The sequence below is a fragment of the Streptococcus suis genome, assembly GCF_002960625.1.
In the GTDB taxonomy this organism is placed as follows: Bacteria; Bacillota; Bacilli; order Lactobacillales; family Streptococcaceae; genus Streptococcus; species Streptococcus suis_T.
Genome location: NZ_POJH01000009.1, coordinates 1 through 52,328 on the forward strand (window position 1 = coordinate 1; position 52,328 = coordinate 52,328).

The following is a 52,328-nucleotide window of genomic DNA, read 5'->3' on the forward strand; positions in this document are numbered from 1 at the left end:
ATTGCACCGCAAGAAGAGGGTACAACACCTAACAAGTCAATCCCAGGCTACGAGTTCACAGGTAAGACTGTAACAGATCCAGATGGTAACACAACTCACATCTACCGCAAGGTAAGTAACCCTGTTACACCAAAACCAGGAACTCCTACAAGTCCAGCACCTCAAGCGCCTGCGACACCAAAACCACAGGCTCCTGTAGCTCCAAGAACTGCTAAAGCTGGTGCGGCTCAATTGCCAAACACTGGTGAAGCTTCATCATCAGCAACAGTACTTGGTGCAGGTATGCTTATTGCAGCTCTTGCTCTTGCAGGTAAACGTCGTCGCAACGAAGACTAATGAGTTTTAGGTAGTAGAAGGACTTTCTCCTTTACTATGTAAAATGAAGAAACAAGAAAAGCATGACTTTTCGGAAAAATGGTCCAAAGGACCATTTTTCTTTTTTTAGCTAGCAGAACTAGCATTTTCACTATGCAAATTGTCCAGCTAGAGAGATACCTTTGGTTTCTAGTAGATAAAAGTTGATTATTTTGGACATTAAAAAGAGAGAGTGAAGGTCTTTTCAGTCAATCTTTCAGAAACAAAAAATAAATAAAAAAAAGAAGACCAAGAGGTCCTCTTTTGATGTTTGCTATCATCACCCTACTATAGTTGACCAAGAGCCTTTTTTGTCAATGCCGTTCTAGTGGCTTTTTATCTCGGTCGAGTGTAAATCCTTCCCCTAGCACTTCATGGGCATCTGTTATGGTGATAAAAGCGTGGGGGTCAATTCGATGGATGAGTTCCTTCATTTCTTGTAATTGACTTTTATAGATGACGGAGTAGATCATATTGACATCGGCCTTGCTATAGAAACCTTGCGCCTTGATAAAGGTGACACCACGTTCAATCTCGCTATCAATGGTCTGGGCAAGCTGATCGGATTTTTGTGAAACAATCATCACGCCCTTGCTACCGTAGCCACCCTCAGTGACAAAGTCAATGACACGGGAAGCGATGGCTACCATCATCAAGGTATATAGGACAGTTCGAAGGTCCTTAAAGACAATGACAATCAAGGTTAGAATTAGGATATCAATGGCTAGGATAATTTGTCCAATAGAATATGGAGTGTATTTATGACCGATACGGGCGATAATATCACTTCCTCCAGTTGTTCCCCCTGAACGAAAGATGGTTCCCAGCCCCAACCCCATCAGAATGCCACCTAAGATACTGACCAAAATCAAATCTTGCTGGAGATTGATGGAGAAAGGGATTTTTTCAAAAATGGCCAACCAAACAGTAACAGCCAAGGTCCCTAAAATACTGAGATAGAGAGTTTTTTTACCTAATATTTTCCAACCAAGAATAAACAAGGGAATGTTGATCACAATGTTCATTACCCATGGTTGAATATGGAATAGGTAATAAATAATGAGTGCTAGTCCAGTCGCTCCTCCCTCAAACAAGCGATTGGGCATGATGAGGTAATTTAGTCCAAAGGCAAATAGACCAGCACCAAGCAAAATCAAGACTATATTCTTTATACGAATCATAAGGCCCTCCCAAGAAATCTATATATCAATTGTAAAAGATTTTCATATAAAAAACAAGTCTATTTTTCAAGTGATTTTTTGCCTATTTTTTGGTAAAATGGAATGAATATCTCAGAGCCTATTTTCACCAGTAAAGCGCATAATATCCAGTGATATTTTTTGCTAGTCTAGTAAGTGTTTGTTGAAAAACAAACGATGCTTAGCCTAAAAGCTAGCCCTAGATGGAACTGCCAACTGTGAATATAGGTTCAAAGAATGAGGAGAAAGATGAGTAAGGGTTTTTTTATTACATTTGAAGGTCCTGACGGGGCTGGAAAGACAACGGTTTTGCAGGAATTGTTACCAGCCTTGCAGGAGCTAGGTCCAGAAGTGGTGACAACTAGAGAACCAGGCGGAGTGGCCATTGCTGAGGACATTCGTTCTATTATTTTGGATCCAGCCAATACGGAAATGGATGATAAGACAGAGCTCTTACTCTTTATCGCAGCCCGTCGTCAGCATTTGAAAGAGAAGATTTTGCCCCCTTTGGCTGAAGGTAAGTTACTTTTAATTGATCGCTTTATCGATTCTTCCATTGCTTATCAAGGCTTTGGAAGGGGCTTGGATGTGGCTGATATTAACTGGCTGAATCAGTTTGCGACAGATGGCTTGAAACCTGATTTGACCCTCTATTTTGACATTGACGCAGAAGAGGGCCTAGCTCGAATTGCTCGCAATGCGGATCGAGATGTGGACCGTCTGGACATGGAAAAAGCGGATATGCATCAGCGGGTTCGGCAGGGCTATCTCAGTATTTTAGAAAAAGAGCCAGAGCGTTTGGTCAAGATTGATGCAAGTCAGCCTTTAGAAGCTGTTGTTGCGGATGCTTTGTCAGTCATTAAGAAACGGTTTGCGGAAAGAGCATGAAAATTGAAGAACTAAGACAGTTACAACCTGGCCTATTCCAGCGATTTGTGACCATTTTGGAGCAAGGACGTCTGGCCCATGCCTATCTGTTTTCTGGTGATTTTGCCAGTTATGACATGGCTGTTTTTCTCAGCCAGTCCTTATTTTGTGGGGAAAAAGCAGGCGTATTGCCGTGCCAGAATTGTCGTGCTTGCCGCTTGATAGAGGCAGGCGAGTTTTCCGATGTGACCCTCCTGGAACCCCAGGGAACGATCATCAAGACGGAAACGGTACGCGAGCTGGTCAAGAATTTTTCGCAATCTGGTTTTGAATCCAGCACACAGGTTTTCATCATTCGGGATGCAGAGAAAATGCATGCCAATGCAGCCAATTCTCTCCTGAAAGTAATCGAGGAACCTCAGTCGGATATCCATATTTTTCTCTTGACCAATCAGGAAGAAGCAGTGCTTCCGACCATTAAAAGTCGAACCCAGATTATCGGCTTTCCTAAAAATCTGTCCCTCTTGGAGCGGTTGCTGGAGGAAGAAGGTTTGTTGAAAAACCAGGCTAGTCTGTTAGCACGACTGGTTTCTAGTCAGGAAGAGGCCCTAAAATTAGCGGAGAATAAGAATTTTCTGGAGCTAATGGGTCAGGCTAGGAAATTTATCGATCTGCTGCTGACCGACAGCAATCGGGCTTATTTGCAGGTAGGTAGCTTGCTTTCCTTGGCTGTGGAAAAGGCAGAGCAAGGACGTTTGTTTGATTTACTCAGCCTACTATTAGCAGAAAGAATGTCGGAGCCACAGGTAATTGAAAAAATGGATAACCTACTAAGAGCCAAGGAAATGTGGCAGGCCAATGTCAGTCTACAGAATAGTTTGGAGTATCTGGCATTAAAATAAGCAGAAAGGAAGACCATGGATAAGAAAGAAATTTTTGATGCCCTAGATGATTTTTCACAAAATCTCTTGACCACCTTAGCAGAGGTAGATGCCATAAAGAAGCATTTACAGGGTGTCATTGATGAAAATACGACCTTGCGTTTGGAAAATTCCAAATTGCGCGAGCGTCTTGAGAAGGAAGATAAGATAGGCCATAAGTCATCCAACTTTGGTAAGGAAAACTTGGAACATATCTACGAAGATGGCTTCCATATCTGTACCTTCTCTTATGGACAGCGCAGGGAAAATGATGAACCGTGTATGTTCTGTATTGAATTATTGAATCGAGAATAGCATGAAAGTACAAAAATCATTTAAGGGACAGACTAGCTTTGGGACCTTATATCTGGTTCCTACCCCTATTGGAAACCTTCAGGATATGACCTTTCGAGCTATCCAGACCTTGAAAGAAGTAGATGTCATTGCAGCTGAAGACACGCGAAATACAGGACTTCTGCTCAAACATTTTGAGATTGAAACTCGTCAAACCTCCTTCCATGAGCACAATGCTCATGAAAAAATTCCAGTTCTGATAGACTGGCTCAAGTCGGGTCAATCCATTGCCCAGGTATCTGATGCAGGTCTGCCTTCTATCTCGGATCCTGGTCATGACTTGGTCAAGGTGGCGATTGAAGAAAATATCCCAGTTGTAGCCCTACCTGGTGCTTCAGCAGGTATTACAGCCTTGATTGCCTCGGGACTGGCTCCCCAGCCTCATATTTTCTATGGTTTTTTACCGAGAAAAGCAGGGCAACAAAAGGACTTTTTCCAAGAAAAACGTGCCTACCCTGAAACACAGATTTTCTATGAATCTCCTTATCGGGTAGCGGATACCTTGGAAAATATGCTATCTGTCTATGGAGATCGTCAAGTGACTATCGTTCGGGAATTGACCAAGCTCTATGAAGAGTACCAGCGAGGAAGTATCACAGAAGTTCTAGATTATCTGAAGGAAAATCCCCTTAAGGGTGAGTGTTTAATCATCGTTGCAGGTGTTGGTGAAGAAGAGTTACCATCCGCAGACGAAGTAGATCTAAAGGTAGAGGTGGAAAAGGAAATCGCAATGGGCCGCAAACCCAACCAGGCCATCAAGGAAGTAGCTAAACGCTACCAACTCAAAAAACAAGAAGTATATGATCTATATCATGGACTAGGCTGAGTCTAGTCCTTTTCTCATTTTCCGTACCTTTTCTGAGAATGTAGCTTATTTTATGGAATTTTCAGAATACTTGTGATATAATGAACGCATTCTAATTTTGGAGGGAATTTATGACAATCTACAACTTTTCTGCAGGTCCTGCAGTATTGCCAAAACCAGTGCTTGAACGCGCTCAAGCTGAATTCTTGGACTACAATGGTTCGGGAATGAGTGTTTTGGAGATGTCCCATCGCTCCAAAGACTTCGATGATATTATCAAAGGCGCTGAAGCAACCCTTCGTGAACTCATGGCTATTCCAGATAACTACAAAGTTATTTTCTTGCAAGGTGGGGCTTCTTTGGAATTCACCATGATTCCCCTAAACTTTGCCCAAGGTAAAAAAGCCTACTATTTAGCAGGTGGTTCATGGGGCAAAAAAGCCTACACAGAGGCTGTGAAATTATCTAAGACTATTGACTTTGAACCAATTTTGTTGGGCTCTACTGAAGATATTACCTATGCAGAATTGCCAACCTTTGATAAGAACGATATCGATCCAAACGCAGCTTATGTGCACTTGACAACCAACAATACCATCGAAGGTACGGCTGTTTACAATATACCTGATACCAATGGCGTTCCGGTTATTGGAGATATGTCTTCAAACATCTTGGCGGCTCGCTACAATGTAGAAGATTTTGCCATGATTTATGCAGGGGCTCAGAAGAACATTGGTCCTGCTGGTGTGACTGTTGTCATTGTGCGTGAGGATTTCCTCAACGACCAACCAATGCTTTCAAGTATGTTGGACTACCGTATCCAAGCAGAAAATGAGTCACTATATAACACGCCGCCTGCATACTCTATCTACATTTCTAAGCTAGTCTTTGAATGGGTCAAGGAAATTGGTGGTGTGGATGAAATGGAAAAAATCAACCGCGAAAAGTCTGGCTTGCTTTATGACTACATTGACCAGTCTAATTTCTACAAAAACCCTGTTCGTAAAAAAGAAGAGCGTTCAGTAGCCAATATTCCATTTGTGTCACCTAGCGAGGAATTGGATGCCAAGTTCGTTAAAGAAGCATCAGCGGCAGGCTTTAAGAATATTAAGGGACACCGTTCTGTTGGCGGTATGCGGGCTTCGCTTTACAATGCCTTCCCGCGTCAAGGTGTGGTCGATTTGATTGACTTTATGAAAAAATTTGCAGCGGAGAATGCTTAATGGAAATTCGTCTTGCACATCCCAATGAAGTAGGATCAATTTGTCAGATTATGGATCAGGCCAAGGCTTTCCTAGCCGCTTCTGGCAGTAGCCAATGGCAAGGGGTCTATCCTGACCAAGAAATAATTATTGATGATATTTTAAGTGGCAAGGGCTATGTTGGTCTGGTGGACGGTAAGGTTGCGGTTTATGCGGCTGTCTTTCGTGGGACAGAGGCTGCCTATGAAGCCATCTATGATGGCAAGTGGCAGCACAATAATCCTCTCTATACGACTATTCACCGTGTGGCAGTAGCTAAGGAGTTTCAGGGTCAAGGTGTGGTTCAGACCTTCCTGCAAGGGATTATTGAAGGGCAAAAGGGACCAGACTTCCGATGTGACACCCATGAGAAAAATCTGCCCATGCAACATATTCTAGAAAAGCTAGGCTTTGTCTATTGTGGGAAAATTCCCTTGGATGGTGAACGACTAGCCTACCAAAAAATCAAGCATAAGAGCGAACGCAGTCTCTATCAGGAGATTAGTGAAGACGATCGTTGGTTGCTTGGAAATAATTAAAAATATGAAAGAAAGTCAGGCGGAGGCTCTTCCGCCTTTTTAGGTAAGAATAATGGTATTTAGCGTACGAACATTTAACAATATTAACCAAGTTGGTATCAAGGAATTGGGCAATCGTTTCCAGATTGATGGTGATCATGCGGTCAATCCAGATGCCTTTATCATCCGTTCTGAAAACTTGCATGGCTTTGATTTTCCTGAAAATCTCAAGGCCATTGCACGTGCTGGCGCAGGAACAAATAATATTCCTATCGAAGAAGCAACTGAGAAAGGGATTGTGGTCTTTAATACTCCTGGAGCCAATGCCAACGCCGTAAAAGAAGCAGTCATTGCTTCTATCCTCTTGTCTGCGCGTGACTATATCGGAGCAACAGCTTGGGCTAACACGCTTTCAGGTGATGATGTGCCAAAGCAAGTGGAGGCAGGTAAGAAGCAGTTTGCAGGGACTGAAATTTCAGGCAAAACTCTTGGTGTTATCGGACTGGGTGCTATCGGTGCCCGTATTGCCAATGATGCTCGCCGTCTAGGTATGAATGTTCTTGGCTACGATCCGTATGTGTCTATTGAAACAGCATGGAGCATTTCTAGCCATGTCAAACGAGTAGATGATTTGAAAGAAATCTTTACCAATGCCGACTATATCACTGTCCATGTTCCTCTGACGGATAAGACCCGTGATTTGTTCAATGCGGACAGTTTTGGTCAAATGAAAAAAGGAACAACCTTGATTAACTTTGCCCGTGGTGAATTGGTCAACAATGCCGACTTGTTTGAAGCTATTGAAGCAGGTGTTATCAAGAAGTACATTACTGACTTTGGTACCGAAGAAGTGCTTAATAAGGACAATATTATCGTCTTCCCGCACGTTGGAGGCTCAACAGAAGAAGCGGAGCTTAACTGTGCCATTGCGGCTGGTCAAACCATCCGTCACTTTATGGAAACGGGTGAAATTATCAACTCTGTCAATTTCCCAAATGTCAAACAATTCTTGGATGCTCCATACCGTATTACGCTGATTAACAAGAATATTCCAAATATGGTAGCAAAAATCACCACAGCCGTGTCTGAATTAGGCATCAACATTGACAACATCATCAATAAGTCAAAAGGCGACTATGCCTATACCTTGTTGGACTTGGATGAAGCAGACAAGACAAAAATTGACCTCTTGGTTGCCAAATTTGAAGCGACTGAGGCCATTGTCAAGGTTCGTGTTATCAAAAACAAAGGCTAGAATGCTATATAAGAAAATTTACCACAGTCCGCTTGGGACTATGTCCCTTGTTGCCAGTGATAAAGGCTTGCGTGGGACTTGGTTCGAAGAGCAGAAATATTTTGAACGTGATTTAGATGAAAAGCCTGTGCTAGGCTCACATCCCATTTTAAACAGTACTAGACTGCTCCTAGATGCATACTTTTCAGGTGAGCAGGTAGATTTTTCAGACCTCCCCTTAGAGCCTGTTGGGACTGACTTTCAGGAAAAAGTTTGGGCATTATTGAAAGAAATCCCTCATGGCCAGACCACTAGCTACGGGCAGCTTGCTCGACAACTTGGTCTTGGGTCTGGTCAGGCAGTTGGTGGAGCGATTGGGCGTAATCCCTACTCTATCATTGTTCCCTGTCATCGTGTCCTCAATCAAAAGGGACAGTTGACAGGTTATGCAGGTGGCTTGGACAAGAAAATCTGGCTCTTGCAACATGAAAATCCACACTTTGAGGTGAAATAATGATTTTATACTATGAATATCCCAAGTGTTCGACCTGTCGGGCAGCCAAGGCAGAGCTAAAGAGTTTGGGCTTGGAATTTGAAGCAATTGACATTAAGGCGACGCCTCCCAGTGCTGACCAGCTCAAATCTTGGATGGAAGCAACTGGTTTAGACTTGAAAAAGTATTTTAATACGTCTGGTAATAGTTACCGTGAACTTGGTCTGAAAGATAAATTTGACAGTTTGACGGTGGATCAAGCATTAGACTTATTAGCTAATGATGGTATGTTGATTAAACGTCCTCTCTTGATTCAGGATGGAAAAATCTTGCAGATTGGTTATCGAACAAAATACGAAAATCTCGGTTTATAGGGCCGAGATTTTTTGATGATTAAGCGAAAATTCTAGAGAGCATATTCCACGGTGATGTACTCATGGTGCTGTTTGAGGGTATCAAGGATATGGGGCTTCTTGGCAACAAGCTGTCGCATGATGTCATGTTCAACATCTTGAAGGTGTATCTTTATCCGAACCTGCATGCCTTGTTTATAGATATGAATATCCACATCCTCAGTTTCTTCTAAGTATTGTTCTAATATCTCATAAAGACATTCTTGAATTTCAGGTAGATGGACAGTACCATGGGCTAGTTCTTTGAAGGAGGAGATAAGTAGGGTGAGAGGTTCCTTGAATGAGATTAGGGCAAGAGCAAGGGTTACGAAGAAATCACCTGTATAATGCAGAAAATCTAGGGGGCTCTTGTTAGGGATAAAAGCTAAGAATAGAAAGGCTACTCCAATGGCTGCTGAAATCAGACCATCAATCAGGTTGCCCTTGGCCTCGGCGGCGATGATAGTAGAAATATTGCCGATTTTTTTATTCATATAGCGATTGTAGGCGAAAAGACCAAAGCAGACAAAGAGCATTATACTGGTGTAGGGGATAACAGGTCCAGTGGTCATCTTGTGTGCAATACCATGGACAAAGTAAGCAAAGGCGGTTGCTGCAGTTTCTAAGACAGCAAAAATCAGGAGAAGTAAGGTTGCCAAGGATTTCATAATCGCATAGAGTGGTTCTAAAAAGTGTAATCCTTGGGGAAAGGTTGCCGTTTTCCTATGACTATGCTTGGAGATATGGTATGCGACCAGGGAAGATATAAAGGCAATGAGGGAAAAAACGCTATCAAGTAAGAGGGCATTTAGGTCAGTCATGATATAGACGGCTAGACCTGCTAAACCGTTTAAGCCATTGATAATAGCAGAAACGGTCAAGCAATGTGCTTCAATTTTCTTTGGATTCATTGATGACCTCCTTAACTGGTTTATTATATATTTATTATATCAATCTTTTTGCTTTTCAGCAAGCGTGATGAATGTGCAATCAAGACTGTTCTGTAAATGAAAAAAAGAAGAGCTAGAGCTCTTCTTAATATTAGATATCAATTTCCATAACAATTGGTGTATGGTCTTGGCGGGCACCAGAATCAATCATATCTGACTTGGTTACCTTATCAGCGATACGGTCGCTGACCAACCAGTAGTCGATTCTCCAGCCTGTGTTGTTGATTTTGCTGGTGCGGCTGCGTTGAGCCCACCACGTATAGGCGTTGAGGACATCCCCATGTAAGTGGCGGAAGGTATCTGTGAAGCCTTTAGCAAGTAGATTTGTAAATCCTTCACGCTCTTCGTCTGTAAATCCTGGTGACTGGCGGTTGCTAGCTGGGTTGGCCAAGTCTATTTCCTTGTGGGCAACGTTGTAGTCACCTGTGGCTAGGACTGGCTTTTGGCTGTCAAGCTGTGATAGGTATGCGGCATACTGGATGTCCCAGATTTGGCGGTCGGCTAATCGCTTCAAGCCATCGCCCGCATTTGGCGTATATACCTGGGTAACATAGAAGTCATCAAACTCTAGCGTGATGATGCGCCCTTCAGAGTCCATAGTAGTTGGCGCACCAATCTCTGGGAAGCTAATGGTCGGTGTTAGGTGGTTTTTATAGAGGAAGAGGGTACCTGCATAGCCCTTGCGTGCAGGTTCGACAGATGAACGCCAGGTATTTTCATAGCCAGGGAAGTAGCTTTCAAGGATTTCCAAGTGTTTTTTGGTTGGTCCCTTGTCAGAGAGTTTGGTTTCCTGAATGGCAATAATGTCGGCATCTTCAGCGACCAGCGTGTCAATGACGGCGCGGGATAGGAGGGCGCGTGGGGATTCAGCTGTCAGAGCAGCGTTGAGGGAATCAATGTTCCAAGAAATGAGTTTCATAGAGGTTCCTTTTCTAGTTTCTTACTGTTTTTACATTATACCAAAAATCAAACTTGTAGGCGAACAAGGGACCTTGAAAAAATTTTTCAATTTTTGTGTTACAGTATTAAAAGTATGGTACAATAGTAACAAATAAATCTTTGTTTTCGGAGGTTGTTATGAAAAGAAAATTGATTGGCTTTGCCTGGCTGGCTCTCATATTAGAAATGCTAGTCTATTACTGGTATCAGCTACCCGCTATCAATGTGTTTAGTTTGGGTTTCTGGGTTTTCGTTCTGCAATCGACAGCCTTGGCTTGGTTGATTTTACTCTTTAGCAATCCAGCTGGTCTTATTCAACAGGCTACCAAAGTGTCGGGTAGACAGCGTCAGGTGACAACCTACAATATCAATCCTAAACTGCCTGCCTTTCTTAGTTGGACTGGTCGCCTCTGGCTCTTAGTTGTTCTTGCCTTGGTTGGACTGGGCATTTTCAACTCTCCAATTTTTCGAGCTAAAGATTATGCGGCGGTCATTTCGGTAACGGATGCGGATTTCAAGTCAGATTTCCCAGAAACAGATATTTCCAAGCTGGCTCTTTTGGACCGTGCTTCGGCTGAGAAAATCGGTGACACCTATCTGGGCACCATCGACAAGGTTTCCCAGTTCGGCATTTCGGATGATTACCGTCAGATTACCATCGGTCAGCAACCTTTCCGTGTGTCGCCCTTGGAGTATAAGTCTTTTTGGAAATGGCTGAGCAACCATCAAGACGGGATTGGCTACTATGTTAAGGTCAATCAGACGACAGGGAAAGCAGAGCTTGCCAAGCTGAGCAAGTCCATGCATTATTCCGATTCGGAGTATTTGTTCAATGACACCCTGCGTCATCTCCGTCTTCAATACCCAACCACTATATTCGGGAAACCGTCCTTTGAAGTGGATGATGAGGGCAATCCTTACTATATCGCAACGACTTACCAACCAAAATTTGGTCTGTCTTCCAATGACCCGACTGGTGCCATTGTCTTGGATGCAGTGACTGGCGAGAGCAAGGAGTATAGTCTGGCAGATATTCCTGAGTGGGTGGATCGTGTCTATTCAGCCAGCAACGTGATTAGCCGTGTCGATGATCATTACACCTACCAAAATGGTTTCTGGAATACCATTTTCAGCCAAACAGGTGTCAAACATACAACTGACAGCTATAACTATATTTCCATCGGTTCTGATATTTACCTCTATACAGGAATTACCTCAGCTACAGCTGATTCTTCCAACCTTGGATTTATTCTGGTCAATATGCGGACCCGTGAAATCACAAACTACAAACTAGCTTCAGCGACTGAAACTGCAGCCCAAGAATCAGCAGAAGGCGAAGTACAGGAAAAGGGCTATCAGGCAACAGCTCCAAGTCTGGTCAAATTAGCAGATACTGCCTACTACTTGGTTTCTCTCAAAGATGATGCTGGTTTGGTCAAGTCCTATGCCCTAGTCGATGCGGAAGACTACCAACAAGTAACGGTCAACAATGACGTAGCGACCCTTATTTCACAAGTAACGGGGACAGATGCTTCAAGTCTAGCAGGCTTGACTTCGACTGGTACTGGTGAGGAAAGCGAAGACGTGGAAGTGATTTCTGGTAAGGTTGAAGCCTTGGCAAGCCAGATGATTGCTGGTTCAACGGTTTACTATATCCAATCAGAAGGTCAGATATACAAGGTTAAGGCAACTGAGGATAGTACAGACAAGCTACCATTTATCAAGGTCGGAGATAGTTTTACAGGTCAACTGGATAAGAACAATTACCTGAAAAATGTCACCCTTAGCCAAGAGTCATAACCACCCGTGAAAACGGGTGGCTTGTACACCGGCTGTAAGCCGTTTCTCTCCAGCGACGTCTAAAGACGTTCGCTGAACTTCGTTCAGGTTAGTGCTATAATTACTTGACTAATGCCCGTAACAACGGGCTTTTATCTTGTTCTAAAACTGCCATCTGAAAATGGATCTTCATACTCTTTGACACTCAATTTATCAAGTGCAATGTCATTTTTCTCCTGCTCGCGAATATATTTCGCAACTGTCTTTTCGTTAAGTCCAACGGTACTGACATAGTAGCCTCTGGCCCAAAACTTTCGATTTCCATACTTATATTTCAAATTAGCGTGTTTATCAAATATCATTAGAGCACTTTTACTTTTCAAATACCCCATAAAATCGGAAATCGAAAGTTTTGGGGGTATCAAGACAAGCATATGAACATGGTCTGGCATCATGTGTCCCTCAATAATTTCCACGCCTTTGTATTGGCATAGATGACGGAAAATATCAATTAAGTCCTGCCTTATTTTGTAGTAAATGGATTTTCTACGGTACTTAGGTGTGAAAACTATGTGATATTTGCACATCCATTTGGTATGTGATAAACTGTAACTGGTTTTAGCCATTTCTTTTTCCTCCTTTATCTAACCTGAACAATTAGATTATATCAGGAAAAAGAAATGGAAGCTCAAAGCCTTGTCAGCCACCAGCATAGCTGGTGGTTTTCTTATTTTTCTCTACGAGAAAAACTGGCTCGAAGCCATAATAAGAAAGAAGAGCAGGACTGCCCTAGGGGCACCCTGCTCTTTTCTCTGTCATGATTGGTGCTTAATGCTTGATTTTATGGTATAATGTGGCGGTGCCTATAAGGAAACTAAACGACTATATACCAATAGGCCATCATATAAAAAAGGAGTATCTTGTGAATTTATTTAGGAAGAAACAAGTCGGTGAACGGAGCAGTCACATGCGGCGTCACTTGGGCTTGGTAGATTTGATTTTATTAGGAATTGGTTCCATGGTTGGAACAGGTATTTTTACGGTCACTGGCCTAGCGGCTGCGCAATATGCAGGTCCAGCACTAGTCATTTCCATTGTGATTGCAGCGATTTCAGTTGGTCTGACTGCCTTGTTCTACGCTGAATTTGCTTCCCGTATTCCAACCAATGGTGGAGCCTACGGCTATCTCTATGCGGTATTTGGTGAATTTCCTGCTTGGCTTGCGGGCTGGTTGACCATTATGGAATTTTTGACAGCAGTATCCAGTGTGGCTTCTGGCTGGGGTTCTTATTTGAAAGGTTTGCTTGCTAATTTTGGGCTTGCTTTACCAACAGCCTTGAATGGCACCTTCAATCCAGCCCAGGGCACCTATATTGACCTTTTACCAGTCTTGGTCTTGGTTTTTGTAGTCGGAGTGGTTTTGCTCAATTCTAAGGCTGCCCTTCGCTTTAACTCGGCATTGGTTGTGTTAAAATTTTCGGCTCTAGCTTTGTTTATTGTAGCTGGTATTTTCTTCATTAAACCTGAGAACTGGTCCAACTTTGCTCCATTTGGTTTTGGGGCAGTCTATGGTGGTCAGGCAGGCATTATGGCAGGAGCTTCTCTGATGTTCTTTGCCTTCCTTGGTTTTGAGTCTATTTCTTTGGCGATTGATGAAGTCAAAAGTCCTGAGAAGAATGTACCGAAGGGAATTGTCTTGTCCTTGTCTATCGTAACCATTCTTTACATAGTCGTGACCTTGGTCTTGACCGGGATGGTGCACTATAGCAAGCTTAATGTAGCGGATGCGGTTGCCTTTGCCCTTCGTGAAGTGGGCTTGGGTTGGGCAGCAAGTTATGTATCTGTCGTAGCTATCTTGACTCTGATTACGGTATGTATTTCCATGACCTACGCCCTATCTCGTATGGTTTATTCCATTAGTCGTGATGGGCTCTTGCCTAAATCGCTCAGCCAATTGACAGCGACTAGCAAGGTTCCTAAAAATGCGACTATTTTAGTGGGTATCTTTGCGGCAATCTGTGCAGGAATTTTCCCTCTGGCTAGTATTGCCAGCTTCCTCAATATTTGTACCCTAGCCTATCTGATTATGCTGGCCCTTGGCCTTATCCGCTTGCGTCAGGTTGAAGGTTTACCAAAAGAAGGTCAATTCAAAACGCCATTTGTACCAGCTTTGCCAATCCTTTCTATCATTATCTGTCTGTCCTTTATGTTCCAGTACAGTTTGGATACTTGGATTGCCTTTGGAGTGGCGCTCATTGTAGGAAGTTTGATTTATCTTTTCTATGGATATAAACATTCGGAAGTTCATTCCAAATAAGCAAATTAAATATAGTAAAAAGAGATGGTTTTGTGCCATCTCTTTTACTTTACAAAATAAAGGGTTCGATTTTTAACTCTATCTTATCTCCGTACTTAGCCTGCAAATCGTCTGCAAGAGGATGATAGAGGGTTCGTAATTGTTCAATCTTGTCTGGGAATTGCTTGCCAACGTAGTCAAATTTACACTCGATGGTTAAAAAGAGTTGATGGAAGAGTTCGTTGATCTGGTTCAGGCGGGCAATCATCTCGTCATCCTCTTTCAGAAAATCTGGAATTTCTGAGCGATTGTTGACAAAGCCGTCGATGAGTTTTACGGGGAAAGAGCCGTATTCTAGGACAAATTCGTACATAGGGTTCTCCTTATCATTGTTAGGACTATTGTAGCATAGTTTGGAGTGTGACAAAAGGATTTCAACTCTATTGCTGTTTAAGTTTTGTTTAACATTATTTTTAGTTTCGTTTAAAGGTTGACCGTTAAACTAAGGACTATAAACGAGGCAGGTAACTGCCAAGCACTTGAAATAAAGAGGGAAAAAGATGAAAACTAGAATTGTACAAAAACAATTTAAACGCATTGAAACAAAATACATCGTTGATAAAGAAACATTTGTACTACTCGAAAAGGATTTACAGAAACACATGGTTTCAGATGAGTTTGCGACTTCCACCATCACAAATATCTATTTTGATAATGAAGATTTCGACATGATTCAAGACTCCATTGCCAAGAAAAATGGGCGTGAAAAAATCCGAATGCGAATCTACGATGCCCAGCCATCTGCAGGTAGCCAGGCTTTTTTAGAAATCAAGAAGAAAGAGAATAAAATCGGCTATAAGTATCGCTTGACTTCTAATCCGTTGTCGGTAACCAACTATATCGAAAAAGGTGTGATAGATCAGACCATCACAGATGAAATGGTGACGTCTGAGTTGGAACGGTTACGTGAACGTTATGGAGCCATCAAGCCGATGATGTATATCTATTATGACCGTGTGTCCTATAAAGGTATTGAGGACAAGAAAATTCGTTTAACCATTGATAAAAATTTGCTTTATCGTCATTACGACGTTGCAGCAACAGAAGGGAAATTTGGAGAAGCTCTTCTAGATCCCAACAAGGTCATTATGGAAATCAAGGTACCAGAGCAGTTGCCAGACTGGTTGTTAGCCTTGTTAGAAAAATACCAGCTGGAGAAGCAATCATTTTCAAAATATGGAAATGCCTACAAGCTGGCCCATCAAATGCGCAGAGAGGAAGTAGCCCTACATGCAATTGTTTAATAGTATCTTTTCAACATCAAATAACCATATTACCCTAACTCAGATGTCCCTGGTTTTTGGTGTCAGTCTTGCTATGGGGGTGCTCCATGCAGCTGTTTATAAATACAAATCTAATTATACTAAGGAATTTGTTATTAGCCTCAGCCTGATGCCTGCCCTGATTGCTGTTATCATCGCCTTGGTCAATGGAAATTTGGGAGCAGGTGTGGCGGTGGCTGGGACCTTCAGTTTGATTAAGTTTCGTTCTGCTGCAGGTTCATCAAAAGAGATGTTGGCCATCTTGTTAGCGATGGCTATCGGTCTGGCAACGGGTATGGGCTTCCTAGGTCTCGCTATCTTTATGACCCTTGTCTTGTCAGCTTGTATCTTGCTGTTCGAAAATAGTAGTTTTGCACAGGTCAATCAAAACCGCCGTCATCTCTTGGTGACTGTACCGATTGACTTCAACTATGACCAATTTTTTGAACAGCAATTTGGTAGTTCATGCAAGCAGTCAGATTTAATGTCCCTCAAATACAAAAAGAAAAAAGAAGCCCTTGTCTTAGAATACCAAGTCCTTCTCGACAAGACCATTACAGATAAGCAACTGGTCGATACAGTCCTATCAGCAGGTCCCTTGGATGTCGTATTGAATAAGCAAATGCCTAAGAAGAAATATTTGTAATAGCAAAGAAGCCCTGGATTTCCAAGGCTTTTTCTCTTTTACTTAGAATTAGTATGAACAAGTGAAGTGTCTACATGGAAGTGCTGAACTGTGAATATAGGTTCTTAGATTATTCTTCATAAAAATCAACGCTGTAATCCAGCAAAGTATCTCCATCGTAGCGGAAGCAGGCAGAGAAGAAAGGACGGTTTTCCAAGAGCCATTCCTGAAAATGCCGATCGCCTTCCCAAGTCGGTTTGGATAGGACTTGGTCATAAGGAACCCATTCCAAATCACCTTCTGTGCAGTCAATTAGACTTCCCTCAAAACCAGTTATCTTGAAGACGTAGGTGTACCAGTCTGTGTTTGGAGTAAAGTCTGGGAAGGTGATAACTCCTTTGAGAGCGTGTTTGGTGACGGTCAGACCCGTTTCCTCAAAGACCTCGCGAATGGCACAGGCTTGAGGCGTTTCACCAGCTTCCAGCTTGCCACCGACCCCAATCCATTTTCCTTGGTGGACATCATTTTCCTTCTTGTTTCGATGGAGAAGGAGGAATTCCTTACCATTATCAATATAGCAAATGGTAGCCAGTTGGACAGGTTTTTTAGTCATAATAGCTCCTTGAATGTGATTTCTTTCATTATACCATAAAGCTCCTTGCTGTGAAGATGTTAGCCTATTATCTGGAAGGGGACAGTTTTTGTATGAGAATACTGAAAGCCCTTTTCTGAAAAGGGAATTTAGGGTATAATAAGAACATCAAACTATTTAAGGTGTATTATGTCAAAACAAGAACAAATTGAACAAACTATCTATCAGTTGTTGGAATTATTGGGCGAAGATCCTAATCGGGAGGGCTTGCTGGATACGCCAAAACGTGTAGCCAAGATGTATTTGGAGATGTTTAACGGTTTAAATGAAGATCCCAAAGACCAGTTCACTGCTGTTTTTTCAGAGGGACATGAGGAAGTGGTTTTGGTCAAGGATATTCCCTTCCACTCCATGTGTGAACACCATTTGGTGCCCTTCTACGGAATTGCCCACGTGGCCTATATTCCAAGTAAGGGCAGGGTGACAGGGCTGAGCAAGTTGGCGCGTGCAGTTGAGGTTGCCAGTCGCCGTCCCCAGTTACAAGAACGCTTGACCCATCAGGTTGCCCACGCCCTTCAAGATGCGCTTGAGCCAGAAGGTGTCTTTGTCATGGTAGAAGCAGAGCACATGTGTATGAGTATGCGTGGCATTCGCAAGCCAGGTAGCAAGACAGTCACGACCGTTGCCCTTGGAAAATACAAGGAAGATGCTATTTTGCGTCGAGAACTCTTATCCATGATCCACAATAAGTAGGAGGTTCTATGTCTGTTCAAGATTTAGCAAATCAAGTGACTATTATGGGAATTCTCAATGTGACCCCAGATTCCTTTTCTGACGGTGGTCACTATAATGAAGTAGAGGCAGCTCTGGTTCAAGTCGAAAAACTATTGGCAGACGGCGCGACCGTCATCGATGTCGGCGGCGAATCCACTCGTCCTGGTGCAACTTTTGTGTCTGAAGAAGATGAGATTGCACGAGTGGTTCCGATTATCCGTGCAATAAAAGAACATTACGATTGTTTGGTCAGCATTGACACCTATAAAACGAGCACGGCCCGTGCAGCCTTAGAAGCGGGTGCGGATATCTTGAATGATGTATGGGCAGGCCTTTATGATGGAAATATGTTGGCTTTAGCCGCAGAGTATAAAGTACCAATCATTCTCATGCACAATCAAAAAGAAGAAGTCTATGACGATATTGTAGGAGAAGTAAAAAACTTTCTGGTGGAGCGTGTGCAAGCAGCCTTAGAGGCTGGAGTTGCAGCAGATAACATTTGGCTGGATCCAGGATTTGGTTTTTCAAAAAATGTTCAACATAATTTGGACCTCCTTCAAGGTCTGGAACAGATTACTGCTCTTGGTTATCCCGTTCTATTTGGAATATCTCGTAAGCGCGTGGTGAATTATTTGCTTGGAGGTAATAGCCTTCCGACTGACCGCGATCAAGCAACGGCAGCCTTGTCTGCCTGGGCAGTTCAAAAAGGTTGCAAAATGGTCCGTGTTCACAATGTCGCTGCCAACCGTGACATTGTTAAGGTCTGGGATCAACTGACCAAGGGAGGAAAACATGGATAAGATTTCTCTCAATAAATGCCGTTTCTACGGTTACCATGGAGCTTTCAAAGAAGAACAGGTTCTTGGTCAAATTTTCACAGTTGACTGTGATTTGTTTGTTGACCTGACAGCAGCTTCTCAAACTGACAATTTAGAAGACACAGTTCACTATGGTATGGTTTTTGAAACCATCAAGGCAGTTGTGGAAGGCAAGCCCTATCGCCTGATTGAAAAGGTAGCAGGTGTCATCTGTCAGGAGATTTTTGAGCAATTTCCAAAGGTGGAGAAGGTTCGATTGGCCATTTACAAGGAAAATCCGCCCATTGCTGGACACTATGATTCTGTCGGAATTGAATTGGAGCGTGAACGACCATGAAGCATCTAGCCTATCTCAGTATCGGTGGGAACATGGGCGACCGGCAAGTCTACTTACAGGCTGCCTTAAAAAAACTAGACAAACACCCAGACTGTCGACTTGGCTCGGTTTCCCATATCTATGAAACACCAGCTTGGGGCAAGACGGATCAGGCTGATTTCCTCAACCTTGCCTGTCAGGTTGAAACAGATTTGTCTGCCCAGGAATTTTTAACTTTCTGCCAAGAGATTGAGCAGGACCTTGACCGCGTACGGATTGAAAAATGGGGCCAACGCACCATTGATTTGGACATTATTTTTTGGGATGATCAAGTGATTAGGGAAGAGAACTTGCAGGTTCCCCATCCATATGCCCATGAGCGGGCATTTGTGCTTTTACCGCTGACTGATATTGCGGCCGATTACTATCATCCTGTCTTGCAAAAGACAGTTGCAGAATTATTGCTCCCCTTGAAAGATGTAAAAGATATTAAGAAATTGAAGATAAAAATGCAATAGTATAGAAAAATAGTAGGAGAATTATGGAAATTTTAGCGATTTTAGGAGTTTTATTGGCTGTTGTAGCCATTATTTATTTAACGTCAAAGAATTTACATGTCATTGTGGCAGCGCCAGTAGCTAGTTTGATTATTTTGCTGACCAACCAGATGAATGTGTTAGAGGTCATGTTGGGACAGGAGAAGTCCTACATGACAGGTTTGGCAGGTTTTTTAATCAATAACTTTGCAATTTTTATGCTAGGCTCTATCTTGGCCCGTTATATGGAGGCAAGTGGGGCTACCTTGACCATTGCTAATAGCATTTTAAAATTAGTGGGGAAAGATAGTCCTTATAAGGTCTTGCTAGCTTTGGCCCTCATTACAAGTATTTTGACCTATGGAGGTGTGAGTATTTTTGTTGTTATTTTTACTCTCTTGCCTCTGTCACGTCCTCTTTTCAAAGAGTTAAATATCAACTGGGCTCTATTCCCCCTACCAGTCTTTATGGGTGCTAGCACCTATACCATGACCACCTTACCGGGTACACCGTCCATTCAGAACGTTATTCCGACCAAGGTTTTGGGAACAAGTTTGACAGCGGCTCCGCTTATCAGTTTGGCTGCTAGTGCAGTTCTCTTGCTCTTTGGCTTGTTTTACATGGGCTACTGTCTCAAGAAGAGCTTGGCAAATGGGGAAACCTACACCGAGGACGATGACGATACTGTTGTTGACTTGGCTGAAAAAAGACCGAATTTACTCTTTTCTATCTTGCCCTTGCTTAGCTTGATTGGGACTATCTTCCTCTTGAACAAGACGCCTAATGTCTTGGCTATTGGCTTGTTGGTATCTATTATTTTGTCAGCCATCTTGTTCTATCCTTACCTGCCTAATCAGAAGGAACTTTTGAATTCAGGTGCGATAGCTTCTATTGTTCCTGCCTTTGCTACATCTAGTACGGTGGCATTTGGTACTGTCTTGACCTTGTCAGCTGGTTTCGCAGTTATTCAGGAGTGGATCCAACAAATTCCAGGTTCGCCTTTGATTAGCTTGTCTGTGTCAACTGCCCTGCTCAGTGGTATTATTGGTTCATCCTCTGGTGCGGTTGGTATCGCTTCAAGTAATTTCTTGCCTGCCTATTTGGAAATGGGGATTGACCCGGAAATCCTTCACCGTGTGGTCGTAGTGGCTTCGGCTATCCTGACAGTGGTACCACAATCGGGTGTCATGATTACCTTCCACAATCTGTCAAAAATCAGCATGAAGCGTGGTCTCAAGTATTCATTTGTACTGGTAACTGTTGGACATATCTTGGCTCTCATGGTTATCTTGGCTTTGGTAGGCTTACTTTATTAGAAGAATTGAAATGGAGGCTGGGCAAAAAGTCCAGCCTCGCTTCTCATAGTTTGTGTCAACATCTCAGCGCAGTGGTTGATTGGCAGATTTGTTCGTGTTTCACACTCCAAATCCGACCTAATCAACTGTGCGGGGGTGGGAAGACGAACTCTTTTTAGACCAGTCGAGTTCTTTCCCACTCCCTATTCTTTTAGAATAAACTTAACCAATTTATAATTAACCAGTTGACTATCTACATTAAAAATTATATACTTTACTGGTAAAATACTTATTTTTATCAAGGAGAGTATGGTGAAGAAGAAACGAAATCTTGCCTTGACGGGCATAAGCTTATTGTGTGGTTTGACCTTGTTGGCCTGTCAGCAGAAACAAGCTACACAGGTGCTTGACGAAAAAGTAAAACAGGAACAGGTTCAGAAAGAGGAGACAGTCTATGTTGTTGCGGAGTTGACAGAGGATGGTTATGTCCTTGTCCACGGCGATCATCAACATGTGGAAAAAGGCTCTGTACCCTACGATGCCAAGTTCCTAAAGGAAACCTTGTTAGAGGATAAGAACTATCGATTTAATGAAAAAGATGTCTTGTATAAGGTACGGACAGGCTATATCATTCAAGTCAATGGCAAGGTTTATTATTATCCTAAGAAGACTGGGGATGGAATTGTTACTTTAGAGGAAGCGCGGAAACTAACAGCAAACAATCCTGAACATGACCACCATGACCACGATCACAACCATGACCATACCTATGAAGAGCAAAAGCAGTCATCGACCAATCAGGCAGGTGTAGCTGGAATTGATAGACCAACCAGCGATGGCTTCTTATTGAGCGATGCCAAGCAAATTTCTAGCAAGACGGATACGGGCATTATCGTAGAACACAATGGCCACAGCCACTTTATCTTTTATGGTGATTTGAAAGGTAGTAAGTGGGAATACCTTATCCCAGCAGGAGCTGACGTGACCAAAAAACAGGAAAGGAACACGGCTGGTCAAGTATCTAGTCAGACCGGTCAGGACCATTATCAATTCAATCCTGCTGATATTGTGGCAGAAGATACCAATGGGTATACGGTTCGCCACGGGGATCATTACCATTATATTTTAAAACAAGCTGTCGGCGGAAGTCTGGGAACCCCTGGCCATGCAGCTGCTAGTCAATTTGCTAGTGGGGCAGTGGCACCATCGGTTATGGAAAATCAGTTGGTGACTTTACCTGTTTCTCCAATAACGCCTTCACCAGTTCCAGCAGCTACTGTAAGTGATAGCCAATCAGCTTCAGTCGCTCCTACTCAAGGAGTTGCGGGCATTGACTATCCGACTAGCGATGGTTTCCTCTTTGATGGAAGTGGGCTTATCGGTCAGAATGCGGTTGGTTTGCTTATTCAACACCAGGGACATATCCATGTCTTGCGTAGGGAGCAGGTGGCAACTTCTAAGTGGGCTTATTTGTTAGAAAATCAAGCCAGTCAAGTAAGTCCAATCCGCCCCCTGCCAGATGTGGTGGCAACAGTAGTTGCAAAACCAGTGGAAAAAACGGAAGTAGTAGCCGTTCCAAGTACCTCCAGCCAATCACAAGCAGCAAGTCCAGCACCTGTTGCTCCGACAGCGGAGGTTGTGGCGGATGAGGTCACAGCCAAACGGAACTACCTGGCCCAAGCCCTCGGTTTGCCAGTCAATTCTATCACCCTTTTGGATACGCCTCAAGGTCAGGCCTTCATGTATCCCCATGGTGACCATGACCATTTGGTACTCTTAAAGAATATTGACCTGACCAAACCTTTTGAAAGTGAAGAAGAGGAGCATTCTCCAAGCTCGCCATCAGCTAGCGAAACGACTTCGTCTAGCTCAGAACAGCCAACAAGCTCCAGCTCTACAAGTTCAACTACTGGTAGCCAAGAAACAAGTGAGCCAGAAGCATCAACCACAACCAGCCCATCCTTGTCAGAGGTGGCTGAAGCGCCTAATTCAGCAGCTGTTGCTCCGACAGCGGAGGTTGTGGTGGACGAGGTTGCGGACAAGCGAAACTATCTAGCCCAAGCCCTCGGTTTGTCGGTCGGCTCCATTACCCTTTTGGATACTCCCCAAGGTCAGGCCTTCATGTATCCCCATGGTGACCATGATCATCTGGTGCTCTTGAAGAATATTGACCTAACCAAACCTTTTGAAAGTGAAGAGGACTTGGCACGAAAAATTGATTACATTTCCAAGGTCTATGGTGTACCAAAAGAAGCTATTCGGGTTTCTGATACCACCTTTAGTTTCAACGACCCAAGCCATGCCTATGACCCCACCCATGTCCATCCTTATGTGATTTTACGGTCCATGTTGATCCTCCCTGAAGTGACTGGTGATCCGGAAACGGACTTTGAAGCGGAGCTTTTGGCGGTAGCCAAGCGGACAGGTATCGCACCGTCTAAACTCATCATTCGTGACAAGAAATTCATCCTGCCACATGGGAGCCATGACCATGTCTTGCATATTCAGGCTGTGGAGGGCATTGAGCCATATCTTGCCAATAAATTGCCAGCTATTTCAGGTAGCTATCAGGAGGGGGAATTTGACCGAGCAAGTGTGGATAGTCAGCTTGAAAGTTTGCGTCAAGTGGCAGCTGAAAAGTATGGGACAAGTAGCAAGGAATACCGTCGTATCGAGCGAGCTTTGGACGACTTTGCTAGCAATCTGGATGACCTGGTAACCAATTCGACCAAGGGCTATCTAGCTATGTTGGAGCAATTTGAAAAGGTTCATATCTTAAAAGAAACTACTAGCAATACAGAGGAACAAGTGGATCCACTCTATCAATCTGTACTTGAACAAATTCGTTTGCTTGATACTAGCAACCTACCTGTCAATAAGGATGATTTGACCAATCAGCTCAACCAAGCCAGTCAAGCTAAGGACAGACAGGCCTTGCTTAACCTGGAACACCTCTTACAAGAATTGAAACATTTCCAAGATCGTCCAGATATTACAGCCATGGAGTATATGGATTACTTGCTCAGTCAGTTGGATCAGCCTTATCTACCAGCTGATTTGCAAGAAAGATTGGCGAGCACACTGGATCGCTTGTTCCAAGCGACCTTGGGTGGCAATGGTTCCATCAAGCCACTGGACTTGTCCAAGGAACTGGTTGACTTGAAAGTTGCACTCCATCTGGCCAAGGCAGCCAATCAAACCTACCCTATCCAAACCAGTCCTGCTTCTGAAAAATTACAGGAAAACAGGGCATTCATGGAGGCATTTGTGGGAGATATCCGTGAGATGTTTACTAGACAGATGACCTTCCCTGAAATTGTGGAGAAAACAGAGAATGAAACTCCGGTAACCTCTCCTAGTCAGGTGACGGATAATCAGACTTATCAAGAGCTACTGACTTTGCTTAGACAAACAAATCTAACTGGCACCCAGACCTCACAAACCGCCTGGGTTGAGCGGATTAACCAGGCAAGTTTGAAGGGGGATGAGCGTGAGTTAGCAAGTATTTCCCATAGTTTGAAGGAAATTCAGCACTTCCAAGACCGAGCAGAAATTCGATTGATGGAATATATGGATTACTTGCTTACTCATATTGACAGCCCTTATCTTCAAGCACCTACTCGTCAGGAAGCGGCTCGCCTCATCAATCAAATCTATGGGTTGGTTGTGCGAAGGGAATTGGCAACTAGTCCAATTTCTTTGGCAGAAGACTTAATTGCCAGCAGTATTGCCGTTGCCAATGATGTAAAAGGGCAAATCAATCAGCAGCTTGAAATGTCAGATGACTATGGCGTGATGCAGATGAACCGCCTAGAAATGAATATGTTTGTTGAAGGAACTAGGGATTTCTTTGTCAGTCCTTTGAGCCTTCCAGAGAAGGTTCTAGCAACATCAGAGCCGACAAGTCCAATCCCAGTAAGTGAGGAAAGTGAAGGGCTGGCCAGTCCAACCATTCAGGATAGTCCTGAAAGCTCATTTGGTCCAATCCATGAACATGAACGTGAAAGTCTATCCAGTTTATCACAACCAGTTGAAGAAAGTTCTTCTTCAGAAATTGAGACAAATTCTGAACAGGCAACCAGTCCTACAGAAGTTGGCGAGGCAGAAGCTACTGCCCCAATAACTAGCGAAAGTGCAGAAGAGGAGAGTGCTTCAAGTGGCTCAACAAGCCCTGCAGAAGTGCAGGAAATTCCGTCAGTAAGGGATGAAACAACTAGCGAACCCGCTTCAGAACCGACTGATACAGCAGTAGAAGAGCAAGCTTTACCTAGCGAAAGCACCGAGGAAGAAGATGTGGACTTATCCGATGAAGACCTAGAATGGCTCTCCGATATTTTTGGTGAATTTACAGGTTCAGGTTTAGAAGAGGAAAATGAAGACATCGGCTTGACCTGGAAACCGCTTGGTAGCATTGAAGGATGGTTTGAATAATCCCTTCGAACCACGGACAGTTTCAAGTATGGTCCTAATGGATTTATCAGAATTGCAAATAAAATCCCTGCCAATCGGTAGGGATTTTATGAGTATTTAGAAGGGCATTAAGACCAGAATTTACCTGCTATATCTTGACCTTGTTTAATTTTAGCCCACTGTTGAGGGATGGCTAATTCATTGCCTGAATCACAGGACGCGAAACCACATTGGTGAGAGAGGTAGAGGCGTTCTTTAGGGATAATCTTACTTGCTTCCTCAAGAAGTCGGTAAACTCGTTCTTCATCATCTAAGTCAGATGTCTTACTTGAAAGCAAGCCAAGGACAACCTCGACATCCTTATCACGCAAGCTCTCCAAGGCTTTCAAATCACCCGCACGCTCATCATCCCACTCAAGGAAGAAACGGCTGTACCGCTGGTTCTTAAGGAATTTCTCAGCGATAGCTTCATAGGTACCACCTGCAGCAGACCGGCTTTCGTAGTTGCCACGGCAGTTGTGGGTCCAGACAGTTAATCCAATCTCATGACCATAGTCTGCAACGGTGTTGTTGATGGCGATAAATTCATCAGCAAGGGCACCTAAAGCTTCAGGGTCATCTTTTGGTAAGAATGGAACTGGGTTTGCAGGGTCAAATAATTCCCAAAGGCAGTCGTCAAATTGAACTATTTTCCCTCCAGCATCCTTATACTGTTCTAAAAATTCTTTATAAGCAGCTAGCAAGCCTGCTTTCAATTCTTCACGCGTCTTATAGACGTGTTCTGGTCCAACTTGACCATTGAACAAAATGAGTTCTGTAAAGGCATGAGCTGGTCCCCAAACGGTTAATTTTGTGTCTGTTTCACCAGCTAATTCTTTAACTTGTTTGTAGATGTCGATGAAATGGTGATTTTTGGCTGAAAGAGGAGCAGTGATGCGCAAACCAATGTCCTTACGGGTTTCAAAAATTTGTCCATCATGGTCCTTGAAAGGATAGCCGTGTTCGGCAATGTAGCGCTCGATACCTTGGAAGCCCCAAATAAAGTCAAGGTGCCACATAGATTTTGAAAATTCTCCATCCGTCACAATGTCAATCCCATTGGCTTTTTGCTCTGCTACAATGGCTTCAATTGTCGCTGCTTCAGTTTCTTTGTAACCGTCAAATGCATCGTAGAATGGGTATTGAATATCATCACGATGTTCGATTTTGCGTTTAAAATCTCCTAGATTTGAGGGGCGAAGGAGGGAACCTACTAATTGAAATCTTGATTTGGTCATGTTTTTCTCGCTTTCGATTTGTGATGAACTTATTCTAACCTAGTTAGACTAATTTGAGAAATAGTTATTTTTAAGGCAAAACTATAGTTAATGCCTATAACATCATAAAAACGGAAAAATATCTTTCTATCATTTGTCAAGTGTGATATAATCAAAATTACTGAAATCCGAACAATTTTATTTGGGAGAAAATAATGAAAAAACAATCACCATTTATAGTGGCAGGTATTGTCATGCTGGGTGTGGTCATGCGCGCCCCCTTTACAGCCCTTCCTGCTATCTTGACAGATGTAGCTGCTGGTCTGGGAGTAGAGGTCAGTTCTCTAGGTATCTTGACTTCTATTCCCTTGATTATGTTTGCCCTCTGCTCTTCTTTAGCACCTCGCCTAGCTGCTAGATTTGGTATGGAGAAACTCATGGCCATGGTCCTCTTGGTCATGGTTGTTGGATCAGGGATGCGGATACTGAATCTACCTGCTTTATACATAGGTACTATGCTGGTTGGAGCAACGATTGCCTTTATCAATGTACTCTTACCCAGTATAGTTGCGGCTAATTTTCCTAAGAAGATTGGTTTTTATACCACCATCTATATTACCTTGATGGGAGTAGCTGCGACGGTGGCTGCTATGGTCGCAGTTCCTATCGTATCCGCAAGCTCTTGGCAAACATTTATCCTATTGATAACAGCTGTAGTCTTGTTAGCCTTTCTGCTCTGGTTACCAAATATTCGTAATAATCATCATTTTGAAAACCAAAAACAGGGCCAGCAGACCCGGTCTATTTGGAAGAATAAAGCTGCCCTTGTCTTCCTACTCTTTGGCGGTCTACAATCTGTTCTCTACTACACAGAGATTACCTGGTTACCAACTATTTCCCAGTCAGTTGGCTTCAGTAAGGCTGAGGCAGGCTTGATGGCAGGTTTCTTTAATATGACTGCCATCCCTATGTCCATGATTATTCCGGCTATTCTTTCTCGTCAGACCAAGGAAATACGTCGCAATATCATGTTGGGCACCTCCTCCGCTACCCTTTTGGGTCTAGCCTTAATGACCTTCCTACCTAAGAATTTTATACTCTGGACAGCCCTGCACATCATTTTGAGTTTCTCAAATGCAGCTCTATTCCCTTATATGATGTTGGGATTTACCCTGAAAACCAGCAACAGCCAGGCGACGGCACAACTGTCAGGTATGGTGCAGACTGGGGGCTACTTGATTGCTGCCTTTGGACCAGGTTTATTGGGATATAGTTATCCACTATTTAATAGCTGGCTCCCTCTTATCATGGCGCTAGCCCTTGTGACCCTAGCCATGATGTGGACTATTGTCCTGATTGAAAAAGAAGATATTATATTATAAGTGAAATCTCTTAGAAAGCTTGTTAGTTGCCTTTTGGAAATAGCAGAGCTTCTAAGGGATTTTTTGGTAAACAAAAAAGCTGGATAGTTACCAGCTTTTTAGTGTGCCACACGGCGACGTGCAGCTTTTTTGCGATTTTCTTCGATAAAGGCTTCTTTCTTTTCTTCTGGTTCGATGATTGTTTTATGAACGGTGAAGATAGCACCTGCCGCGAGAGCAACCGTAGAAAGAACACCCGTCAAGAAACCTTTGCCAAAACCTTTAGCCATAGTGAATTCTCCTTTACTTGTGTTATAATAGATTTTAGCGAAAAAACAAAATATTTTCAAGGAAAAAGATGAAAACTAAAGTAATTGTGGTCATAGGACCAACAGCAGTGGGAAAAACTGCCCTTGGCATAGACTTGGCCCAGCGCTACAATGGAGAGATTATCAGCGGTGATAGCCAGCAGGTCTATCGCAAACTAGATATTGGTACGGCAAAGGCTAGTCCTGAAGAGCAGGCTGCTGCGGTGCATCACTTGATTGATGTCCGGGATGTGACCGAGGGCTATTCGGCTTATGAATTTGTAGCAGAAGCCAAGGCTTTGATTGCTGACATAAAAAGTCGTGGCAAGTTGCCCATTATCGTGGGTGGGACAGGGCTTTACATCCAAAGTCTGTTAGAAGGCTACCACCTGGGCGGTCAAGTTAACCAGGAGCAAGTTCTTGCTTATCGGGCGGAACTCGACTGCTTGTCTGACGAGGATTTGGAAACAATGGCAGAGCAGGCAGGTTTGACGGTCGAGGGAAACAGTCGACGGAGAATGATTCGTGGGTTAGAGTTGAAAAAATTTGGCAAAAACTTAGAAAATACAGAGTCAGGATATGAGCCACTTTACATCTGCCTGACGGATGACAGACAGGTTCTTTACGACCGCATCAATCAGCGAGTGGATAAGATGATGGCGGCAGGCTTACTAGATGAAGTTAGCTGGCTCTACCAAGAACACCCTCAAGCTCAAGCTGCTATGGGAATTGGCTACAAGGAGTTTTTCCCCTACTTAGCAGGCCAAATCAGCCTAGAAGAAGCAGTTGATAAGGTCAAGCAAAATAGCCGACGCTTTGCCAAACGCCAATTGACTTGGTTCAGAAATCGCATGCAGGTTCCCTTCTATTCAGTAGGCGAGCCAGATTACAAGACGCAGATTTTCACCGCCGTGGAGGAATTTTTAGATGATTGAAACCCAGAAAGAACAAGAACGCGCCCTCCTGGTTGGAGTGGAATTACAACAGACAGATAATTTTGACATGTCCATGGAGGAGTTGGCAAGCCTTGCTAAGACAGCTGGCGCTCTGGTCAAGGGAGTCTACACTCAAAAACGAGAAAAATACGACAGCAAGACCTTTGTCGGCTCAGGGAAACTAGAAGAAATTTTCCAGATGGTTGAAGCTGACGAAATTGATACCGTCATTGTTAACAATCGACTGACACCCCGTCAGAATGTCAATTTGGAGGAAATTCTGGGGGTTAAGGTCATTGACCGCATGCAGTTGATTTTGGATATTTTTGCCATGCGGGCTCGAAGCCACGAAGGAAAACTACAAGTCCACCTGGCCCAGCTCAAGTATATGTTGCCACGTCTGGTTGGTCAGGGCATCATGCTCAGCCGTCAGGCAGGTGGTATCGGCTCTCGTGGACCAGGTGAAAGCCAGTTGGAGCTCAATCGTCGGAGTATCCGCAATCAAATTCATGACATCGAACGCCAACTCAAAACAGTGGAGAAAAATCGGGCGACTGTTCGTGAACGCCGTCTGCAATCAGGTGTCTTCAAGATTGGCTTGATTGGCTATACCAACGCTGGCAAGTCAACGATTATGAATGCCATGACCGACAAGCGACAATACGAGGCAGACGAACTCTTTGCCACACTAGATGCCACGACCAAGCAGATTAACTTGGCGGACAAATTCAACGTGACCTTGACCGATACGGTTGGTTTCATTCAGGACCTGCCGACTGAGTTGATTTCCGCCTTCAAGTCCACCTTGGAGGAGTCCATGAACGTGGACCTTTTGCTCCATGTCATCGATGCTTCTGACCCCAATCATAGTGAGCAGGAGCAGGTGGTCTTGGACATTCTAAAAGACCTGGATATGCTGGACATTCCACGTCTAGCTCTCTACAACAAGCTGGACAAGACCGATGACAGCTTTACACCCAGTCAGTTTCCTCATGTCATGCTGTCCGCTAAGGATAAAAATGCCAAAGGCCATATACAGATGATGGTCTTGGCCAAGATTAAGACCATGTTTGAACGATTTGAGGTCAGGGTCCCACTTGCTGAATCTTATAAATTGCATGATTTGGCAACTCTTGCTCTGATTGAACATCGGACCTACGAAGAGGATGTGGAAGTGGTATCAGGCTATATCGCTTCCAGCAATAAATGGAAGTTGGAAGAATTTTATGACGGATTATCTTGATTTGGCAATCAAATACGGTGGCTTTACCAGTCTGGACAAGGTCTATCTGGCTAAGAAATTAGCTGATATGACTGACCAGCAGAAGCTGGATTTTATCACACCACCGCCTTCGGTTATCAATGCCTATTTTGCGGAAATCTATCAGAAACAAGGAGCAGAAGAGGCGACGGACTACTATCTGACTCTTTCTCAGCAGCTGAGCCTTTTTCCAAAAGAACCTAGCTTTGCTGAGGACAAACCCTTTGTCCGCCTGAATTTATCAGGTAAGTCTTTCGGATTTGCCTATGTGTCGGCGGACGGTCTGGCTCAGGTCTTTTCAGAGCAAGAGGAGGAAGTAACAGACAGCCTGCTCTTTGAAATCGCCCAAGTCTTTCCCCACTATGTCGTCTTTGTGGAGGAGGGCAAGATTTTCATGAAAGCCAATCCCTTTAAGGAGGCCGAGTTAGAGGAAGTTGAAACAGACTACCTCCTGACCCAAGTGGCAACCGAAGAAGGCTTGGTCAAGATTTCAGGCTTTAATCAGGAAGAAGTGCTGGAAGTGGCGGAAGCCTATGCTGGTCAGTATTACTACGCCTGGTCGGGTCGCTCTGCAATTTTATATATAAAACATTAGAAAGTAAACAATGCAAATTCAATTTTTAGGTACGGGGGCTGGTCAGCCCTCCAAGGCTCGAAATGTGTCCAGTTTGGCCTTGAAACTCTTGGACGAAATCAATCAGGTGTGGCTCTTTGATTGTGGCGAAGGAACGCAAAATCAGATTTTGGAAACAACTATTCGTCCGCGTAAGGTCGCAAAAATCTTTATCACTCACTTGCACGGTGATCATATTTTTGGCTTGCCTGGTTTTTTGTCTAGCCGTTCTTTCCAGTCAAGTGAGGAGCAGACGGATATTGATATTTATGGACCTGTGGGCATTCGTTCATTTGTTTTGTCTAGTCTGAAAGTTTCAGGCACTCGCTTACCTTATCGCATTCATTTTCATGAGTTTGATGTGGAAACGGTTGGTCAGGTCCTAGAAACGGACAAATTCACGGTATTTGCTGAAAAGCTTGACCATACCATTCCCTGTGTCGGCTACCGTGTCATCCAAAAAGATTTGGAAGGGACCCTGGATGCAGAGGCTCTGCGCGCGGCGGGTGTACCATTTGGCCCCCTCTTTGGTAAAATCAAAAACGGTCAAAATGTGACCCTTGAAGATGGGACTGAAATTATCGCGAGTGATTATCTTTCTCCTCCAAGACCTGGTAAGGTAGTGACCATTCTTGGTGATACGCGCAAGTGCCATGCCAGTGTGCGTCTGGCTGTTAATGCTGATGTGCTGGTGCATGAGGCGACCTACGGAAAAGGCGATGAACAAATTGCTCGCAAGCACGGGCATTCGACCAATATGGAAGCCGCTCAGGTTGCCAAGGATGCAGGTGTCAAACAGTTGCTTCTCAACCATATCAGTCCACGCTTTTTGTCCAAGGATATCAGCAAGTTGCGTAATGATGCAAGCAAGGCTTTTGAAAATGTACATATTGTCAAAGATTTAGAGGAAATTGAGCTATGAGAACCATTCTGATAACAGGTGCTTCTGGCGGTTTGGTGCAGGAGATGGTACCTTTGCTCAAAGATGATTTCTTGATTCTATTAGGGCGAGATGTGGAGAAAATCGAGCAACTCTATACCTTTCATGACAAGAAGGCTGTATTTGATGTGGATATCCGAGATGAAGCAGCCCTGACGGCATTTTTCGATGAACTGGATAGTCAGTTTGGTCAGATTGATATTTTAGTCAATAATGCTGGCTATGCCATTTACGATGATTTTGAGAATTTTTCCAGCCAGCAGGTGCAGGCTATGTTTGACATCAATACCTTTGCTCTGATGACCATGTGTCGTTTAGTAGGTAAACGAATGAAGGCAAGACGGAGTGGTCAGATCATCAATATCATTTCCATGTCAGGCTTGATCGCTTCAAGCAAGTCATCTGTTTATTCTGCGACCAAGTTTGCGGCCATGGGTTTTTCCAATACCATTCGCTTGGAATTAGCCCAGTACGGTGTGACAGTAACGACTGTTAATCCTGGACCTATTGCGACTGGCTTTTTCGACCAGGCAGACCCGGATGGAAGCTACCAAGAGAGCGTCAAGGCTTTCTTGCTGCAACCAGACTATGTGGCTCGTAAAATTGTCGCAGCCATGGGGAAGAAGAAACGGGACATCAATCTGCCTTGGTCACTAGCGGTTGCTCATAAGCTCTATACTCTTTTTCCGAGCCTGGCTGATTATTTGGCCAGCACTGTCTTTAATTTGAAATAAAGAAAAGTGAACACATAATATGACCTAGATGGATTAATGCCATTCTAGGTTTTTTTGATCTAATCGGTTGACATTTTTTGACTACAAGTGTAAACTACATTTGTAAATCGATTACAAATGTAGACAGAAATAGGAGTTATCTTATGAACCATTCAAAAGAAAATAAGCAGGAACACCAACATATGATGCATTCTGAGGAAGTTGGTCAGACCAGCCATCATTCTCATCAGCAGGAGCATCCTCATGAAGAGGGGGTTCACGCCAATCATCATTCTGACCATCACGTCCATCACGACCATCATCATGTAGGAGGCTCTGACGTCAGTCATCATTCTCATCATACTCATGATGCTCATCAGCATCACCAAGGGCATGACCATGACATGATGGAGCATGGTGGGCACATGATGCACATGGGGGATATGAATACAAAACTCAAAGTCGCAGTGGCAGTCATGATTCCCCTACTTGCCATTTCCCCAATTGCAGGTTTCACTCTTTTACGTTTTCCGGGTGTTGAACTTGTCCAGCTGATATTAGGTTCTATTATCTTCTTCTACTCAGGAACACCTTTCTTTAACGGAGCTAGAGGGGAGTTGCAAGCTAAAAAACCTGCAATGATGACCCTGATTTCCATGGGGATTATTGTTTCCTATCTTTACTCCGTTTATGCAACAATTTTAGCGCTATTGGGACAAGAAAGCATGAACTTTTGGTTTGAGTTGTCTACGCTGATTGTCATTATGCTGATTGGGCATATCATTGAGATGAAGGCGGTTATGGGAGCAGGCGATGCCCTGAAAGACTTGGCCTCTCTCATTCCGAAAAAAGCCCATCTCAAGGATGGGACAGATGTTGCGGTAGAGGACTTGCAGATTGGGGATTTCCTCTTAGTCAAGGAAAATGAAAAAATTCCGGCTGACGGTAAGATTTTGAGTGTTGCTCATATTGATGAATCCATGATTACTGGGGAATCTCGAGCTGTCAAAAAAGAGGCGGGGGATAGGGTATTCGGTGGTTCGCTCAATCAAAACATGCCCTTTGAAATGGAAGTGACCAGTCTTGGTAAGGATAGCTTTTTGGCGCAGGTGACCGAAATGGTCCGTCAAGCGCAAAACCAGAAATCCAAGCTTGAAAATATGGCTGACCGCGTAGCCTCTTGGCTCTTCTATGCAGCTTTAATTGTGGGGATTTTGGCCTTTATTTATTGGACCATGACGGCTAATCTTGCCTTTGCCTTGATGATGGCAGTTTCTGTTTTTGTCATTGCCTGTCCGCATGCCCTTGGTCTAGCCATTCCCCTTGTTGTGGCGCGATTGACCACGATTTCTTCAAAAAATAGTCTTTTGGTTCAGAACCGAACAGCTCTTGAACAGGTTAACCAGATTCGGTTTGCCTTGATGGATAAGACCGGAACCTTGACCGACGGAAAATTTCAAGTTCGCCACAGCCAAGATTTGGTTGAGGGAGCGGATGCGCTGGCCAAAATGGCAGCATTAGAAGTTCTTTCAACCCACCCAATTGCCCTTTCGATTGTGGAGGCGGCAGGTCCACTTTTCTATCAAGCAGAACGGGTTGAGAATATCCCTGGTAGTGGGATTCGAGGCGTCTTGGATGGAAGGATTTATGAAATTATGTCCTACAAAGGTCTGCAGGAAATAGGTTTGTCAGTGGATCAGGACGTGATTGCTCCCTATCTTGATTTGGGTCTAACCTTGAGTTTTTTGGTGACTGATCATGTGGTCTTGGGATTTGTAGCCTTGGGCGACCAGATAAAAGAAGATGCTAAAGATTTTGTAGCAGGCTTGAAAGCGCAGGGTATTAGTCCTGTGATGTTAACGGGTGACAATCCAGCTACCGCACAAAAAGTAGCCATTCAGTTGGGCATAGAGGATTACCGAGCTGAACTTAAACCAGAGGATAAGGCAAAACTGGTCAAGGACTATCAGGCGCGTGGGGCAGTTCTTTTCATCGGCGATGGGGTCAATGATTCGCCTGCTCTAGCGACGGCAGATTTAGGCTTTGCCATTGGCGCAGGAACTTCTGTTGCCATCCACTCTGCAGACGTGGTCTTGGTTCAATCCAATCCATCAGCAGTCTTGGATATGTTGAGCATTGCCAAGACAACCATCCGCAAAATGAGGCAAAATCTCTGGTTTGGGGCAGGATACAATATCATTGCCATTCCTTTAGCTGCTGGAATCCTTTATCCAAGTATGGGCATTATGGTGGATCCTTTATTGGCGGCCGTGCTCATGAGTCTATCGACGGTTATTGTCGCTATCAATGCTATGGGTTTACGTTACGGTAAACCATAGAAATTTTGACAGATAATATATATAAGTAAAACACCGGTCTATGTCGGTGTTTTATGATGTAGGAGATAGGGGTGCTGTTTTCAAGTAAGAACTGCGAGAAATCTACTGCGATAATTAGTAGGATATTTGACTATAATCTGGTATAATGGGAAAAAACAACGTGAGAGTGTAGTATGAAAAAATTGTGGAAAATTATTTATAGTCGGGTTTTTATAGTTCTTGCCCTTTTATTATTGACAGTCTTTGCGATAGTTTGGGTGGTTGGCTCACTTGCAGTCTATGTCCCAGCTATCTTGACGGCATTACAAGTTTTTTCTATTATCGTAGCCATTTCCATCATCAATCGCCCAATGAACGCCAGTTTCAAGTTGACCTGGATTGTTTTTGTCATCGGTTTTCCTGTTTTTGGAGCCCTCTTTTACTATATTCTCCAATCCAACATTGAAACCCGTCGCTACCGTAAAACGTTTCAACATCAGGCAAATTTATTGGGGCAGTATGGAAAGACTTCTGACAAGGTGATGAATGGTCTGGCCAAAGAGGACAAAGAGCAGCTGAAACTGGCCCACTACATGAGCGAGTATGTCGGCTATCCCCTTCATACCAATACAGATGCGGTTTATTTTTCGTCAGGTGAGGCCAAGTTTGAAGCACTTTTGGCGGAGTTGAAAAAAGCAGAGCAGTATATCTTTATGGAGTACTTCATTGTTGATGAAGGTTTTATGTGGGAGTCGATCTTGGACATTCTCAAGGAAAAGGCTGCTCAAGGTGTAGAAGTCCGATTTATGTATGACGGAATGAACTCACTCAGTAATCTGCCTTATTTTTACTATAAAAAATTGAGGAGTTTTGGCATACAGACCAGGGTTTTTTCTCAGATTATTCCCGCCCTTTCTACCGTTCAGAACAACCGTGACCACCGTAAAATTGCGGTCATTGATGGCAAGGTAGCCTTCACGGGAGGTGTCAATATTGCAGACGAATACATCAATAAACGGGAGCGTTTTGGCTACTGGAAGGATGCGGCCATCATGGTCAAGGGCGAAGCAGTATCCAACTTTACCCTTATGTTCTTGCAGATGTGGAACCACAATGAGAAAAAGCCAACTGACGATTTGAAATACCTGAAAGCTGCGCGTGAAGCTGAGGCAGAAGTCGTTGGCGGTGAGGGCTATTTCTTGGCTTATGGAGAAAGTCCATTTGATAATGATGAAGTTGCCAAGCGAGTCTGTCTGGACATGATTCAGTCTGCAACGGACTACATCTATATCATGACCCCTTATTTGGTTTTGGATGATGAGATGATTGACAACCTGACTTATGCCGCTAAACGAGGCGTAAGGGTCAAATTGCTTTTGCCTCATATCTATGACAAGCAGTCAGCCTATCTGGCCGCTCGGACAGATTTTAGAACCTATTTAGAAGCTGGAATTGAAATCTATGAATTCACGCCAGGTTTTGTCCACTCTAAAGTTGTCTTGGTTGATGATAAGAAGGCAACTGTAGGCACAGTCAATATGGATTTCCGTTCCTTCTATCTCAACTTTGAATGCGGCTTGTATGTTTACAACCATCAGCAAGTGCTAGCAGATATTTTACAGGATTTCGAAGAGTCCTTTGCCCAATCCGAGCGAATTACCTTGGTCGGTTTTGAAAATACCTATCCTTGGTATAAGCGACTTGCCGGCGCCTTGATGAATATCATTTCCCCATTACTGTAAGAGTATCTTGAATAGTTGGAGCAAGGATTGATTGATTACATTCAGTCGTCCCCTTGCTCCATTTTTCTTTGAAAATGGTATAATAGTAGGATAGCTTAAAGGAGTGAAAAACGTGATAAAACCCAACTATGACTGGCAATTATTGACCGGTTTTTCTGATGAACAATTTATCAAAGTTGCGAAAAAAGAAGGATTGGACCCTGTAGCCGCAAAGTTACTCTATGAACGCGGCATTCAGTCAGCTGAAGAATTACAGGCCTTTTTACAACCAAGCCTAGAAGATCTTCATGACCCTTACCTACTTCACGATATGGATAAGGCAGTGGAGCGGATTCGTCGGGCTATTGAAGACTACGAGCAAATTTTGATTTATGGAGATTATGACGCAGATGGCATGACTTCAGCATCTATTCTGAAAGAAACTCTGGAGGAAATGGGGGCTGAAGTCCAGGTCTATCTTCCAAACCGTTTCACGGATGGCTATGGTCCAAATCAATCTGTTTACAAGTACTTTATCGAGCAACAGGGCATTTCTCTGATTGTGACGGTGGATAATGGCGTAGCGGGTCATGAAGCTATTGCCTATGCCCAGGAAATGGGTGTCGATGTGGTCGTGACTGACCACCACTCCATGCAGGAAACTCTTCCCAATGCCTATGCTATTGTTCACCCAGAACACCCAGAGGGAAATTATCCCTTCAAACATTTAGCTGGTTGCGGTGTAGCCTTCAAATTGGCCTGTGCTCTACTGGAAACCGTTCATGCAGACTTGCTAGACTTAGTTGCCATTGGCACTATCGCTGATATGGTAAGCCTAATAGGCGAAAATCGTGTCATGGTCAAGTATGGACTTTCTCTCCTTAAACAGACTGAGCGAGCTGGTTTACAAGAGTTGATGAAAATTGCAGGAATTGATGTAGACAGCCTTGACGAAGAAACAGTTGGTTTCCAACTGGCTCCGAGATTGAATGCTCTGGGACGTCTGGATGATCCAAATCCTGCCATCGAACTTCTGACTGGTTTTGATGATGAAGAAGCCCATGAGATTGCTCTGATGATTGATAGTAAGAATGTCGAGCGCAAGAATGTCGTTCAAGCTATCTATGATGAGGCCAAGTCCATGCTTCGCTCTGATAGACCTGTTCAAGTTTTGGCCAAAGAGGGCTGGAACCCAGGTGTTCTAGGAATTGTGGCGGGGCGTCTACTAGAAGAGTTACACCAGCCTGTTATTGTCTTGTCTATCGAAGATGGCAAGGCCAAGGGCTCAGCCCGCTCGGTTGAGGCTGTGGACATTTTCCTGGCCCTCAAAGACCACCAAGACCTCTTTATCGCCTTTGGTGGCCATGCTGGTGCGGCTGGTATGACCTTGGAAGTGGAAAAATTAGAACAGTTGGCCGATACACTGACTGCCTACATCATTGAGAACAAGCTGGACTTGTCTAGCAAATCTTCTCTTGTCTTAGATGAAGAATTGGACTTGGAAGAACTAACCCTTGATACGCTAAAGTCCTTTGAAAAATTGGCGCCCTACGGGATGGACAATAAAAAGCCGATTTTCTATATCAAGGATTTCCAAGTAGAATCTGCTCGGACCATGGGGCAGAATAATGCCCACCTCAAACTTCGTATTACCAAAGGGGCAGCTGGATTTGATGTGGTGGCCTTTGGCAAGGGCAATCTAGCCCTAGAATTTTCACAAGCCAAAGACTTAGAATTAGCCGTTACTCTCTCTGTTAACAAGTGGAATGGAAATACAAGTCTCCAGCTCATGCTGGTAGATGCTAGGGTCAATGGTGTCCAGCTCTATAACATTCGCGGTAAACAACACCAACTGCCAGAGGGCATTCCTCTTGTGGATGTGTCTAATCCTGTGACGGATGAAAAAGCTATAGTTCTAGCAAGTTTGCCTGAAGACATCAGCAGTCTGCGCAGCTATTTCCAAGAAAATGAATTTGAGGCAATTTACTTTAAAAACGAAATTGCCAAGCCTTACTATCTGGATGGTTATGGCAGTCGGGACCAATTTGCCAAATTGTATAAGACTATTTATCAGTTTGATGAGTTTGATGTGCGCTATAAATTGAAAGATTTAGCTACTTACTTGAAAATCAAGGACACCCTGTTAGTGAAAATGATTCAAATTTTCCAAGAATTGGAATTTGTGACCATTACGGACGGTGTCATGCGGGTTAACAAGGAGGCACAAAAACGGGAAATCTCAGAAAGTCAGATTTACCAAGACTTGAAAGAAACAGTTATCCAGCAAGAATTGATGGCACTTGGCACTGTTCAGGAAATTTATGACTGGCTGTGTGGTCAAGCTTGATGATGACTGTATTTCTCGGTTTTCTGCTTTTATTGCTTATCTTTGTGTATTTTTGGCACACCAATCGCCGGAAAAAAGACTTGGAAGTCTTGGAAGAAGTTGAACCAGTCCGGCAAGCCTTAAACGCCTTGAGGAGAAATGGGTGGTCAGAAAAGGCGATTTACAAGGCATTTCTTAAAGATTTACTGAAAATGCCAAAAGCAGAAATTCCAGTATTTGTCCAAAACCTCATGGGTGAACTTACGATTTTTGCCTCGACCAGTTTTTACAAGTTGTTAAAGGCTGAAAGTTGGTCTTTGACCAAAGAAAAAGCACGGAGTTTGCTAGAGCAGATTATGGAGATCTTGGAAGCTCCAGGAGAACTACACCAAAGCCACCTGCCTGACTTGCTAGAGAAAATAGACGGTAACTGCCCTCCCCACCATCCTTTCTGGCGCTTGTTTGCTGACTTAATTGACAAAGCCTTTCCTGGTCAGGAGCTGGCGGAGAATGGTGAACTAAGCAAACAAGTCCATCAATTGCGCTATCTGATTTCCTACCAGCAGGCGACTTGGGTGCGTCAGCACTATGGACAAGGAAAATCAGATTGGCAGGCCTTGGTAGCCTACTTGGCTAGCCTGCCTGGTTGGTCCTATCGTTTGAGGGAATCTACCCGCCTACATAATAAGCAATTATTTGCTAGGGATGAGAAGCAAAACTTACCCATCAATCTTAAGGTCTTGATTGGATTTCATAGCGAATTCATCCTGGCGCAAGATGGACAATTTGCCTTGATACTGGATGTAAAACCGTCCACAAACGGCATGGTCAATGGCGCATCCTTTAACTATGCCAGAGCCAATAATCAGCGCCATTACCAGTTAGACATGGCTCCAGTCGGTCCGCATGACCCTCCTTTTCGTAAGAAAATGATCAGGTCTAAAGCTGGGACTTACCGTTCTCCTACTCGCATTTCTAAGCACGAAAGCAAGCTTAATCAGACAGATTGGGAACAATCCTATTTCAATTCTCAAGGCTATTTTTCCCATAAGGGACATAGCAGAGCTGCGCTTGTAGCTAGCTTGGGTAGGCGTTTTGCCAAAGATATAAGATTTGAAATGTACCAAAAACTAATTTCATGGTATAATAAAGAGTAAAACTAAAAATTTAAAGAGAGATGAAAATGAACTTAAAAGATTACATCGCAACCATTCCTGATTATCCAAAAGAAGGTATCGAATTCCGTGACATTAGTCCTTTGATGGCTGATGGCAACGCTTATAGCTATGCCGTACGTGAAATTGTTCAGTACGCGACTGACAAGCAAATCGATATGATTGTTGGTCCAGAGGCGCGTGGTTTCATCGTGGGATGCCCAGTTGCTTTTGAATTGGGTATTGGTTTTGCTCCAGTTCGTAAGCCAGGCAAACTACCACGCGAAGTTATCTCAGCTGACTATGAAAAAGAGTATGGTGTGGATACTTTGACTATGCATGCGGATGCGATTAAGCCAGGTCAACGTGTGCTTATTGTTGATGACTTGTTGGCAACTGGTGGAACTGTCAAAGCGACCATCGAAATGATTGAAAAACTTGGTGGTGTTGTAGCTGGCTGTGCCTTCTTAATCGAGTTGGATGATCTCAAGGGGCGCGAAGCAATCGGTGATTACGACTATAAAGTATTAATGCATTATTAAGATTGCTATAGTCAAAACTTATAACTGGTACTTATTTTCTTCTAATTGAATTGCATAACAACCTGTCTTATAATATATATAAGAAACTCAGGAGGTTGCTTATGCCGATTAAAATTGAAAAATCATTACCAGCAGTAGATATTTTGAGAGAAGAGAATATTTTTGTCATGGACAGCGTCCGTGCCAGTCATCAGGACATTCGTCCTATCAAGATTTTAATTCTCAATCTCATGCCACAGAAAATTGTGACGGAGACTCAGCTGCTCCGTCTTTTAGCAAATACTCCCTTGCAATTAGAAGTTGAATTTCTATACATGGCAAGTCATGAGTCAAAAAATACTCATTCGGATCACTTGGAGCAATTTTACAAGACATTTGAACAGGTCAAGGATGAGTTTTTTGACGGTTTGATTGTTACAGGGGCACCAGTGGAGAATTTAGCATTTGAAGAAGTAGATTATTGGCAAGAGCTAGTTCAAGTCTTCGAATGGTCTAAGGCCCATGTTTATTCAACCCTACATATTTGTTGGGGGGCGCAGGCTGGTTTATATGCTCGCTATGGCGTGCCAAAACACTCCATGGCAAGAAAATTATCAGGTGTTTATTGTCAAGAGGTAACCTATCCCACTTGTTCTCTCATGCGTGGATTTGATGACGAATTTCGGTCACCACACTCACGCTACACGGAGGTCAAGGAGGCTGATATTGCTCATCTGGATGACCTGCTCATCTTGTCGCAAGGGAAGGAAGTAGGCTTGTCCATTTTAGCCAGCAAGGATTTGAGAGAAGTCTATAGTTTTGGGCATTTGGAGTATGACAGAGATACGCTTGCCAAAGAATACCAGCGCGATTGCTTGGCAGGTAAAAATCCCCATATCCCAGAAAATTATTTCAAGCAAGATGATCCTACAAGCAGACCATCCTTGTCCTGGAACCTGCCAGCAGCCCAATTCTTTACTAATTGGGTCAACTATGCTGTCTATCAGGAAACACCTTATGATTGGAAAACATTTGAGCAGTCAGCCCTTTCAGCAAGTCTTTAGTCTTTAAAGAGGAAATATGAACTATTCACAGCAATTTCGGCAGGGACAACTGGTCCTTCCTGCAGCGATTTTATTTCATTATCAGGAGCTTTTTCCATCAGCAGATGATTTTTTGGTCTGGCAATTTTTCTTTTATCAAAATACCTCACCGCTAGAAGCCTTGGCTCCTAGTGAGATTGCTCAGGCAATCGGCAGGACTGTTGCCCAGGTCAACCAGTCTATTGAAAATTTGCAAGAAGCTGGCCTATTGGACTTTAAGACCATCAGCATTGCTGGTGAAATTGAAATGATTTTCGATGCCTTTCCGGCCTTAGAAAAGTTAGATGAATTACTAGCTCCTAAAGAAGCAGTCCAATTCCTTCCAGCTGAAAATGACTTGAAAACCATGGTCGGCGAATTTGAACGGGAGTTGGGGCGCCTCTTGTCGCCTTATGAAATTGAGGACTTGCAGAAGACAATCGAAGACGATAAGACTTCTGTTGACTTGGTTCGGGCTGCCTTAAAAGAAGCTGTTTTTAACAATAAAACCAATTGGAAATACATCCAGGCTATTTTGCGCAACTGGCGTCGGGAGGGCATCACAAGTGTCGCTCAGGTAGAAGCTAAAAATGCAGAAAGAGAAGGCCAACAAGCTAAAAATGTGACAGTTTCAAGTGACTTTTTGGATGCCATGTGGATGTGGAAAGATTAAAATGGAAACAAGATTATCAAAAAGACTGGCAACAGTCGCAGACTATGTGCCCCAAGGGGCTCGACTAGTAGATGTAGGGAGTGACCATGCTTATCTCCCTCTTTTTTTGGTGGAACAGGGCAGGATTGAATTTGCTGTCGCTGGTGAGGTGGTTCAAGGCCCCTATCAGTCAGCTCTTCAAAATGTTGAGCAGGCAGGGCAGTCAGACAAGATTTCGGTTCGCCTCGCAAATGGTTTGGCAGCAGTGGAGCAGTCTGATCAAATTAGCACCGTGACCATTGCGGGAATGGGTGGTCGTCTGATTGCGGATATTCTTGAGGCTGGTAAAGATAAACTTGTGTCCGTAGAACGTCTGATTTTACAGCCCAACAATCGTGAAGACGATGTCCGTCGTTGGTTAGTCGCCAATGATTTTCAGATTATTGCAGAGGAAATCTTGGAAGAAAATGACAAGATTTATGAAATCTTAGTGGCGGAGAAAGGCAAGTCAGACTTAACTGCTGACCAGTTGCGGTTTGGTCCTTATTTACTGGATGAGCAATCTGCTACCTTCCAGAAGAAGTGGCTCAAGGAACTGGACAAGTTGATCTATGCCTTGGAACAAGTGCCTCTTGAACGCCAAGCTGACCGCTCTGCTATTTCTAAAAAAATCCAACAAATTCAGGAGGTGCTTCATGTTAGCAAGTAAAGTAATCGAGCGGTACCAGGCTTTTTGTCCACCGTCTCTGGCTATGGAGGGCGATGTGAAAGGGCTGCAAATCGGTACGCTCAAGAAGGACATTCGTCGGGTCATGGTGGCTCTGGATATTCGCGAAACGACGGTGGCGGAGGCTATTGACAAGCAGGTGGACCTGATTATCGTCAAGCATGCTCCTATTTTTCGTCCGATCAAGGACTTGGTGGCCGATAACCTTCAGACCAAGATTTATTTGGACTTGATCAAGCACGATATTGCGGTCTATGTCAGTCATACGGATATTGATGTGGTGGATGGCGGTCTGAATGACTGGTTCTGCGACCTTCTGGACATTCAGGATACTAGCTATCTGATTGAAACTGCTGAGGGGCAGGGGCTCGGTCGTGTGGGGACAATAGCAGAGCAGACCTTGGAGGAGTTGGCCTTGAAAGTTAAGGACGTTTTTGGTCTAGATGCTGTCCGTCTGGTGACTTATGGTCATCAAGCTCAGCAGTATGTCAGCCGTGTGGCCATCTGTGGAGGTAGTGGGGGTTCTTATTATCATGAGGCACTTGCTAAGGGGGCAGATGTTTACATCACAGGCGATATTTACTACCATACGGGGCAGGATATGCTCACCCAGGGTTTGCTGGCTATTGATCCTGGTCATCATATTGAAGCCTTGTTTATCAAGAAAATTGCAGATTTACTAGAAACTTGGAAGGCAGAAGAAGGTTGGGATGTGGAAATCCTTCCATCGACCGTATCAACCAACCCATTCAGACACCTGTAAAAGTCACGGAAGCGTGGCTTTTTTATCTTCCTCTTGATTTTTTATAGTAGTTAAGGTATCCTAATTATTATCATATGCATGACTAAAGATTAGGAGCTTTGAAATGGCTTGGTTTACAGAACAGTCTGTGGTGTTACAGGCTTTACTTGGTGGTTTATTTACATGGTTTTGTACCATTCTTGGTTCAGCCATAGTATTTTTCTTTAAGACGGTTAGTCGGCGCTTGCTGGATACCATGCTTGGTTTTGCTGCCGGTGTCATGATTGCGGCTTCATTCTGGTCTTTGCTAGCTCCGTCTATTGAATATGCGGAGGCCTCCTATGGCAGTCTAGCCTGGATTCCTGCGGCAGTTGGCTTTGCTGTTGGCGGTATTTTCTTGCGCTTGGTCGATGCTTGGGTTCCTCATTTGCACTTGGGGCGTGACAAAGAGCAGGCAGAAGGTGGAGATGAGAAGAACAGAAAAAATCTGTCTAAGACAGCTTTGCTATTTCTAGCCATCACTATTCACAATATTCCAGAAGGTTTAGCAGTCGGTGTGACTTTTGGTGCCTTGGCTTCTAATTACAGTCCAGCTGCCTTTGTAGGTGCTTTAGGGCTTGCGATTGGGATTGGCTTGCAAAACATTCCGGAAGGTGCAGCCTTGGCCATTCCCATTCGGACGGATGGCGCTTCACGCTGGAAGGCATTTTACTGGGGCTCCATGTCAGCCATTGTTGAGCCAATTGCAGCTCTGCTTGGTGCGGTAGCTGTGACCTATATGACACCTATTTTACCCTATGCATTATCATTTGCTGCGGGGGCTATGATTTTTGTCGTAGTAGAAGAGCTAATTCCAGAATCGCAAACCAATGGAAATACAGATATTGCAACACTTGGGCTCATGGCAGGTTTTATCATTATGATGGTCTTGGATGTGGCACTTGGTTAAGGAATAAAAGGTAGAAGTCTGATGTTCAGGCTTTTTTCTTATGACATTCTCTCTGAAAATATGGTATAATGAACTGATATTAAATGAGGGAAGGTACTCTTATATGAAAGGTATTATTCTGGCAGGTGGGTCTGGTACTCGCCTTTATCCACTAACTCGTGCAGCTTCCAAGCAGTTGATGCCAATTTATGACAAACCAATGATTTACTATCCCTTGTCAACACTTATGCTGGCAGGTATCAAGGATATTTTGATTATCTCAACACCTCAAGATTTGCCTCGTTTTAAAGATATGTTGGGCGATGGTTCGGAATTAGGGATCTCTCTGTCTTACGCTGAACAGCCAAGTCCAGACGGTTTGGCACAAGCCTTTATCATCGGTGAAGACTTTATCGGTGATGACAATGTAGCCTTGATTTTGGGTGATAACATCTATCACGGAAATGGTTTGACCAAGATGTTGCAACGTGCCGCAAGCAAAGAAAAAGGTGCGACAGTATTTGGTTATCAAGTTAAAGACCCAGAACGTTTTGGTGTGGTAGAATTTGACGCAGACATGAATGCCATTTCTATCGAAGAAAAACCAGAAGTGCCAAAATCAAACTTTGCAGTTACTGGTCTTTATTTCTATGACAATGATGTAGTAGAAATTGCTAAAAATATCAAGCCTTCACCTCGTGGTGAGCTGGAAATCACTGATGTTAACAAGGCTTACTTAGAGCGTGGCGATTTGTCTGTAGAGCTTATGGGCCGTGGCTTTGCCTGGTTGGATACTGGTACACATGAGAGTCTCTTGGAAGCAGCCCAGTACATCGAAACCGTTCAACGCTTGCAGAATGTTCAAGTAGCGAACTTGGAAGAAATTGCCTACCGCATGGGCTATATCACTAAAGAACAAGTGCATGAATTGGCACAGCCACTTAAGAAAAATGAATACGGACAGTACTTGCTCCGTTTGATTGGAGAAGCTTAATGACAGAAAATTTTTTCGGTAAAACACTAGTCGCTCGCCCAGTTGAAGCTATTCCAGGAATGTTAGAATTCGACATTCCTGTTCATGGTGACAACCGTGGCTGGTTTAAGGAAAATTTCCAGAAGGAAAAAATGTTGCCTCTCGGCTTCCCTGAAAGCTTCTTCGCAGAAGGGAAATTGCAGAATAATGTTTCTTTTTCCCGCAAAAATGTTCTTCGTGGTCTCCACGCAGAGCCTTGGGACAAGTACATTTCAGTAGCAGACGGCGGTAAGGTTTTGGGGACCTGGGTGGATCTTCGCGAAGGCGAAACCTTTGGTAATACCTATCAAACTGTTATTGATGCTTCAAAAGGTATTTTCGTTCCTCGTGGCGTAGCCAATGGTTTCCAAGTCTTGTCAGATTTCGTGGCCTACAGCTACTTGGTCAACGACTACTGGGCTTTGGAACTCAAGCCTAAGTATGCTTTTGTCAACTATGCTGACCCTAGCCTCGATATCCAGTGGGAAAATCTAGAAGAAGCAGAAGTTTCAGAAGCAGATAAAAATCACCCACTCCTCAAAGACGTCAAGCCTTTGAGAAAAGAGGACCTCTAATGTTTCAAGCCTTTTTGGAAATAGCAGAGCAGTTAAACAAGTTAGGAATCACTCCTTTGTTAATGGGCTCAGTTGGTTTGGAAAGGCGCACAGGGAGGGACTGGCAGGCAGGAGATTTAGATATTCACGTTCCAAGTGATCCACGTGGCTGGGAAGCCCCAGACGACGAACGGATTTATCGTGCAGATGAGCTGATTGCCATGATGAACCAACTAGGCTATGTCCTGGTTGACCGTCATGAACATGAATTCCATAAAGACGGCTTATCTGTTGAATTCGGAGGCCTACATTCACTGCCTGAATTTGCTGGTGTAGAGCTAGAAGATTTGGAAGAACTAGAAACAGCAGGTGTTCGCTATTACCTACCGACACTTGACCAATACCTGAAAATCTACCAAGCCTCTTCAAAAGATTCCTACCGAGCAGAAAATAACAATCAAAAAGACTTTGCTAAGATTGCTCACTTGAAAGAAATCTTGAAGTAAAGAAAGCGAGCATAGCGAGCCGCTCCGTGTGTCATCGTCGTAGTGAGAAGCTCCTTTGCTTTGCTAAGGAGCGGGGGAACTCATGAGACGGTTGGCTCATGGGTTAGTAATGAAACACATTGGTGGTTGCTTACGACCTCACTACTTAAGATGACACACAAAAAAGAAAAAACTTTTCGGAGAAGAAAATGTCTCAATTTAAAAATATTATCGTAACTGGTGGAGCTGGTTTCATCGGTTCAAACTTCGTACACTATGTGTATAACAACCATCCAGATGTTCACGTAACCGTTTTGGATAAACTCACTTATGCAGGAAACAAGGCTAATTTGGAAGCTATTCTTGGTGACCGTGTTGAGCTTGTTGTTGGTGATATCGCAGATGCTGAATTGGTTGACAAATTGGCTGCTAAAGCAGATGCCATTGTTCACTATGCGGCAGAAAGCCACAACGACAACTCTCTCAACGATCCAAGCCCATTTATCCATACCAACTTTATCGGTACCTATACTCTTCTTGAAGCGGCTCGTAAATACGATATTCGTTTCCACCATGTATCAACTGACGAAGTATATGGCGACCTTCCTTTGCGTGAAGATTTGCCAGGTCATGGTGAGGGTCCAGGTGAGAAATTCACTGCAGAAACCAACTACAACCCGTCATCACCATACTCATCAACCAAGGCTGCATCAGACTTGATTGTCAAAGCATGGGTGCGTTCATTTGGTGTCAAAGCAACGATCTCAAACTGTTCAAACAACTATGGTCCATACCAGCACATCGAGAAATTCATCCCACGCCAAATCACCAACATTTTGGCAGGTATCAAGCCAAAACTGTACGGTGAAGGTAAAAACGTCCGTGACTGGATTCATACCAACGACCACTCGACTGGTGTTTGGGCGATCTTGACAAAAGGCCGTATGGGTGAAACTTACCTGATCGGTGCTGACGGTGAGAAGAACAACAAGGAAGTTCTTGAATTGATCCTTGAGAAAATGGGTCAACCAAAAGACGCTTATGACCACGTGACTGACCGTGCAGGACACGATTTGCGCTATGCTATTGACGCAAGCAAACTTCGTGATGAGCTTGGCTGGACACCACAATTCACAGACTTCTCTAAAGGTTTGGAAGAAACAATCCAGTGGTATACAGACAACCAAGACTGGTGGAAGGCTGAAAAAGAAGCTGTTGAAGCCAACTATGCTAAGACACAGGAAGTTATTAAATAAGACTATTAAAGGCTAGGGCTCTTGCCCAAGCCTTTCTTGAAATAAGGAGCAAATATGATTTTAATTACAGGTGCAAATGGTCAGTTGGGTACAGAGTTGCGTTATCTCTTGGATGAGCGTGGTGTTGAGTACGTTGCCGCTGACGTAGCAGAAATGGACATCACGGATGCAGACAAGGTGGATGCCTTCTTTGCAGAAGTAAAACCAAGCGTTGTTTACCACTGCGCAGCCTACACAGCTGTTGATATGGCAGAAGATGAAGGCAAGGAACTCAACTACAAGATTAACGTAACAGGCTCTGAAAATGTTGCCAAGGCAGCCGCCAAATACGGTGCGACCCTTGTCTATATCTCAACTGACTATGTATTCAACGGTGAGTTGCCAGCCGGCCAAGAGTGGCAAGTAGATGACCAACCAGATCCTCAATCTGAATATGGTCGTACCAAGCGTCTTGGTGAAGAAGCGGTCGAGAAATTTGCAGACAAGTTCTACACAGTTCGTACTGCCTGGGTCTTTGGTAACTATGGCAAAAACTTTGTCTTTACTATGCAAAACCTTGCGGAAACTCGGGATACCTTGACAGTTGTTAACGACCAACACGGTCGCCCAACTTGGACCCGTACCCTTGCGGAATTTATGGTTCACTTGGTTGAAACTGGTCAAGAATTTGGCTATTATCATTTGTCAAACGATGCAGCAGAAGATACAACCTGGTTTGACTTTGCGACTGAAATCCTCAAGGATACCAACACCAAAGTATTGCCAGTGGATTCTAGCCAATTCCCAGCTAAGGCTAAGCGTCCTTTCAATTCAACTATGAATTTGGACAAGGCCAAGGCGACAGGCTTTGATATCCCAACTTGGCAAGAAGCCTTGGAAGCTTTTTATAAGCAGGGGAAATGTTAATTTTTCTTCATTCTACTGGTCAAAATTTTGTATAATAACTTTTCATCAAAAAAGAAATATGCTATAATTAAAATTGTATAATTATAGAAGGTGGGTGGTAGTTTTCTATACCAATATTGAACAGTATGCTTTGCAAATATATTTGCGAGTATACTAGAATACTCAAGAAACTTTTCGAGGTGAGAAGTTTCTTAGAAAAGGAGGAATTAGTGAAAAAGATAATTGTATTCCTTTCCCTGTGTACCGTAGTTCTAAGTAGTCAAGTTGTTCATGCTGATGCTGAAAATGTAACGCCTCAGAATGCTATTGCGGGAGTTGTAGCCAATTCTAGCGGACAGCCATCGGTCGAGCAAGAAAATAGTTATTCGGCTACTTTGGAGAATGTAACAGAGGAAAACGAATCAGGTTCAGCACAGCTTAACTCGACTAGCTCTACAGTTGTAAGTCCGTCATCTTCCATTGATTTACAAGTGGAGGAAGAGGTAAGGAGTATTTCAGAGGAAGCTGATAGTTCTAATAATGCTAGCACATCCAATCTTTCGGACCTATCCGTTGGCACTAGTACATCCAGTGTTTCTGATCAATCTACTGACACTAGCACGTCCAATCTTTCGGAAAGCTCTACTGATGAAATCAGTACGTCCAGTTTTACGGCGTCTTCTACTGAAGCTAGTATTCCAAATCCGTCCACTAGAGTAAGTACTAGATCTGTAATTTCTAGTGTAACTGAAACAAGTTCATCAACTTCATCGACACAGGTTGGAACCAGTTTACGTTCGATGCCAAGGACAACTAGTCTTTCAGGCAATCTTTCAGTTTCGAATGTCAATGCCCAATCAGGTAGCTTTGATGTCCATGTTACTAATGTATCGTCGCCTAAAGAGATTGTTAGTGTTGTCTTACCAACCTGGTCCCAATCCAGTGATTTGCGTTGGTATGAAGGAGTGCGTCAATCAGATGGCAGCTATAAGTTGACGGTGAATAAGAAGGATCATCAATATCGCACGGGTACCTATACTGTTCATTTATATTATAAGGACTCCAGCGGTGGTTTAACAGGAGTAGGTGGTACTACAACTCATCTATCGGAAGTGAAACCTACTGGTACGTTAACCATTGAGAATCGCAATGATGCTAAGGGTACCTTTGATGTTCGAGTGACCAATATTTCTTCACCGAAAGATATAGCTAGTGTTGTTCTACCAACCTGGTCCCAATCCAGTGATTTGCGTTGGTATGAAGGAGTGCGTCAATCAGATGGCAGCTATAAGTTGACGGTGAATAAGAAGGATCATCAATATCGCACGGGTACCTATACTGTTCATTTATATTATAAGGACTCCAGCGGTGGTTTAACAGGAGTAGGTGGTACTACAACTCATCTATCGGAAGTGAAACCTACTGGTACGTTAACCATTGAGAATCGCAATGATGCAAAGGGTACGTTTGATGTTCGAGTGACCAATATTTCTTCACCGAAAGATATAGCTAGTGTTGTGTTACCAACATGGTCTCACTCAAGTGATTTGCGTTGGTATGAAGGAGTACGTCAATCAGATGGAAGTTATAAGTTGACGGTGAATAAGAAAGATCATCAATATCGCACCGGTACCTATACCGTTCATTTGTATTATAAAGACTCCCAAGGCGGTTTGACAGGAGCAGGTGGTACTACAACTCATCTATCAGAAGTGAAACCAACTGGTACGTTAACCATTGAAAATCTCGATGATACCAAAGGTACCTTTGATGTTCGAGTGACCAATATTTCTTCACCGAAAGATATAGCTAGTGTTGTTCTACCAACTTGGTCCCAATCCAGTGATTTGCGTTGGTATGAAGGAGTGCGTCAATCAGATGGCAGTTATAAGTTGACGGTGAATAAGAAGGATCATCAATATCGCACGGGTACCTATACTGTTCATTTGTATTACAAGGACTCCCTAGGTGGCTTGACAGGAGTAGGTGGTACTACAACTCGTTTAGCAAATCCTTTGGTGCAACGTTCCTATACAGTTTACATTGATCCAGGTCACGGTGGTAGGGATTCGGGTGCTTCTTACGGGGGAATCCATGAGAAGAATTTAGCTATGTCTGTTTCAAATAAATTACGTGATAACCTTTTAGCACGTGGTATAAATGTATTGATGACTCGTACAGGCGATACAGATGTTGACTTCCGAACCGAACGTTCTCGTATGGCTAACGAAAGCAATGCGGACTTGTTTGTGAGTATACACTTTAATGCGACGGGTATTGGTGTACAATCGACAGTAAAAGGAATTGAGACCTACTGGTATCAGTATGATCCGGAATATCAGCCGAAAATCAATCAAGATAAACACAATGATCCAACACGCCTGGCTGAAAGCGAGCTCTTAGCTGTAAAAGTTCAATCGAACTTAATCAAGGAAACAGGTGCGACTGACCGAGGTGTCAGAAGAGAAACCTTTGCAGTACTGAGAGAAACGGCCATTCCAGCGATTTTAGTAGAACTTGGTTTTATGGATAATCCATCTGAACTGGCTGTCATTAAGGAAGAGAAGTACCATGTTAAACTTGCTAAGGCTTTGACGCAAGGAATTATGGATTGGTATGGTTCTGTTGGGGGAAAGTGATTAACTCTGAACAATCATTCCAAAAGGCATATTCTAATGAAGAAACGAGCCGACTGGTTTCTACCAAAGCTATTGCGGCTCAAATGAATGATGTTCAGAAGTCGTTCGTAGAAGCGTTGAAACCAGCTGTTGTTTCAGTATCTAAGAAGACAGGTATTGTACCAAGTGTTATTTTAGCGCAAGCTATTTTAGAAAGTGCCTGGGGAACCTCTAAACTAGCAAAAGAAGCCAATAATTTATTTGGGATAAAGGTTGGACAAAACTGGCACGGCGAAACTTTTGAGGTTGAAACACGAGAGGTGCGAAATGGTACTTCTGTAACCGAAAAAGCTAGTTTTAGATCCTATAAATCAGTAGCTGATAGTGTGACGGATTATGGTAATTTCTTCACGTCAACTCCGTGGAGAACAAAAAATTATCAGGAATTTCGAACAGCGACTAATTATGTAGATGCAGCAAATGCTCTACAAAAGTCTGGATATGCTACTGACCCTCAGTATAGTGAAAAAATAAAATCAGTTATTGAACGTTATGCACTAAATAAATTGGATATTTAATAGAGAAGCTCTCGCTAATAATGTGGCGAGAGTTTTTGGCTCTTTGTCAACTGTAGTGGGTAGACGAAAAGCTAACACCTAGAGAGGACGAAATTCGTTCTCTCATTTTTGATGTTTAAAGCAATATATATCTTGGTTTTAAAGTTCGTAAAGTTCCTAAAGCCGAACGCTTGCATCTTGATGTCTTTGATGAGTTTATTGGTCGCTTCCAGCTTAGCGTTGGAATATGGAAGCTCCATGGCGTTCGTGATGTACGTTTTATACTTTAGAAAAGTTTTAAAAACAGTTTTAAAGGCAGGATTGACAAAATCCAAATTGTCTTCCAGAAGCTCGAAGAAATATTTCGAGTTCAC

The 52,328-nt window shown here is 43.5% G+C and carries 52 protein-coding genes; 43 read left to right on the forward strand and 9 right to left on the reverse strand.

Going from position 1 to position 52,328, the window contains the following annotated elements; genetic code table 11:
* Window positions 1–336 (forward strand): LPXTG cell wall anchor domain-containing protein (locus C1G49_RS00035; RefSeq protein ID WP_153048211.1); only part of this gene is annotated, 336 nt, incomplete at its 5' end.
* A 332-nt stretch (window positions 337–668) separates the two neighbouring features.
* Here the strand turns inward: C1G49_RS00035 and C1G49_RS00040 are convergent.
* Window positions 669–1,535, reverse strand: a complete 867-nt coding sequence (locus tag C1G49_RS00040; RefSeq protein ID WP_105124129.1) for a YitT family protein — start codon at window positions 1,533–1,535, stop codon at window positions 669–671.
* A gap of 267 nt (window positions 1,536–1,802) precedes the next feature.
* On the opposite strand from C1G49_RS00040, the gene tmk reads away from it, so the two are divergent.
* From tmk to C1G49_RS00085, 9 genes are all read left to right on the forward strand, one after another.
* On the forward strand, window positions 1,803–2,441 hold the full coding sequence (gene tmk, locus C1G49_RS00045) for a dTMP kinase (protein WP_105124130.1): 639 nt from the start codon (window positions 1,803–1,805) through the stop codon (window positions 2,439–2,441).
* Complete coding sequence (locus C1G49_RS00050; RefSeq protein WP_105124131.1) at window positions 2,438–3,322, forward strand: DNA polymerase III subunit delta'; 885 nt, start codon at window positions 2,438–2,440, stop codon at window positions 3,320–3,322. Before tmk ends, C1G49_RS00050 begins: the two co-directional genes overlap by 4 nt.
* 15 nt (window positions 3,323–3,337) lie before the next feature.
* Window positions 3,338–3,655: a DNA replication initiation control protein YabA gene (gene yabA / locus C1G49_RS00055; protein ID WP_105117394.1), complete on the forward strand. Its 318-nt coding sequence runs from the start codon at window positions 3,338–3,340 to the stop codon at window positions 3,653–3,655.
* Window position 3,656: 1 nt separating this feature from the next.
* Window positions 3,657–4,520 (forward strand): 16S rRNA (cytidine(1402)-2'-O)-methyltransferase, encoded by an 864-nt coding sequence (gene rsmI, locus C1G49_RS00060; protein ID WP_105124132.1) that lies wholly within the window; start codon window positions 3,657–3,659, stop codon window positions 4,518–4,520.
* 110 nt (window positions 4,521–4,630) lie between these two features.
* The gene (gene serC / locus C1G49_RS00065; protein ID WP_105117396.1) at window positions 4,631–5,722 is read left to right on the forward strand and encodes a 3-phosphoserine/phosphohydroxythreonine transaminase; all 1,092 of its coding nucleotides are present in this window, start codon (window positions 4,631–4,633) and stop codon (window positions 5,720–5,722) included.
* Entirely contained in the window at window positions 5,722–6,279 is a 558-nt protein-coding gene (locus tag C1G49_RS00070; RefSeq protein WP_105124133.1) for a GNAT family N-acetyltransferase, read from the forward strand. The genes serC and C1G49_RS00070 overlap by 1 nt, the downstream gene beginning before the upstream one ends.
* A 52-nt stretch (window positions 6,280–6,331) precedes the next feature.
* Complete coding sequence (locus C1G49_RS00075) at window positions 6,332–7,513, forward strand: 3-phosphoglycerate dehydrogenase family protein (RefSeq protein ID WP_105124134.1); 1,182 nt, start codon at window positions 6,332–6,334, stop codon at window positions 7,511–7,513.
* A gap of 1 nt (window position 7,514) precedes the next feature.
* The gene (locus C1G49_RS00080; RefSeq protein ID WP_105124135.1) at window positions 7,515–8,006 is read left to right on the forward strand and encodes a methylated-DNA--[protein]-cysteine S-methyltransferase; all 492 of its coding nucleotides are present in this window, start codon (window positions 7,515–7,517) and stop codon (window positions 8,004–8,006) included.
* The gene (locus tag C1G49_RS00085; protein WP_105124136.1) at window positions 8,006–8,359 is read left to right on the forward strand and encodes an arsenate reductase family protein; all 354 of its coding nucleotides are present in this window, start codon (window positions 8,006–8,008) and stop codon (window positions 8,357–8,359) included. The genes C1G49_RS00080 and C1G49_RS00085 overlap by 1 nt, the downstream gene beginning before the upstream one ends.
* Before the next feature lie 32 nt (window positions 8,360–8,391).
* On the opposite strand, the gene C1G49_RS00090 is transcribed toward C1G49_RS00085, so the two are convergent.
* Both C1G49_RS00090 and C1G49_RS00095 read right to left on the reverse strand, forming a co-directional pair.
* The gene (locus tag C1G49_RS00090) at window positions 8,392–9,288 is read right to left on the reverse strand and encodes a cation transporter (RefSeq protein ID WP_105124137.1); all 897 of its coding nucleotides are present in this window, start codon (window positions 9,286–9,288) and stop codon (window positions 8,392–8,394) included.
* A gap of 130 nt (window positions 9,289–9,418) precedes the next feature.
* Complete coding sequence (locus C1G49_RS00095; RefSeq protein ID WP_105124138.1) at window positions 9,419–10,246, reverse strand: exodeoxyribonuclease III; 828 nt, start codon at window positions 10,244–10,246, stop codon at window positions 9,419–9,421.
* Between the two features lie 158 nt (window positions 10,247–10,404).
* Between C1G49_RS00095 and C1G49_RS00100 the strand changes: the two genes are divergently transcribed.
* The gene (locus C1G49_RS00100) at window positions 10,405–12,066 is read left to right on the forward strand and encodes a hypothetical protein (RefSeq protein WP_105124139.1); all 1,662 of its coding nucleotides are present in this window, start codon (window positions 10,405–10,407) and stop codon (window positions 12,064–12,066) included.
* Between the two features lie 131 nt (window positions 12,067–12,197).
* On the opposite strand, the gene tnpA is transcribed toward C1G49_RS00100, so the two are convergent.
* A complete protein-coding gene (gene tnpA / locus C1G49_RS00105; RefSeq protein WP_024378560.1) occupies window positions 12,198–12,671 on the reverse strand; it encodes an IS200/IS605 family transposase in 474 nt (157 codons plus the stop codon).
* Between the two features lie 296 nt (window positions 12,672–12,967).
* On the opposite strand from tnpA, the gene C1G49_RS00110 reads away from it, so the two are divergent.
* Window positions 12,968–14,362, forward strand: a complete 1,395-nt coding sequence (locus C1G49_RS00110) for an amino acid permease (RefSeq protein WP_105124140.1) — start codon at window positions 12,968–12,970, stop codon at window positions 14,360–14,362.
* Between the two features lie 49 nt (window positions 14,363–14,411).
* Here C1G49_RS00110 and C1G49_RS00115 read toward each other — a convergent pair whose 3' ends face one another.
* Window positions 14,412–14,714 carry a hypothetical protein gene (locus tag C1G49_RS00115; protein ID WP_105118388.1) on the reverse strand — a complete coding sequence of 101 codons (303 nt, stop codon included), beginning with the start codon at window positions 14,712–14,714 and terminating at the stop codon, window positions 14,412–14,414.
* A 187-nt stretch (window positions 14,715–14,901) separates the two neighbouring features.
* On the opposite strand from C1G49_RS00115, the gene C1G49_RS00120 reads away from it, so the two are divergent.
* Together C1G49_RS00120 and C1G49_RS00125 are read left to right on the forward strand one after the other, a co-directional pair.
* The gene (locus C1G49_RS00120; RefSeq protein ID WP_105124141.1) at window positions 14,902–15,645 is read left to right on the forward strand and encodes a polyphosphate polymerase domain-containing protein; all 744 of its coding nucleotides are present in this window, start codon (window positions 14,902–14,904) and stop codon (window positions 15,643–15,645) included.
* Window positions 15,632–16,309: a DUF4956 domain-containing protein gene (locus C1G49_RS00125; RefSeq protein WP_105124142.1), complete on the forward strand. Its 678-nt coding sequence runs from the start codon at window positions 15,632–15,634 to the stop codon at window positions 16,307–16,309. Before C1G49_RS00120 ends, C1G49_RS00125 begins: the two co-directional genes overlap by 14 nt.
* A gap of 109 nt (window positions 16,310–16,418) precedes the next feature.
* Here C1G49_RS00125 and C1G49_RS00130 read toward each other — a convergent pair whose 3' ends face one another.
* Window positions 16,419–16,901 carry an NUDIX hydrolase gene (locus C1G49_RS00130; protein ID WP_105124143.1) on the reverse strand — a complete coding sequence of 161 codons (483 nt, stop codon included), beginning with the start codon at window positions 16,899–16,901 and terminating at the stop codon, window positions 16,419–16,421.
* 168 nt (window positions 16,902–17,069) lie between these two features.
* On the opposite strand from C1G49_RS00130, the gene folE reads away from it, so the two are divergent.
* From folE to C1G49_RS00165, 6 genes are all read left to right on the forward strand, one after another.
* Window positions 17,070–17,633, forward strand: a complete 564-nt coding sequence (folE, locus tag C1G49_RS00135) for a GTP cyclohydrolase I FolE (protein WP_044755661.1) — start codon at window positions 17,070–17,072, stop codon at window positions 17,631–17,633.
* A gap of 8 nt (window positions 17,634–17,641) precedes the next feature.
* Window positions 17,642–18,454: a dihydropteroate synthase gene (gene folP, locus C1G49_RS00140; protein ID WP_105124144.1), complete on the forward strand. Its 813-nt coding sequence runs from the start codon at window positions 17,642–17,644 to the stop codon at window positions 18,452–18,454.
* Entirely contained in the window at window positions 18,447–18,809 is a 363-nt protein-coding gene (gene folB / locus C1G49_RS00145) for a dihydroneopterin aldolase (RefSeq protein WP_105124145.1), read from the forward strand. Before folP ends, folB begins: the two co-directional genes overlap by 8 nt.
* Window positions 18,806–19,306 (forward strand): 2-amino-4-hydroxy-6-hydroxymethyldihydropteridine diphosphokinase, encoded by a 501-nt coding sequence (gene folK / locus C1G49_RS00150; RefSeq protein ID WP_105124146.1) that lies wholly within the window; start codon window positions 18,806–18,808, stop codon window positions 19,304–19,306. Before folB ends, folK begins: the two co-directional genes overlap by 4 nt.
* A gap of 23 nt (window positions 19,307–19,329) precedes the next feature.
* Window positions 19,330–20,640 carry a GntP family permease gene (locus tag C1G49_RS00155; protein WP_105124147.1) on the forward strand — a complete coding sequence of 437 codons (1,311 nt, stop codon included), beginning with the start codon at window positions 19,330–19,332 and terminating at the stop codon, window positions 20,638–20,640.
* 291 nt (window positions 20,641–20,931) lie between these two features.
* Window positions 20,932–25,050, forward strand: a complete 4,119-nt coding sequence (locus C1G49_RS00165; protein ID WP_161942057.1) for a pneumococcal-type histidine triad protein — start codon at window positions 20,932–20,934, stop codon at window positions 25,048–25,050.
* 107 nt (window positions 25,051–25,157) lie between these two features.
* On the opposite strand, the gene C1G49_RS00170 is transcribed toward C1G49_RS00165, so the two are convergent.
* Complete coding sequence (locus C1G49_RS00170) at window positions 25,158–26,306, reverse strand: cobalamin-independent methionine synthase II family protein (protein WP_105124150.1); 1,149 nt, start codon at window positions 26,304–26,306, stop codon at window positions 25,158–25,160.
* Window positions 26,307–26,500: 194 nt separating this feature from the next.
* Between C1G49_RS00170 and C1G49_RS00175 the strand changes: the two genes are divergently transcribed.
* Window positions 26,501–27,667, forward strand: coding sequence for an MFS transporter (locus C1G49_RS00175; RefSeq protein ID WP_105124151.1), 1,167 nt, complete (start codon window positions 26,501–26,503; stop codon window positions 27,665–27,667).
* 98 nt (window positions 27,668–27,765) lie between these two features.
* On the opposite strand, the gene C1G49_RS00180 is transcribed toward C1G49_RS00175, so the two are convergent.
* Complete coding sequence (locus C1G49_RS00180; RefSeq protein ID WP_044688996.1) at window positions 27,766–27,936, reverse strand: DUF3042 family protein; 171 nt, start codon at window positions 27,934–27,936, stop codon at window positions 27,766–27,768.
* Between the two features lie 68 nt (window positions 27,937–28,004).
* On the opposite strand from C1G49_RS00180, the gene miaA reads away from it, so the two are divergent.
* The 22 genes from miaA (at window position 28,005) to C1G49_RS00290 (ending at window position 51,975) form a co-directional block, all read left to right on the forward strand.
* On the forward strand, window positions 28,005–28,889 hold the full coding sequence (gene miaA / locus C1G49_RS00185) for a tRNA (adenosine(37)-N6)-dimethylallyltransferase MiaA (protein WP_105124152.1): 885 nt from the start codon (window positions 28,005–28,007) through the stop codon (window positions 28,887–28,889).
* The gene (gene hflX / locus C1G49_RS00190) at window positions 28,882–30,132 is read left to right on the forward strand and encodes a GTPase HflX (protein ID WP_105124153.1); all 1,251 of its coding nucleotides are present in this window, start codon (window positions 28,882–28,884) and stop codon (window positions 30,130–30,132) included. The genes miaA and hflX overlap by 8 nt, the downstream gene beginning before the upstream one ends.
* Window positions 30,116–30,745: a cystathionine beta-lyase gene (locus C1G49_RS00195; RefSeq protein ID WP_105124154.1), complete on the forward strand. Its 630-nt coding sequence runs from the start codon at window positions 30,116–30,118 to the stop codon at window positions 30,743–30,745. Before hflX ends, C1G49_RS00195 begins: the two co-directional genes overlap by 17 nt.
* 10 nt (window positions 30,746–30,755) lie before the next feature.
* Window positions 30,756–31,685 (forward strand): ribonuclease Z, encoded by a 930-nt coding sequence (gene rnz, locus C1G49_RS00200; RefSeq protein ID WP_105124155.1) that lies wholly within the window; start codon window positions 30,756–30,758, stop codon window positions 31,683–31,685.
* Window positions 31,682–32,437 (forward strand): SDR family NAD(P)-dependent oxidoreductase, encoded by a 756-nt coding sequence (locus C1G49_RS00205; protein ID WP_105124156.1) that lies wholly within the window; start codon window positions 31,682–31,684, stop codon window positions 32,435–32,437. The genes rnz and C1G49_RS00205 overlap by 4 nt, the downstream gene beginning before the upstream one ends.
* A gap of 143 nt (window positions 32,438–32,580) precedes the next feature.
* Complete coding sequence (locus tag C1G49_RS00210; RefSeq protein WP_105124157.1) at window positions 32,581–34,755, forward strand: copper-translocating P-type ATPase; 2,175 nt, start codon at window positions 32,581–32,583, stop codon at window positions 34,753–34,755.
* A gap of 173 nt (window positions 34,756–34,928) precedes the next feature.
* On the forward strand, window positions 34,929–36,476 hold the full coding sequence (cls, locus tag C1G49_RS00215) for a cardiolipin synthase (protein ID WP_105124158.1): 1,548 nt from the start codon (window positions 34,929–34,931) through the stop codon (window positions 36,474–36,476).
* Window positions 36,477–36,588: 112 nt separating this feature from the next.
* On the forward strand, window positions 36,589–38,802 hold the full coding sequence (recJ, locus tag C1G49_RS00220) for a single-stranded-DNA-specific exonuclease RecJ (RefSeq protein ID WP_105124159.1): 2,214 nt from the start codon (window positions 36,589–36,591) through the stop codon (window positions 38,800–38,802).
* Window positions 38,802–39,938, forward strand: coding sequence for a DUF3114 domain-containing protein (locus C1G49_RS00225; protein ID WP_105124160.1), 1,137 nt, complete (start codon window positions 38,802–38,804; stop codon window positions 39,936–39,938). Before recJ ends, C1G49_RS00225 begins: the two co-directional genes overlap by 1 nt.
* Before the next feature lie 26 nt (window positions 39,939–39,964).
* On the forward strand, window positions 39,965–40,477 hold the full coding sequence (locus C1G49_RS00230) for an adenine phosphoribosyltransferase (RefSeq protein WP_044690593.1): 513 nt from the start codon (window positions 39,965–39,967) through the stop codon (window positions 40,475–40,477).
* A 101-nt stretch (window positions 40,478–40,578) separates the two neighbouring features.
* A complete protein-coding gene (gene metA, locus C1G49_RS00235; RefSeq protein ID WP_105124161.1) occupies window positions 40,579–41,520 on the forward strand; it encodes a homoserine O-acetyltransferase MetA in 942 nt (313 codons plus the stop codon).
* A gap of 16 nt (window positions 41,521–41,536) precedes the next feature.
* Window positions 41,537–42,211, forward strand: a complete 675-nt coding sequence (locus C1G49_RS00240; protein WP_105124162.1) for a DnaD domain-containing protein — start codon at window positions 41,537–41,539, stop codon at window positions 42,209–42,211.
* A 1-nt stretch (window position 42,212) separates the two neighbouring features.
* On the forward strand, window positions 42,213–42,899 hold the full coding sequence (locus tag C1G49_RS00245; RefSeq protein ID WP_105124163.1) for a tRNA (adenine(22)-N(1))-methyltransferase: 687 nt from the start codon (window positions 42,213–42,215) through the stop codon (window positions 42,897–42,899).
* Complete coding sequence (locus C1G49_RS00250; protein ID WP_105124164.1) at window positions 42,886–43,680, forward strand: Nif3-like dinuclear metal center hexameric protein; 795 nt, start codon at window positions 42,886–42,888, stop codon at window positions 43,678–43,680. Before C1G49_RS00245 ends, C1G49_RS00250 begins: the two co-directional genes overlap by 14 nt.
* A 103-nt stretch (window positions 43,681–43,783) precedes the next feature.
* On the forward strand, window positions 43,784–44,608 hold the full coding sequence (locus C1G49_RS00255) for a ZIP family metal transporter (RefSeq protein ID WP_105124165.1): 825 nt from the start codon (window positions 43,784–43,786) through the stop codon (window positions 44,606–44,608).
* Between the two features lie 103 nt (window positions 44,609–44,711).
* Window positions 44,712–45,581 carry a glucose-1-phosphate thymidylyltransferase RfbA gene (rfbA, locus tag C1G49_RS00260; protein WP_105124166.1) on the forward strand — a complete coding sequence of 290 codons (870 nt, stop codon included), beginning with the start codon at window positions 44,712–44,714 and terminating at the stop codon, window positions 45,579–45,581.
* A complete protein-coding gene (locus C1G49_RS00265) occupies window positions 45,581–46,174 on the forward strand; it encodes a dTDP-4-dehydrorhamnose 3,5-epimerase family protein (RefSeq protein WP_105124167.1) in 594 nt (197 codons plus the stop codon). The genes rfbA and C1G49_RS00265 overlap by 1 nt, the downstream gene beginning before the upstream one ends.
* Window positions 46,174–46,659 (forward strand): phosphoribosylanthranilate isomerase, encoded by a 486-nt coding sequence (locus C1G49_RS00270; protein WP_105124168.1) that lies wholly within the window; start codon window positions 46,174–46,176, stop codon window positions 46,657–46,659. The genes C1G49_RS00265 and C1G49_RS00270 overlap by 1 nt, the downstream gene beginning before the upstream one ends.
* Before the next feature lie 188 nt (window positions 46,660–46,847).
* On the forward strand, window positions 46,848–47,894 hold the full coding sequence (gene rfbB, locus C1G49_RS00275; protein WP_044688980.1) for a dTDP-glucose 4,6-dehydratase: 1,047 nt from the start codon (window positions 46,848–46,850) through the stop codon (window positions 47,892–47,894).
* Window positions 47,895–47,948: 54 nt separating this feature from the next.
* A complete protein-coding gene (gene rfbD, locus C1G49_RS00280; RefSeq protein WP_105124169.1) occupies window positions 47,949–48,800 on the forward strand; it encodes a dTDP-4-dehydrorhamnose reductase in 852 nt (283 codons plus the stop codon).
* Window positions 48,801–49,009: 209 nt separating this feature from the next.
* Window positions 49,010–51,418 (forward strand): GBS Bsp-like repeat-containing protein, encoded by a 2,409-nt coding sequence (locus C1G49_RS00285; protein WP_238595815.1) that lies wholly within the window; start codon window positions 49,010–49,012, stop codon window positions 51,416–51,418.
* Complete coding sequence (locus tag C1G49_RS00290) at window positions 51,415–51,975, forward strand: glycoside hydrolase family 73 protein (RefSeq protein WP_238595816.1); 561 nt, start codon at window positions 51,415–51,417, stop codon at window positions 51,973–51,975. Before C1G49_RS00285 ends, C1G49_RS00290 begins: the two co-directional genes overlap by 4 nt.
* 71 nt (window positions 51,976–52,046) lie before the next feature.
* Here C1G49_RS00290 and C1G49_RS00295 read toward each other — a convergent pair.
* A partial coding sequence (locus tag C1G49_RS00295; RefSeq protein ID WP_161942058.1) for a transposase occupies window positions 52,047–52,328 on the reverse strand: 282 nt, incomplete at its 5' end.

Coding starts and splice junctions, on each gene's coding strand:
- C1G49_RS00040 (WP_105124129.1), bottom strand. CDS start 1,535: ATGATTCGTATAAAGAATATAGTCTTGATTTTGCTTGGTGCTGGTCTA.
- tmk (WP_105124130.1), top strand. CDS start 1,803: ATGAGTAAGGGTTTTTTTATTACATTTGAAGGTCCTGACGGGGCTGGA.
- C1G49_RS00050 (WP_105124131.1), top strand. CDS start 2,438: ATGAAAATTGAAGAACTAAGACAGTTACAACCTGGCCTATTCCAGCGA.
- yabA (WP_105117394.1), top strand. CDS start 3,338: ATGGATAAGAAAGAAATTTTTGATGCCCTAGATGATTTTTCACAAAAT.
- rsmI (WP_105124132.1), top strand. CDS start 3,657: ATGAAAGTACAAAAATCATTTAAGGGACAGACTAGCTTTGGGACCTTA.
- serC (WP_105117396.1), top strand. CDS start 4,631: ATGACAATCTACAACTTTTCTGCAGGTCCTGCAGTATTGCCAAAACCA.
- C1G49_RS00070 (WP_105124133.1), top strand. CDS start 5,722: ATGGAAATTCGTCTTGCACATCCCAATGAAGTAGGATCAATTTGTCAG.
- C1G49_RS00075 (WP_105124134.1), top strand. CDS start 6,332: ATGGTATTTAGCGTACGAACATTTAACAATATTAACCAAGTTGGTATC.
- C1G49_RS00080 (WP_105124135.1), top strand. CDS start 7,515: ATGCTATATAAGAAAATTTACCACAGTCCGCTTGGGACTATGTCCCTT.
- C1G49_RS00085 (WP_105124136.1), top strand. CDS start 8,006: ATGATTTTATACTATGAATATCCCAAGTGTTCGACCTGTCGGGCAGCC.
- C1G49_RS00090 (WP_105124137.1), bottom strand. CDS start 9,288: ATGAATCCAAAGAAAATTGAAGCACATTGCTTGACCGTTTCTGCTATT.
- C1G49_RS00095 (WP_105124138.1), bottom strand. CDS start 10,246: ATGAAACTCATTTCTTGGAACATTGATTCCCTCAACGCTGCTCTGACA.
- C1G49_RS00100 (WP_105124139.1), top strand. CDS start 10,405: ATGAAAAGAAAATTGATTGGCTTTGCCTGGCTGGCTCTCATATTAGAA.
- tnpA (WP_024378560.1), bottom strand. CDS start 12,671: ATGGCTAAAACCAGTTACAGTTTATCACATACCAAATGGATGTGCAAA.
- C1G49_RS00115 (WP_105118388.1), bottom strand. CDS start 14,714: ATGTACGAATTTGTCCTAGAATACGGCTCTTTCCCCGTAAAACTCATC.
- C1G49_RS00120 (WP_105124141.1), top strand. CDS start 14,902: ATGAAAACTAGAATTGTACAAAAACAATTTAAACGCATTGAAACAAAA.
- C1G49_RS00125 (WP_105124142.1), top strand. CDS start 15,632: ATGCAATTGTTTAATAGTATCTTTTCAACATCAAATAACCATATTACC.
- C1G49_RS00130 (WP_105124143.1), bottom strand. CDS start 16,901: ATGACTAAAAAACCTGTCCAACTGGCTACCATTTGCTATATTGATAAT.
- folE (WP_044755661.1), top strand. CDS start 17,070: ATGTCAAAACAAGAACAAATTGAACAAACTATCTATCAGTTGTTGGAA.
- folP (WP_105124144.1), top strand. CDS start 17,642: ATGTCTGTTCAAGATTTAGCAAATCAAGTGACTATTATGGGAATTCTC.
- folB (WP_105124145.1), top strand. CDS start 18,447: ATGGATAAGATTTCTCTCAATAAATGCCGTTTCTACGGTTACCATGGA.
- folK (WP_105124146.1), top strand. CDS start 18,806: ATGAAGCATCTAGCCTATCTCAGTATCGGTGGGAACATGGGCGACCGG.
- C1G49_RS00155 (WP_105124147.1), top strand. CDS start 19,330: ATGGAAATTTTAGCGATTTTAGGAGTTTTATTGGCTGTTGTAGCCATT.
- C1G49_RS00170 (WP_105124150.1), bottom strand. CDS start 26,306: ATGACCAAATCAAGATTTCAATTAGTAGGTTCCCTCCTTCGCCCCTCA.
- C1G49_RS00175 (WP_105124151.1), top strand. CDS start 26,501: ATGAAAAAACAATCACCATTTATAGTGGCAGGTATTGTCATGCTGGGT.
- C1G49_RS00180 (WP_044688996.1), bottom strand. CDS start 27,936: ATGGCTAAAGGTTTTGGCAAAGGTTTCTTGACGGGTGTTCTTTCTACG.
- miaA (WP_105124152.1), top strand. CDS start 28,005: ATGAAAACTAAAGTAATTGTGGTCATAGGACCAACAGCAGTGGGAAAA.
- hflX (WP_105124153.1), top strand. CDS start 28,882: ATGATTGAAACCCAGAAAGAACAAGAACGCGCCCTCCTGGTTGGAGTG.
- C1G49_RS00195 (WP_105124154.1), top strand. CDS start 30,116: ATGACGGATTATCTTGATTTGGCAATCAAATACGGTGGCTTTACCAGT.
- rnz (WP_105124155.1), top strand. CDS start 30,756: ATGCAAATTCAATTTTTAGGTACGGGGGCTGGTCAGCCCTCCAAGGCT.
- C1G49_RS00205 (WP_105124156.1), top strand. CDS start 31,682: ATGAGAACCATTCTGATAACAGGTGCTTCTGGCGGTTTGGTGCAGGAG.
- C1G49_RS00210 (WP_105124157.1), top strand. CDS start 32,581: ATGAACCATTCAAAAGAAAATAAGCAGGAACACCAACATATGATGCAT.
- cls (WP_105124158.1), top strand. CDS start 34,929: ATGAAAAAATTGTGGAAAATTATTTATAGTCGGGTTTTTATAGTTCTT.
- C1G49_RS00225 (WP_105124160.1), top strand. CDS start 38,802: ATGATGACTGTATTTCTCGGTTTTCTGCTTTTATTGCTTATCTTTGTG.
- C1G49_RS00230 (WP_044690593.1), top strand. CDS start 39,965: ATGAACTTAAAAGATTACATCGCAACCATTCCTGATTATCCAAAAGAA.
- metA (WP_105124161.1), top strand. CDS start 40,579: ATGCCGATTAAAATTGAAAAATCATTACCAGCAGTAGATATTTTGAGA.
- C1G49_RS00240 (WP_105124162.1), top strand. CDS start 41,537: ATGAACTATTCACAGCAATTTCGGCAGGGACAACTGGTCCTTCCTGCA.
- C1G49_RS00245 (WP_105124163.1), top strand. CDS start 42,213: ATGGAAACAAGATTATCAAAAAGACTGGCAACAGTCGCAGACTATGTG.
- C1G49_RS00250 (WP_105124164.1), top strand. CDS start 42,886: ATGTTAGCAAGTAAAGTAATCGAGCGGTACCAGGCTTTTTGTCCACCG.
- C1G49_RS00255 (WP_105124165.1), top strand. CDS start 43,784: ATGGCTTGGTTTACAGAACAGTCTGTGGTGTTACAGGCTTTACTTGGT.
- rfbA (WP_105124166.1), top strand. CDS start 44,712: ATGAAAGGTATTATTCTGGCAGGTGGGTCTGGTACTCGCCTTTATCCA.
- C1G49_RS00265 (WP_105124167.1), top strand. CDS start 45,581: ATGACAGAAAATTTTTTCGGTAAAACACTAGTCGCTCGCCCAGTTGAA.
- C1G49_RS00270 (WP_105124168.1), top strand. CDS start 46,174: ATGTTTCAAGCCTTTTTGGAAATAGCAGAGCAGTTAAACAAGTTAGGA.
- rfbB (WP_044688980.1), top strand. CDS start 46,848: ATGTCTCAATTTAAAAATATTATCGTAACTGGTGGAGCTGGTTTCATC.
- rfbD (WP_105124169.1), top strand. CDS start 47,949: ATGATTTTAATTACAGGTGCAAATGGTCAGTTGGGTACAGAGTTGCGT.